The sequence below is a fragment of the Kistimonas asteriae genome, from assembly GCF_018263925.1.
Taxonomy (GTDB): Bacteria; Pseudomonadota; Gammaproteobacteria; order Pseudomonadales; family Endozoicomonadaceae; genus Kistimonas; species Kistimonas asteriae.
In genome coordinates this window covers 1-57,671 of the sequence record NZ_JAEVHF010000017.1, presented here as the reverse complement: position 1 = coordinate 57,671, position 57,671 = coordinate 1, and the positions used below count along the sequence as shown (strand labels likewise).

49 protein-coding genes (1 of these 49 running past the window's edge) are annotated in these 57,671 nt (G+C 52.3%); 27 read left to right on the top strand and 22 right to left on the bottom strand.

The features are described 5' to 3' along the window. Window positions 1–1,059: the 3' portion of an acyl-CoA dehydrogenase family protein gene (locus KHS78_RS17475; protein WP_211829863.1), read on the top strand. 99 nt of this gene lie to the left of the window's left edge; 1,059 of the gene's 1,158 nt are visible here — the last part of the coding sequence; its start codon lies beyond the left edge, outside the window; its stop codon occupies window positions 1,057–1,059. Between the two features lie 120 nt (window positions 1,060–1,179). Here the strand turns inward: KHS78_RS17475 and KHS78_RS17470 are convergent, their stop codons facing one another. Both KHS78_RS17470 and KHS78_RS17465 read right to left on the bottom strand, forming a co-directional pair. After that, window positions 1,180–1,689: a hypothetical protein gene (locus KHS78_RS17470; protein ID WP_211829862.1), complete on the bottom strand. Its 510-nt coding sequence runs from the start codon at window positions 1,687–1,689 to the stop codon at window positions 1,180–1,182. A gap of 259 nt (window positions 1,690–1,948) precedes the next feature. Then, window positions 1,949–3,334, bottom strand: coding sequence for an MATE family efflux transporter (locus KHS78_RS17465; protein ID WP_211829861.1), 1,386 nt, complete (start codon window positions 3,332–3,334; stop codon window positions 1,949–1,951). Between the two features lie 683 nt (window positions 3,335–4,017). Here KHS78_RS17465 and KHS78_RS17460 point away from each other — a divergent pair. The 7 genes from KHS78_RS17460 to KHS78_RS17430 all read left to right on the top strand — a co-directional run bounded on the left by KHS78_RS17460 (window position 4,018) and on the right by KHS78_RS17430 (window position 11,752). Beyond that, a complete protein-coding gene (locus KHS78_RS17460; protein ID WP_211829859.1) occupies window positions 4,018–4,692 on the top strand; it encodes an ATP-dependent zinc protease family protein in 675 nt (224 codons plus the stop codon). Further along, window positions 4,689–6,242 carry an inactive transglutaminase family protein gene (locus tag KHS78_RS17455; protein WP_211829858.1) on the top strand — a complete coding sequence of 518 codons (1,554 nt, stop codon included), beginning with the start codon at window positions 4,689–4,691 and terminating at the stop codon, window positions 6,240–6,242. Before KHS78_RS17460 ends, KHS78_RS17455 begins: the two co-directional genes overlap by 4 nt. Window positions 6,243–6,245: 3 nt before the next feature. Further along, window positions 6,246–7,253, top strand: a complete 1,008-nt coding sequence (locus KHS78_RS17450; protein WP_211829857.1) for an alpha-L-glutamate ligase-like protein — start codon at window positions 6,246–6,248, stop codon at window positions 7,251–7,253. Window positions 7,254–7,652: 399 nt separating this feature from the next. Then, window positions 7,653–8,888: a cation:dicarboxylate symporter family transporter gene (locus tag KHS78_RS17445; RefSeq protein WP_211829856.1), complete on the top strand. Its 1,236-nt coding sequence runs from the start codon at window positions 7,653–7,655 to the stop codon at window positions 8,886–8,888. Between the two features lie 173 nt (window positions 8,889–9,061). Next, entirely contained in the window at window positions 9,062–10,297 is a 1,236-nt protein-coding gene (locus tag KHS78_RS17440; protein WP_281417100.1) for a cation:dicarboxylate symporter family transporter, read from the top strand. Window positions 10,298–10,396: 99 nt separating this feature from the next. Beyond that, entirely contained in the window at window positions 10,397–11,407 is a 1,011-nt protein-coding gene (gene glpX / locus KHS78_RS17435) for a class II fructose-bisphosphatase (protein ID WP_211829854.1), read from the top strand. 126 nt (window positions 11,408–11,533) lie between these two features. Next, window positions 11,534–11,752 (top strand): hypothetical protein, encoded by a 219-nt coding sequence (locus KHS78_RS17430; RefSeq protein ID WP_211829853.1) that lies wholly within the window; start codon window positions 11,534–11,536, stop codon window positions 11,750–11,752. On the opposite strand, the gene cls is transcribed toward KHS78_RS17430, so the two are convergent. Continuing rightward, entirely contained in the window at window positions 11,749–13,212 is a 1,464-nt protein-coding gene (gene cls, locus KHS78_RS17425) for a cardiolipin synthase (protein WP_211829852.1), read from the bottom strand. The two genes, KHS78_RS17430 and cls, sit on opposite strands and share 4 nt — an antisense overlap. Before the next feature lie 182 nt (window positions 13,213–13,394). On the opposite strand from cls, the gene dbpA reads away from it, so the two are divergent. After that, window positions 13,395–14,777 (top strand): ATP-dependent RNA helicase DbpA, encoded by a 1,383-nt coding sequence (gene dbpA, locus KHS78_RS17420; RefSeq protein WP_211829850.1) that lies wholly within the window; start codon window positions 13,395–13,397, stop codon window positions 14,775–14,777. 17 nt (window positions 14,778–14,794) lie between these two features. On the opposite strand, the gene KHS78_RS17415 is transcribed toward dbpA, so the two are convergent. After that, a complete protein-coding gene (locus tag KHS78_RS17415; RefSeq protein ID WP_211829849.1) occupies window positions 14,795–15,625 on the bottom strand; it encodes a phytanoyl-CoA dioxygenase family protein in 831 nt (276 codons plus the stop codon). Between the two features lie 268 nt (window positions 15,626–15,893). On the opposite strand from KHS78_RS17415, the gene KHS78_RS17410 reads away from it, so the two are divergent. Further along, window positions 15,894–17,546, top strand: a complete 1,653-nt coding sequence (locus KHS78_RS17410; RefSeq protein ID WP_211829848.1) for an AMP-binding protein — start codon at window positions 15,894–15,896, stop codon at window positions 17,544–17,546. 82 nt (window positions 17,547–17,628) lie between these two features. On the opposite strand, the gene KHS78_RS17405 is transcribed toward KHS78_RS17410, so the two are convergent. The 7 genes from KHS78_RS17405 to KHS78_RS17375 all read right to left on the bottom strand — a co-directional run bounded on the left by KHS78_RS17405 (window position 17,629) and on the right by KHS78_RS17375 (window position 22,027). Then, the gene (locus KHS78_RS17405; RefSeq protein WP_211829847.1) at window positions 17,629–18,180 is read right to left on the bottom strand and encodes a DUF3299 domain-containing protein; all 552 of its coding nucleotides are present in this window, start codon (window positions 18,178–18,180) and stop codon (window positions 17,629–17,631) included. Between the two features lie 12 nt (window positions 18,181–18,192). Then, window positions 18,193–19,455, bottom strand: a complete 1,263-nt coding sequence (locus tag KHS78_RS17400; protein WP_211829846.1) for an ABC transporter permease — start codon at window positions 19,453–19,455, stop codon at window positions 18,193–18,195. Next, on the bottom strand, window positions 19,443–20,195 hold the full coding sequence (locus KHS78_RS17395; protein WP_211829845.1) for an ABC transporter ATP-binding protein: 753 nt from the start codon (window positions 20,193–20,195) through the stop codon (window positions 19,443–19,445). Before KHS78_RS17395 ends, KHS78_RS17400 begins: the two co-directional genes overlap by 13 nt. A gap of 4 nt (window positions 20,196–20,199) precedes the next feature. Further along, the gene (locus tag KHS78_RS17390; RefSeq protein WP_211829844.1) at window positions 20,200–20,742 is read right to left on the bottom strand and encodes a ZrgA family zinc uptake protein; all 543 of its coding nucleotides are present in this window, start codon (window positions 20,740–20,742) and stop codon (window positions 20,200–20,202) included. Window positions 20,743–20,822: 80 nt separating this feature from the next. Continuing rightward, complete coding sequence (locus KHS78_RS17385; RefSeq protein WP_211829842.1) at window positions 20,823–21,128, bottom strand: DUF2607 family protein; 306 nt, start codon at window positions 21,126–21,128, stop codon at window positions 20,823–20,825. A 90-nt stretch (window positions 21,129–21,218) separates the two neighbouring features. Then, a complete protein-coding gene (locus KHS78_RS17380; protein ID WP_211829841.1) occupies window positions 21,219–21,521 on the bottom strand; it encodes a hypothetical protein in 303 nt (100 codons plus the stop codon). A gap of 89 nt (window positions 21,522–21,610) precedes the next feature. Further along, window positions 21,611–22,027 carry a hypothetical protein gene (locus KHS78_RS17375; RefSeq protein WP_211829840.1) on the bottom strand — a complete coding sequence of 139 codons (417 nt, stop codon included), beginning with the start codon at window positions 22,025–22,027 and terminating at the stop codon, window positions 21,611–21,613. Between the two features lie 305 nt (window positions 22,028–22,332). On the opposite strand from KHS78_RS17375, the gene KHS78_RS17370 reads away from it, so the two are divergent. Both KHS78_RS17370 and KHS78_RS17365 read left to right on the top strand, forming a co-directional pair. Beyond that, on the top strand, window positions 22,333–24,408 hold the full coding sequence (locus KHS78_RS17370; RefSeq protein WP_211829839.1) for a hypothetical protein: 2,076 nt from the start codon (window positions 22,333–22,335) through the stop codon (window positions 24,406–24,408). A 213-nt stretch (window positions 24,409–24,621) separates the two neighbouring features. Continuing rightward, window positions 24,622–25,386 carry an NYN domain-containing protein gene (locus KHS78_RS17365; protein ID WP_211829838.1) on the top strand — a complete coding sequence of 255 codons (765 nt, stop codon included), beginning with the start codon at window positions 24,622–24,624 and terminating at the stop codon, window positions 25,384–25,386. Between the two features lie 10 nt (window positions 25,387–25,396). On the opposite strand, the gene KHS78_RS17360 is transcribed toward KHS78_RS17365, so the two are convergent. The 5 genes from KHS78_RS17360 to KHS78_RS17340 form a co-directional block, all read right to left on the bottom strand. Continuing rightward, window positions 25,397–27,802 carry a PqiB family protein gene (locus KHS78_RS17360; RefSeq protein WP_211829837.1) on the bottom strand — a complete coding sequence of 802 codons (2,406 nt, stop codon included), beginning with the start codon at window positions 27,800–27,802 and terminating at the stop codon, window positions 25,397–25,399. Window positions 27,803–27,831: 29 nt separating this feature from the next. Beyond that, the gene (locus KHS78_RS17355) at window positions 27,832–28,482 is read right to left on the bottom strand and encodes a paraquat-inducible protein A (RefSeq protein WP_211829836.1); all 651 of its coding nucleotides are present in this window, start codon (window positions 28,480–28,482) and stop codon (window positions 27,832–27,834) included. Further along, entirely contained in the window at window positions 28,479–29,084 is a 606-nt protein-coding gene (locus KHS78_RS17350; RefSeq protein ID WP_211829833.1) for a paraquat-inducible protein A, read from the bottom strand. The genes KHS78_RS17355 and KHS78_RS17350 overlap by 4 nt, the downstream gene beginning before the upstream one ends. 236 nt (window positions 29,085–29,320) lie before the next feature. Beyond that, window positions 29,321–30,199, bottom strand: a complete 879-nt coding sequence (locus KHS78_RS17345) for a TauD/TfdA dioxygenase family protein (protein WP_211829831.1) — start codon at window positions 30,197–30,199, stop codon at window positions 29,321–29,323. A 55-nt stretch (window positions 30,200–30,254) separates the two neighbouring features. After that, the gene (locus tag KHS78_RS17340) at window positions 30,255–31,529 is read right to left on the bottom strand and encodes an MFS transporter (RefSeq protein WP_211829830.1); all 1,275 of its coding nucleotides are present in this window, start codon (window positions 31,527–31,529) and stop codon (window positions 30,255–30,257) included. A 170-nt stretch (window positions 31,530–31,699) separates the two neighbouring features. Between KHS78_RS17340 and exaC the strand changes: the two genes are divergently transcribed. From exaC to KHS78_RS17320, 4 genes are all read left to right on the top strand, one after another. After that, window positions 31,700–33,220, top strand: a complete 1,521-nt coding sequence (gene exaC, locus KHS78_RS17335; protein ID WP_211829829.1) for an acetaldehyde dehydrogenase ExaC — start codon at window positions 31,700–31,702, stop codon at window positions 33,218–33,220. Window positions 33,221–33,298: 78 nt separating this feature from the next. Continuing rightward, window positions 33,299–34,225, top strand: a complete 927-nt coding sequence (locus tag KHS78_RS17330; RefSeq protein ID WP_211829828.1) for a glycerophosphodiester phosphodiesterase — start codon at window positions 33,299–33,301, stop codon at window positions 34,223–34,225. A gap of 125 nt (window positions 34,226–34,350) precedes the next feature. Then, the gene (locus tag KHS78_RS17325; RefSeq protein WP_211829827.1) at window positions 34,351–36,786 is read left to right on the top strand and encodes a hybrid sensor histidine kinase/response regulator; all 2,436 of its coding nucleotides are present in this window, start codon (window positions 34,351–34,353) and stop codon (window positions 36,784–36,786) included. A 34-nt stretch (window positions 36,787–36,820) separates the two neighbouring features. Further along, the gene (locus KHS78_RS17320; protein WP_211829826.1) at window positions 36,821–37,855 is read left to right on the top strand and encodes an MBL fold metallo-hydrolase; all 1,035 of its coding nucleotides are present in this window, start codon (window positions 36,821–36,823) and stop codon (window positions 37,853–37,855) included. Window positions 37,856–37,914: 59 nt separating this feature from the next. On the opposite strand, the gene KHS78_RS17315 is transcribed toward KHS78_RS17320, so the two are convergent. Further along, window positions 37,915–38,238 carry a hypothetical protein gene (locus KHS78_RS17315; protein WP_211829825.1) on the bottom strand — a complete coding sequence of 108 codons (324 nt, stop codon included), beginning with the start codon at window positions 38,236–38,238 and terminating at the stop codon, window positions 37,915–37,917. A gap of 251 nt (window positions 38,239–38,489) precedes the next feature. Here KHS78_RS17315 and KHS78_RS17310 point away from each other — a divergent pair, with 251 nt between their 5' ends. Continuing rightward, on the top strand, window positions 38,490–38,873 hold the full coding sequence (locus KHS78_RS17310; protein WP_211829824.1) for a hypothetical protein: 384 nt from the start codon (window positions 38,490–38,492) through the stop codon (window positions 38,871–38,873). A 234-nt stretch (window positions 38,874–39,107) separates the two neighbouring features. After that, a complete protein-coding gene (locus KHS78_RS17305) occupies window positions 39,108–40,367 on the top strand; it encodes a Bcr/CflA family multidrug efflux MFS transporter (protein ID WP_211829822.1) in 1,260 nt (419 codons plus the stop codon). A gap of 29 nt (window positions 40,368–40,396) precedes the next feature. Here KHS78_RS17305 and KHS78_RS17300 read toward each other — a convergent pair whose 3' ends face one another. The 4 genes from KHS78_RS17300 to KHS78_RS17285 all read right to left on the bottom strand — a co-directional run bounded on the left by KHS78_RS17300 (window position 40,397) and on the right by KHS78_RS17285 (window position 43,360). After that, on the bottom strand, window positions 40,397–40,966 hold the full coding sequence (locus KHS78_RS17300; protein WP_211829820.1) for a hypothetical protein: 570 nt from the start codon (window positions 40,964–40,966) through the stop codon (window positions 40,397–40,399). Window positions 40,967–41,012: 46 nt separating this feature from the next. Further along, complete coding sequence (gene sugE, locus KHS78_RS17295; protein ID WP_211829818.1) at window positions 41,013–41,342, bottom strand: quaternary ammonium compound efflux SMR transporter SugE; 330 nt, start codon at window positions 41,340–41,342, stop codon at window positions 41,013–41,015. A 172-nt stretch (window positions 41,343–41,514) separates the two neighbouring features. After that, entirely contained in the window at window positions 41,515–42,027 is a 513-nt protein-coding gene (locus KHS78_RS17290; protein ID WP_211829816.1) for an FKBP-type peptidyl-prolyl cis-trans isomerase, read from the bottom strand. A gap of 145 nt (window positions 42,028–42,172) precedes the next feature. Then, window positions 42,173–43,360: an acetate kinase gene (locus KHS78_RS17285; protein ID WP_211829814.1), complete on the bottom strand. Its 1,188-nt coding sequence runs from the start codon at window positions 43,358–43,360 to the stop codon at window positions 42,173–42,175. A 295-nt stretch (window positions 43,361–43,655) separates the two neighbouring features. On the opposite strand from KHS78_RS17285, the gene KHS78_RS17280 reads away from it, so the two are divergent. The 7 genes from KHS78_RS17280 to nrfA all read left to right on the top strand — a co-directional run bounded on the left by KHS78_RS17280 (window position 43,656) and on the right by nrfA (window position 52,910). Beyond that, the gene (locus tag KHS78_RS17280) at window positions 43,656–44,426 is read left to right on the top strand and encodes an energy transducer TonB (RefSeq protein WP_211829812.1); all 771 of its coding nucleotides are present in this window, start codon (window positions 43,656–43,658) and stop codon (window positions 44,424–44,426) included. Window positions 44,427–44,626: 200 nt separating this feature from the next. Then, window positions 44,627–46,168 (top strand): cobalamin biosynthesis protein, encoded by a 1,542-nt coding sequence (locus KHS78_RS17275; RefSeq protein WP_211829811.1) that lies wholly within the window; start codon window positions 44,627–44,629, stop codon window positions 46,166–46,168. Between the two features lie 274 nt (window positions 46,169–46,442). After that, a complete protein-coding gene (gene pckA / locus KHS78_RS17270) occupies window positions 46,443–48,056 on the top strand; it encodes a phosphoenolpyruvate carboxykinase (ATP) (RefSeq protein WP_211829810.1) in 1,614 nt (537 codons plus the stop codon). Between the two features lie 72 nt (window positions 48,057–48,128). Continuing rightward, window positions 48,129–48,788: a class I SAM-dependent methyltransferase gene (locus KHS78_RS17265; RefSeq protein WP_211829809.1), complete on the top strand. Its 660-nt coding sequence runs from the start codon at window positions 48,129–48,131 to the stop codon at window positions 48,786–48,788. 186 nt (window positions 48,789–48,974) lie between these two features. Then, entirely contained in the window at window positions 48,975–49,565 is a 591-nt protein-coding gene (locus KHS78_RS17260) for a NapC/NirT family cytochrome c (RefSeq protein ID WP_211829808.1), read from the top strand. 10 nt (window positions 49,566–49,575) lie between these two features. Next, window positions 49,576–51,456, top strand: a complete 1,881-nt coding sequence (locus tag KHS78_RS17255) for a heme lyase CcmF/NrfE family subunit (protein WP_211829807.1) — start codon at window positions 49,576–49,578, stop codon at window positions 51,454–51,456. A gap of 14 nt (window positions 51,457–51,470) precedes the next feature. Further along, complete coding sequence (gene nrfA / locus KHS78_RS17250) at window positions 51,471–52,910, top strand: ammonia-forming cytochrome c nitrite reductase (protein ID WP_211829806.1); 1,440 nt, start codon at window positions 51,471–51,473, stop codon at window positions 52,908–52,910. A gap of 249 nt (window positions 52,911–53,159) precedes the next feature. On the opposite strand, the gene KHS78_RS17245 is transcribed toward nrfA, so the two are convergent. Beyond that, window positions 53,160–53,588, bottom strand: a complete 429-nt coding sequence (locus KHS78_RS17245; RefSeq protein WP_211829804.1) for an Rrf2 family transcriptional regulator — start codon at window positions 53,586–53,588, stop codon at window positions 53,160–53,162. A 108-nt stretch (window positions 53,589–53,696) separates the two neighbouring features. Between KHS78_RS17245 and hmpA the strand changes: the two genes are divergently transcribed. Continuing rightward, complete coding sequence (gene hmpA, locus KHS78_RS17240; protein WP_211829801.1) at window positions 53,697–54,902, top strand: NO-inducible flavohemoprotein; 1,206 nt, start codon at window positions 53,697–53,699, stop codon at window positions 54,900–54,902. Between the two features lie 225 nt (window positions 54,903–55,127). Continuing rightward, window positions 55,128–57,506, top strand: coding sequence for a hypothetical protein (locus KHS78_RS17235; protein ID WP_211829800.1), 2,379 nt, complete (start codon window positions 55,128–55,130; stop codon window positions 57,504–57,506). The last annotated feature ends 165 nt before the right edge of the window (window positions 57,507–57,671 follow it).

Below are 57,671 nucleotides of genomic sequence, written 5' to 3'. Positions count from 1 at the left end.
CAGGGACATTTTCCTGTGGACGTCATTCAAAAAGCGGGGGAAATGGGATTTCTCTCTCTTTATACACCGGAGCAGCAGGGGGGCATGGGGATGTCTCGTCTGGATGCCAGTCTGGTGTTTGAGCAGTTGTCCATGGGGTGTACATCCACTACTGCTTATTTGACCATCCACAACATGGTGACCTGGATGGTGGCTAACTTTGCCCATGAACCGGTGCGTGAAACCTTCTGTGAAAAACTGGTGACCGGTGAGTGGCTCGGCTCTTACTGCCTCACTGAACCGGGAGCCGGCAGTGATGCTGCTTCGCTGAAAACCACCGCGACCCGCAAAGGCGACAGTTATGTTCTCAATGGCAGCAAAGTGTTTATTTCCGGTGCTGGCAGTACCGATGTACTGGTTCTAATGGCACGTACCGGTGGAGAAGGGGCGGGTGGCGTTTCTGCGTTTGTTCTCAAGGCTGATACTGACGGTATCAGTTATGGGCGCAAGGAAGAAAAGATGGGCTGGAATTGCCAGCCAACCCGGCAGGTCAACCTTGATAATGTGCGGGTGCCAGCCGGTAACCGCTTAGGCGAAGAGGGGGAAGGATTCCGTTTCGCCATGATGGGGCTGGATGGCGGCCGAATCAATATCGCTACCTGTTCCATCGGTACGGCTCAGCAGGCGCTCAATACGGCCAGAAACTATATGCTCGAACGCAAGCAGTTTGGTAAGCAGCTGGCTGGTTTTCAGGCGCTGCAGTTCAAACTGGCTGATATGAATACGGAGCTGGTCGCTGCCCGGCAAATGGTACGAATGGCCGCTGATAAGCTGGATCGCAAAGATCATCAGGCGTCTGCCTATTGCGCAATGGCTAAACGCTTTGCCACGGACATTGGGTTCAAGGTCTGTAACGAAGCCCTGCAGATTCATGGCGGCTATGGTTATATTCGGGAATATCCGCTGGAGCGTCATGTACGCGATACCCGGGTTCACCAGATTCTTGAGGGTACCAATGAAGTCATGCGATTGATTATAGCGCGGCGTTTGCTCTCATCGGATGATGTGGAGCTGTTATAGTTTCGTATTACATTAAGTGCATTGACGGATTGCAAACGGTAAAACAATAGGAAACAGCGGGGATTTTTTAGATTCCCTGCTGCTTTATTGGTTTGAGTCAGGCTCATGGTCTTTTTTCTTTTATTCTCGCCATTCTTTTTTGGTTTTTTCTAATGCAGCCGTTTTTTGGAAATCAATCTCTTTATGCTCAATACCGTTAGGCGACTCTTTTTTCTTGACATCTGGGCGTGCTTTTTTAGTTGTTTTCTTAGGTACTTCAACGAATTCTTCGTTAATATATAAGCCGCTTAACGGACTAGGTGTGGATTTTTTTTGGCTGTTGCTTGATGTTGAGGGAAAACTACGTCCTGCAGAATAAACTGTGGGATCAGAGTCGTTGTCAGGTATAACAATTGAAAGGCTCCTCATGGAACGAGGAGGTGTGTATGAATATAGAGCACTGCTTGATTGAGGGATATTAAGATCACTTGATTCTGGTGATGCCAGTCGGGCACTCCTTACTTCACAAAGAGCAATACTCAATCGATTCAATGAGTAGGATCCATCATTAGATTCAGAATACTGTTCTGAATGTCGAGATATCGAGTCTGATGAATGATACTGGCGAGCTCTTGATATGCATTGTCCCATGTTTCTTTCCTTTAACAAAGATAAATAGTGATGTTGTTTCAAAGTTTCTAGAAACTAAAACGATGAAATGTAAATTAAATGTTGATTATTTGGTATAACATTGCTGTTTAGGTAATAAACAAGGTCGTATTGTTCTTGCTGTCTGTGTTGATGGTGATACGGCTTTTATCACCCACTATGCCATTGAGAAGAATTCAATAATTTGGCATAACCTCCATGTTGTGCCGCTGATTATTTTCTATTTTATATTAGTAACCGTTTAATGAGCCGTTGAAACACTGGCTGATGCTTTGTCTTTGTCCTGTGAGACTTTCTGGAATCGACGTTGAACAAAGAACATAGTGAAGAACAATGCAATGCATAGTGCGATCCAGAAGCCCATTGCTCCCTGGGCAGGTAGCAACCAGTTCTTCAGTGCCAACACTGATCCAAGAGGTAATGCAATTCCCCACAGTGAGGAGAGCACGATCAGCATAGAAGCGCGCGTATCCTTGTACCCTCTGAGAGCAGCATTAGTAGAAACCTGCAGGCTGTCAAAGACATGGTAAAGCGCCACCAGTGGTAACAACTGGCAGGCGAGTGTGATGACGCCAATGTCATTGGTATACAGCGCCGCAATCCATGTCCGGTTTCCATAGATAAGCAGCGCCATGCCAATGGCAACGGAGAACGCTGTCAGGATGCCCGTTTGTCCTCTGAAGCGTGCCAGTTCTCGATTGTTGGCGCCAACAGCCTGTCCGACCCGGATGCTGGTAGCAATACCGATACCTGATGCCAACACCATCGGCAGAGTCGACAGGTTGAAGGCGATCTGGTGTGCGCCGAGAACCGTGTCACCTGAGGGGGTCAGTAACAGGGTGATCAGGGTAAAGGCCAGAAACTGGAAAAACAGTGTGCAGCCGATCGGCGTGCCAACTTTGAGCAATGCGTAAAGTGTATCCCGCTGCAATGGTGCAAGACGACGCAAAGGACTGGTATGCCGCAATTCTGCGTTCAGTGCGATATAAGCCAGCATGAACAGTGGCGCCAGCCACATAATTAGTGCGGTGGCGTAGCCGCATCCAACGCCACCCAGTGCCGGCAGCTCAAGCTTTCCGTAGATCATGACGTAGTTGAACGGAATATTCAGCGCCAGGCTGAGTAGCTGGATCATCATGACCGGCCGCGTGTGCTCCTGTCCTTCCAGATAACTGCGAAGCAGCTGGTTCAGGGCTACACCGGGCATGCCCCAGGCAACTGCGTGCAGGTAACCGGTGGCGATTGCCTGCGTTTCAAGGCTCAGGCCGGTATACGCGAGCAGCGCCGGGCTCAGGTAGAGCAACACCAGTCCCGGTAGGCCAAAAAGCAGGGCCAGACGGAGCCCTTGGTGTATCAGGTCAGGAATGTCGCTGTGACGGCCGGCACCGACCAATTGGGCCACGAAAGCGGTTGTCCCCATCAGCAGGCCGACCAGGAAGACATTGATCGGAATCCAGGTGGTATAACCAACGGCCACGGCGGCAAGGTCGGCAGCGCTGTAGTGGCCGGCCATGAGTGTGTCAACCAGGCCGGCCAGGCACATGACCAGCTGTGCTGCGGCCAGCGGCAGGGCGAGCCGCAGGAGAGTACGGACTTCATTCCGTACTGAAATCAGTGATTTATGCATGAAATAGCAGCCTTCAGGGTCATCAGAACCTGTGCATTAACGTATTTATAAGAATGAGTTATCCGGCATTTCGTTCCGGACGTTTTGCAACGATTTCAGGCTGGCTAATAGATGGTGGGCTGGGGCCATGCGGTACAGACAAGCGCAGCCAGCATGGTGGCACGATGCACCAGGCGATTGAGGTTGCTGCGGAAACGTCTGTTCATGCCAAGTCAGTTATGTGTGAACGATAGAGAGAATTTGGAAATAGTCCGAGTATTTTATAGCGGGAGCTGATGGGACAATATAGGGATGTCTCCCATTATCGCCTGATCGTAGCGTCTGACGTTCAAAATACCCAGAACTCTCGTTCTGGTTTCTGGTCAAATATTGAGTAAACGTCCTATTTAAGACACGGTATCGCTTGCCCTGCAAGCGTCATAATGACAAACGTTAGCCGCACTAACAAGGAGGTTAATATTGATAACATGGCATTCCGGCAATCAGTGTTTTTCCTCGAGCAACTTGCGCCCTCATATCCATGCGATTAAGCATTTAACCTGTCAGAATTTAGTAAAACCGTGCCTTGTAGATGTTTTGATATGCTGGCTTTCTGGTAGACTCTTGTCCCCAAATTCTTATATTGGTGACCTGGGCTATGCTTCAGGTTGGTTTGAACCCCATCGAAATCCTGGAACTCATCTATGTCTGCTCGCAGTCTAAGCCGGTGCGCGCTGGTTTGTTTCCTTTCAACCGTTTTCCTGCTTGGCGGCTGTCAGGCGCTGCAAACCGGTAGCCAAAATGCCGGAACCACTCCGAGCAGTGAACAGCAACACACGTCCGTAAAGAAGCCTGAAGAAAAGCAGGATGTTTCCCAGTGTGATCCCCGCGTCATTACCCGTACAGAAGTCGTCTACAAGCCCGTTGAAATTGGTAATAAGCTGGTGATTGGTGCGATTGAGCAGGCCACATTTGAAAATCTGGGCTTGACCATGGAAGCACGCATCGATACCGGTGCAACGACGTCGTCTCTGGGGGCAACGGATATCCGGCTGTTTGAGCGGGATGGTCGGCAGTGGGTCAGCTTTCGCCTGAACGGTGAACAGAATGATAAGGACAGCCTAGTGGTCGAGCGCCAGGTGGCTCGTAATGTGATGATCAAACGGCATGGCAAAGAATCACAGCAACGGCCCGTGATCAAACTGAAGGTTCGCATTGGCAAGATTGAGCAGATGGCTGAATTTACCCTGACGGATCGCAGCCAGTTTGAGTACCCGGTACTGGTGGGGCGCAATATCCTGACCGACATGGCCATTGTGGATGTCAGTCATGAATACCTGGTTTCCAAAAAGAAGATTGCCGATGGTAAGCAACCATGAGTAATAAAATGCAGATGCGGCTGGTCGTGCTGATATTGATTGCAATCGGCCTCGGCATAGCCGTTTACAAACATATGGCACTGGGATTTCCGATTTTTCCGGGGGAGCGGACCAAAGTCTGGGAGGTTGAAGCCCAGATTGAGTTCAAGGCAGAGGATGGGCCGGCCACGGTCTCGCTGGCGATGCCCGAACCGCATTCCCGCTTTTCGGTGGTGAATGACTTTTTTGCCTCGCCGGGCTATGGCTTCCGGAAAGTGGAAGATGGCGGCATCGAGCGGGCGGAATGGACCCGTCGGGAAGCCGCCGGCAAGCAGGTGCTGTATTACAAGATCAAGGTGCATGACAATGGCAGGAAGGCGAATGCGGATTCGAATGAGTCCGCCGCTGGCCATATGGCCGCAGAACCGCCGGAACTTTATCTGCCGGAGCTCGAAGGCGCCAGCCGTGTCGCAGCGATCGGGCTGCTGAAAGATGTCAAACAGCACTCCTCGAACGATACCAGTATGGCCAGCCTGCTGGTGCAGCAGTTGAATCAGCCGGATGCCAATCCCAACGTGAAAATTCTGCTGGATTCAGTTCGGCATGGGGAGTCCCGGGCGGTTCTGCTCATGCAGTTGCTGCGCCTGATGGACAAGCCGGTACGCCTGGTACGAGGCGTTTACCTGGAAAGTGGTCGTCGCAAGCAGCCATTGGTGGAAATGGTGGAAGTCCTGACTACCAAGGGCTGGACCATGATTGATCCGGAGTCTGGCCATGTGGGGGTACCGAATAACTTCCTGCCTTGGCAGCGTGGCGGTGTTTCCCTGCTGGATGTCACCGGTGGTTATGATTCCCGGGTGAACTTCTCTGTGATCTCTCGTACGGTACCGGTCAGCGATATGGCGATCCGGGAAGGCAAGATGGAGCATGCCGCACTGGTGGATTTCTCGCTCTACAGTCTGCCGATTGAAGAGCAGAATGCTTATCGCTACATCCTGCTGGTACCGATTGGTACGTTGATTGTCGTGTTGATGCGTATTCTGGTTGGCTTGAAGACCAGCGGTACCTTCATGCCGGTGCTGATGGCGCTGGCTTTCCTGCAGACCAAACTACTGCCAGGGCTGGTGATTTTCCTCACGATTGTCTCTATTGGCCTGTGGATACGCTTTATTCTCAGTCGACTTAACCTGTTGCTGGTGGCGCGAATATCGGCCGTGGTGATAGTGGTGGTGGGCATCATGGCCGGCATGAGTATCCTGAGTTACAAGATGGGGATACGGCAGGCGATGTCGGTGACCTTCTTCCCGATGATTATTCTGGCCTGGACCATAGAGCGAATGTCCATTCTCTGGGAGGAACAGGGGCCTCGAGATGTACTGGTCAGTGGCGGCGGCAGCCTACTGGTGGCGATTATCAGCTATTTCGCCATGACTAACCGGTTTATTGAGCATTTGACGTTCAACTTCCCGGAATTGCTGCTGGTGGTGCTGGGCGTCACGTTGTTACTGGGGCAGTACACCGGTTACCGGTTGCTCGAACTGCGTCGTTTCAAACCCCTGATCGAGAACTGAGCCATGGGTGTGCTAGCGTTTCTCAAGCGGCGAAAGGCGTTACGTGAACTCGGCATACTGGGCATGAACCAGCGTAACCATGCCTATATCGGTCGCTATAATCCGCGGTTCCGTTTCCCGCTGGTGGATAACAAACTGTCAAGCAAGACTCTGGCCATCCAGGCTGGAGTGGCGGTTCCGCGATTGATTGATGTCGTTACGACACAACATGACATCGTCCGGCTGAAACCTGAGCTGGATCGGCTGGGCGATTTCGTGATCAAGCCGGCCAAAGGCAGTGGTGGCAAGGGGATTCTTGTCATTGTTGGCAAGGACGATGAGCATTATGTTAAGGCCAGTGGTGAGCTACTGACGTTCAATGATATTGAGCGTCATATGTCGAATATTCTGGGAGGCCTGTACAGTCTGGGGGGCAACAGTGATGTTGCCATGATCGAGGCATTGATCCGTGCGGATAATGTGTTCGATGACTACAGCTGTGAAGGGGTACCGGATATTCGCACGATCGTGTTCAAAGGGTTTCCGGTGATGGCCATGCTGCGGCTGGCGACACGTGCTTCAGACGGCAAGGCAAACCTGCACCAGGGTGCGGTGGGGGTTGGACTGGATATCGCCACGGGCCAGGGATTACGGGCCGTTCAGTTTGACCGTCCCGTGACACATCATCCAGATACAGGACATGCCTTCGCAGGACTCACAGTCCCACACTGGCATCGCAACCTCGAGTTGGCTGCGGCCTGCTATGACATGGCAGGACTGGGTTACCTGGGCGTGGATATGGTGCTGGACAAGGATCATGGTCCCCTGATTCTTGAGCTAAACGCCAGACCTGGCCTGGCAATCCAGATTGCGAACGGGGTTGGTCTGTTACCACGGTTACAGCAGATTGAGGCCTTGGGGGATGTGAAAATGTCCGTTGAAGATCGTGTGGCCTACAGTATCCAGCATTTTGGTATGCGGAAAGTCGTGGCGGAAGTCGCCGTTGGACAGGATGTTGCGATGACTCCGTAGCCTCTTTTGAGGGATCGGTCATTGCTGGACACAGTGGTGACCGTCTGTCCTGCACTGGCCGTGATGCCTGTTATGTATTTTTTTTGTTTTTCCTGTCTGTTCCTGCCTAGAAAGAGATGCCCGATTCCTTTGGTAACGCGCATTCAATCCCATAGCGTCGTTGGGCATCGATAAATCCCCGCCAGCATGACTGGATTCTCGTCTATTCTGTTCTCTGTCCTGTTCTCTGTCCTGTTCTCAGGCGTTCGATTTTTTACCTATGACTGACTCCTGCTGTCTTCTTCGCCAGTCCATTATCCTGAAGACCGGGCATCAGTGTGTCAGGGGGAGTAGACTTCAATGTTGACATGCCGCCGAACCGTCCTGGATCGAATGCAGGTGCGTGAGGTGTAATGCAGAATGTCATTGGCATCCATCGTGATGAATGTGAAGTTTCCACTGAGTGTTGTAATAGCGCTGCTGATACCCTTCTGCTCGGGGCGGTGGGTGAGTGTTGAGAGTCAGGCGCAGATTTATACGCTGAGCATAGCGATCAAGGACATACTGGTTTTTTGTCTTCCTTTCGTGGTCATGAGCTTTGTCATTGCCTGCATTATGTTGCTTCGGTGGCGGGCTCTGGTATGTCTGATGTTGCTGATGGTGGCTGTTGTTATATCCAACATGATGGCATTGTGGCTTGGGTATGCTGTCAGCACATTACTGATGCCGGTTATTGACTACCCTTGGGACGGCAATGCTCAGGGGCAGGAGAGCTCGTTGTGTGGTTTGTGGCGCATTCATCTGCCAGTGTTGCTGACGCATAAACAGGCGCTTCTAGTCGGTTTCGTCGCTGGGATTATTCTGAATATACGCTGCCATCCAACGCTTCGGTATCTGGTTTTATTGGCAGAGGATGTCTCCGCATTTTTTCTCCGCTATATCTGTATCCCTTTATTCCCATTTCTGGTGCTTGGTTTTTCGTTCAAACTGCACGCAGATTTTGTTCAGCAGGATGTGCCCTTTGTCTTTGGTCCAACGTTCTGGTTGATCATGCTGCTGCAAATGGCCGTCATTTTGCTCTATTTCTTGATGGCTGCCGGATTTTCATGGCGGAAAGCCAGGCTTTATCTCTGGCGGTTATTTCCGGCGGCTGTCAGTGCCATCGGTACCTCTTCAAGTCTTTATTCCATGCCGGTATTGATGGTCTGTACGGAACGATGTGGCCGGTGTCCCGTGCTGTCCCGGGCGGTGATTCCGGCCATACTGTATGTGCATAACGTAGGTAGTGCGTTGGTGTTGAGTATTCTCGTCCTTGATGTGATGCGACGGTTTGGCATGCCGTTACCCAAGCCATCGGATTTTATTCTGTTTTCGTTATTTTATGCCCTGGCAAAGTTGACGGTGGTGAATGTTCCCGGAGGCATCATTTTAATAGCAGGGCCTATTTTGCAGACAACAATGGGCTTTTCTGATGGGATGCTTGGGCTGGTCACAGTGATGTACATCATTTTTGATCCCTTTGCGACAGCGGTCAATGTGACCATTAATGGCGCATTTGCCATTCTGTTTTCTCGCTTGTGTTTGCGTTGGCATATTCTGTCCAGTCCTCAAAAGGATTGTCATGCCCGTTATTTAACCCAGAGACGAAAGCATTAGTTTGCCTATGAATACCTTTTTCCGTGAACTCACAGGATGCCGGTTACGTGGCGGGTTTAGATCGTGATAGCTGAGCCTTGCTCATAAGGTGATAGCGGCAGTACGAATAAGTCACAGCGGTTTATGGCGCTATATTAAATCGGAACTATTATCCGATAAGTGGTTTCGAGGACATGCTTGTGGGGGCATTGTTAAAGAGAGCAAGGTTGCCTGCTGCTCTGGTTTTCGCGCTTATGCTGCCTTTTTTATTAGAATCCTGGGCAGTGCCGGGGTTACGTGTTGCTTCTTATACTTTCAGTCTTGTACTGAAAGAGTTATTGATTCTTGTATTGCCTTTTATTGTTTTCAGTTTTATTTCTGCCAGCATCATTCGTATAGGGAGTGGTGCCCTGCTCTTTACCCTGGTATTGGTTTTCTGTGTATTCACGTCGAATCTGATGGCGATCAGTATGGGGTACATGGTGGGCGTGTGGGCTGTACCGATGTTATCTCTGCCATTGGGGGGCATACAGTATGAAAGTTATCTGGCGAGTGCTTTGTATGTCTCATTGCCCACGCTAGTGACCAATCGTCAGGCACTGATTATGGGGCTGGTTGTTGGTCTAATACTGAATATTGGACATCATTCCCGCCTGAAATCCCTGATATTCTGGATGAGTGATCTATCATTTTTCTTTTTAAAGCGGTTATTTATTCCGATATTGCCTCTTTTTGTGCTTGGCTTTGCCTTCAAGCTTCATAGTGATGGCATATTGCACAGTGCCCTTCAAATCTATGGGAAAGTATTCATTCTGGTGTCTTTTACCCAGCTGGTATGGTTATTGGTTTTATTTTTGTTGGCTAGCAGTGGTTCGTTGCGATGTTGCTGGCAAACTATCAAAAATGTCTTGCCAGCGTCGCTGACGGGATTGGGGACTATTTCCAGTGCTGCCAGTATGTCGGTGTTGATTGTCTGCTCGGAAAAAAACACCGATGCACCTGTCCTGATCCGCAGTATTATCCCGGCAACGATTAACATCCATACCGTGGGCAGTGCCATTGGTCTGACCATACTGACGCTGGCCACGATGCGCACTTTCGGCATGGCGTTACCTCCATTTTCCGTATTTATGGGGTTTGCGTTTTACTTCGCACTGGCCAAGTTTTCGGTCGTTGCCGTGCCGGGGGGCGTTATTCTGATTGCCGGGCCGTTGTTGCAGTCTTTACTGGGTTTTTCTGATGACATGCTGGGGCTGATTACAGCGGTTTACATGATTTTTGATCCGTTTGGTACGGCGATCAACGTTACCGGTAATGGGGCGTTTGCGATTCTATTGACCCGTTTTTGCCAACGGTGGCATATCATTCGGTGGAAAAATGGGAATGGCGACAGTGATGACACAATACGGCGCCTCCAAGGCCGAAGATAACGGTCGCCTGGCTGACTGAAAAAGCGGTGACACTGCGCTTCACCCCGATGTTCCTATCCTGTAGAGTGCCCGCCAAACGGTTGAACGGAAAGCAGCGACATGAAACGCGAACTGGCAATTGAATTTTCCCGGGTTACTGAAGCCGCCGCCCTGGCAGGGTATAAGTGGCTGGGACGTGGTGACAAGAATGCGGCCGATGGCGCTGCCGTTGAAACCATGCGAACCCTGCTGAACCAGGTGCAGATTGATGGCGAGATCGTCATCGGGGAAGGTGAGATTGATGATGCGCCGATGCTGTTTATCGGTGAACGTGTCGGGCAAGGCGTCGGGGATGCGGTCGATATTGCCGTTGATCCCATAGAAGGCACCCGCATGACGGCCATGGGACAATCCAACGCGATCTCTGTGCTGGCCGTCGGTGAGAAGGGCTGCTTCCTGAAAGCGCCGGACATGTACATGGAGAAGCTGGCTGTCGGTCCGGGGGCCCGTGGCGTGATTGATCTGGACAAGCCGCTGGCTGACAACCTGCGTAATGTGGCGGATGCGTTGGGTAAATCGATCGAAGAACTGACCGTCATAACCCTGGCCAAGCCCCGTCATGATGACGTGATTCGTGACATGCAGCAGATGGGGGTGAAAGTCTTTGCTATCCCGGATGGTGATGTAGCGGCTTCCATCATGACCTGCATGCCAGACAGTGAAGTGGATGTGATGTACTGCATCGGTGGCGCACCGGAAGGGGTTGTCTCTGCGGCCGTCATCCGGGCGCTGGATGGCGATTTCCAGGGGCGTCTGATGCCACGCCATGAGGCGAAGGGGGATACCCCGGAGAATCGCGCGGCTGGAGAGCTGGAGATCAGTCGTTGCCATGAGATGGGCATTGAACCGGGCATTTTATTGCCGTTGGAGCGACTGGTCAGCTCCGACAATATTATCTTTTCCGCCACCGGTATCACCAAGGGTGATCTGCTAGCCGGTATCCATCGCAAAGGGAATGTGGCGACCACGGAAACGTTGTTGATTCGGGGTAAATCCCGCACCATTCGCCGGATTCAGTCCATTCACTACCTTGATCGCAAGGATCCGGATATCCGGAAGAACGTACTGTAAGTCAAAAAAAGGCTCCTTAAAGGAGCCTTTTTTATGGATTCCCGCTTTCAATGGCTACCCAGACTTTCCTTTATCCCGCTGTCGGCTTCACTAAAAAGAGGGGTGACTGCGACAGGTTAGGCAACCATGAAAAAATTATTGATAACCCTTTTCTTATCGGTGTTGATCATTGGCGGGCTGTTTGGCCTGTTTATGCTGGCGCTGGTGACATGGGGTTATCAAATTGGCGTCTATGACCAGTTTGAGGATTTATGGCGTTTCGCTACTCTGCTGATGGTGCCCGTGGTGCCGTTGTTGATCTGGTATATCAGTGAATCGGTGGATGACAACGACGACGGGGGTTAAAGTAGGGGACTCATCAAGTGGAAAACCCCTTCTGCGAGTCGCTTGGGAAATCCTCGACGGTTCCAGCTATCAAGAAACACTCGGTCGGATTGTCGGATGTAATTGTCGGCCAACTTGCCCATTTCCTGGCCAAAATTATCGTCATAGACCATCAGGGTGACTTCGAAGTTGAGCCAGACACTGCGCATATCCAGGTTAACCGTGCCGAACAACACGGTAGAACGGTCCACCAGTACACACTTGGTGTGCAGTAGACCGGCGTTGAACTGCTGGATTTCGACCCCCGCTTCCAGTAACTCCTCGTAGTAATAGCGACTCGCATAGTGCACCAGGCGAGAGTCGTTTCGCTCGGGTACGATCAGCTTGACCTTCACACCACGAATCGCGGCTGACACCAGAGCGGTCAGCAAGGCATCATCGGGAATGAAGTAGGGGGTGGTAATTACCAGTTCTTCACTGCTTTCATAAATCGCTGCCAGCAACACCTGGTGGAGTAGGGTACGGTCAATGCCCGGGCCTGAAGGTAAAACGTGCATGTCCGCACGGTGCAGGTTCATCGCAATGGACTGAGGTGGCTGGTAGGCGCTCCGGAAAACACTGAGGCCGTCACCGGTTTCCAGTTCCCAGTCCCACAGGATGATTGACGCCAGGACATGGGCAGACGGCCCTTCGATGCGTGTCATGGCATCCACCCACTGGCCAACCCCGGCATTCTGTTTGAACAGGCGGGGATCCATCAGGTTGAAGCTGCCGCTCCAGGCGACGGCGTCGTCGATAACGGCTATTTTCCGGTGGTTGCGTATGTCCATCCGTTCAAACAGCATTCTGAACGGCCCCACCGGCATGGCCTCGGACAGCCGGACACCGGCTTTTTTCAGGCGTTTGGCGGCCTGGCTCTTGAGGAAACTGCTGCTTCCGACCGCATCCAGCAATACCAGACAATGCACACCGCGGGTCTGTGCCGCCAGCAACGCGGCTTCAATCTCGTTGATGCGGCCACCGGATTCCCAGATGTAAAACTCCAGGTAAATACTGGAAGAGGCGTTATGGATATCGGTCAGCAAGCCATTGATGATGCTGTCGCTGTCATGGTAGAGCGTCAGATGATTGCCGGGCAGGGCCGGAATGTTCATGGCCTTTTCCGCCAGGTTATACACCCGGTTATGGCGATGGGGACTGGTGGTATTCTGCAGGCAGATCACTTCTTTCAGATGGCGTGACCACTGTTCATACGTCGGGTAAAGCGCTTCCGCCCGTTTGACCCGCTTGGTGCCGAGACGTCGGGTGCCAAACATCAGGAACAGGATGATGCCAGCTAACGGCAGGGCGAACAGCAGCACCAGCCACGCCAGGGAAACACCGACAGGCCGCCGTTGAAACATGATCGTTAGCGCAAACCCGATGATCAGGGCCAGGTAGGCGCCGCCAGCCAGTAGGCTGAACCAGGAAAAGGATTCCATACCGTGGTCTGGTTGTTATCCACCGGAAAGAAAGGATTTTCCAGTGTATCTGACAAGCTCAGGGATGTCAGTTCTGTAACGGCGGTATATGTACGGTTTTCCCCCCGGTCTATCCGATGTCTTCAGACAGGACAGTTAGTGCTAGTATTGCTGGTTTTTTGACGTGACCATTCCAGGTGCCTGTGACTACGACGGATTTTTCCTCGCTCCCGCTCAAGCCAGCAATGTTGGCTAACCTCAAAACCCTTGGCTACCGGGAGATGACCCCGATCCAGGCGGCCAGCCTGCCGGTGATCCTGAATCAGCAGGATCTCATCGCACAGGCCAAGACCGGCAGCGGCAAAACGGCGGCATTCGGGATTGGTCTGTTGTCCAGGCTCAATGTCCGGCATTTCCAGGTGCAAGCGCTGGTACTGTGTCCTACCCGCGAGCTGGCGGACCAGGTCGGCAAAGAGATTCGCCGGCTTGCGCGGTCTACCCATAACGTCAAGGTGTTAACGCTCTGTGGTGGTATGCCACTTGGGCCGCAGATCGGGTCGCTGGAGCATGGCGCCCATATCGTGGTGGGTACCCCCGGGCGTATTATGGAACACCTGCGCAAAGGCTCACTCTCACTTTCATCGCTGAAAATGCTGGTGCTTGATGAGGCTGATAGAATGCTGGACATGGGCTTTCTGGACAGTATCAACACCATCATTGAACAAGCTCCCGCGGATCGACAGACCCTGTTGTTCTCCGCCACATACTCTGAAGGGATTCGACGGATCAGTGGTTCAATCCAGTCTAATCCGGTAGCGATCACGGTGGAGTCTCATCACAGTCATTCGGACATTGAGCAGCGTTTCTATGAAGTGGAAAACACTCAGCGACTGCCGGTGCTGGCAAAGCTGTTGAGTCACTACCAACCGGCATCGACAGTGGTTTTCTGCAATACCAAGCGGCTTTGCCAGGAAGTGGCGGACGATCTGCAACAGCGGGGATTTCAGGCACAGGCACTCCACGGTGACCTGGAACAGCGGGCCCGGGATCAGGTGCTGGTTGGTTTTTCCAACAGGAGCTGTTCCGTACTGGTCGCCACGGATGTGGCGGCCCGCGGGCTGGATATCCGGGAGCTGGAAGCCGTGATCAATCTGGAACTGTCCCGGGATCCGGAGGTGCATGTGCACCGCATCGGTCGGACGGGGCGTGCAGGCCAGACCGGTCTGGCGCTGAGTCTCTTCAGTGGGTCAGAACACTATAAACTGCTGGCGATTGAAGCCAATCAGCCGCACCCCCTGATCATAGACCGTACCGACAGCTTGAAGGTGGACGGTCCGATCGTCTTCAAGGCGCCCATGGTGACGCTTTGCATTGACGGTGGACGCAAGAACAAGGTTCGCCCTGGCGACATCCTCGGCGCGCTGACAGGTAAGGACGGCATTGCTGGCACGGAGGTCGGTAAGATCGATATTTTCGATTTTTGTGCTTATGTGGCGGTCAAGCGGGCAGTGGCGAACCGGGCGCTGAAACATCTGGCAGCCGGTAAAATCAAAGGGCGTTCCTTCAAAGTTCGAAAACTGCGTTAAGCAGCGGGTCAATGCTGTTAGAGGCCGGGTGCTGTAAGCATCCGGTTGGTGCACTCACCGGGATAACTGTTGTGGTTGGCGCCCGGTGAGCTGACCCCGCTTAACAGACTGAACCGTGGATGGCTGCCGGTATTGGCATCTGACCAGTGCACCAGGTAGGGGTGCATCAGCAAGACATCGCCCGGCGCCAGCTCAGGACAGACGGCCTGCTCTGTCCACTGGGGATCGGGCTGATTTCTGGCGGGTTCTAATCCGTTCAGGCCAACGTGCCTGTGTGATCCCGGTACGACCCTCAGCCCACCATTGCCGGAGCCGGCCGAATCAATAGCGATGACGGCCACCACATAACTGCCCCAGTGATTCATGTCGGACCAGTTGGGATCTGCATTCAGGCGGTGTTCGACATCGCGATGTGGCGGGAAAATGACCTTGTCACCCGGCAGTTTGGGGTGAAACTGGCAGATCAGGTGCTCAAACTGCTCCGACATCAGAATGTCGGCGAATGCCTGCAAGAGCTTTGGGTGTCGCGACATTTGCAGCAGCGTGGGGTCGGCACTGCCGCAGCCACACACGCGGCAGAGTTTCTCAAGGTGCCCGTAAGCATCGTTCGCCACGACAAACTGGGCGCCACGGTAATAGAAGTACCCATCGAAATGGCGCCCCATGAAGGCTGCGCGCTGTTCGGCAATCTCAATGAGATGATGGAGAGACGCCTCGACCAGTGTCACCTCATCGCCAGACAGCAGATGACGAATCGAACAGTAGCCGTCTTCAAAAAACTGCCGCCAGTCAGTCTCTGACAGGGGAGAGTGCTTGCCAAACCGGCGCTCAGGCAGGGGATGCTCCATATCAGACCCAACGCTCCTGTTGTTTGCCCATATCTTCAGGTTAGTTCGGTCTGTGAGGGGGAGGAAATTCCCAAGGCAAGTGTTCTGGCAAAAGCCGGGGATGTGTCATTTTTCTGCAGCCTGCCCCCCGAATCGTTGATCATATTTGAACATCTCCTGCTATTTTGCATGCATCCGGTTTTTTCTCTGGGTAACAGTCGGGTATTGTCATACTCATGGATAGCAAAAAACGGATAACGTCAGCAACGCGACGACATGGAGACGCTCAATGCCGATAGTGCAGAAGACCCCTGTGCAAATGCTGGAGGAACAGGCAAAGCAGCAGGGGGAACGGGTTTTCCTACGCCAGCCCGTTAATCGAGAGTTGTGCGATTTCAGCTGGGAGGCAGTCAGAAAGATGACCCGCCTGCTGGCGGGAAGCTTACGTCAACTCGGCTTTTGTCCCGGCGATCGCATTGCGGTGTTGTCAAAAAATTGTGCCGAGTGGTTTATTACCGACTTGGCGCTGATGGCGGGCGGTTATATCAGTGTTCCCATCTATCCCACGGCCAATGCCGATACGATTCGCTATGTGCTCAAGCACAGTGGTGTAAAGGCGATCTTTGTCGGCAAGCTGGATGACTGGCCGGCTCAGGAAGCCGGGGTGTCGGGAGACCTGGTACGCCTCGCCATGCCTTACGACACCATGCCTGCCCAGTACCACTGGCAACAGCTGATGGAAATGGCGCCGCCGCTTGAGCCAAGCTATCCGGAGCCTGATGATGTGATGAGCATTATCTATACCTCCGGTTCCACGGGGAATCCCAAGGGAGCGGTACTGACCTATCGCAACTACAGCTGGGCGTCGCAGGCGGTTGCCCAGGACCTGGAGGCTGGAACCGAAGACAGGGTGATCTCCTACCTGCCGCTGGCCCATATCACTGAGCGTGTGTATATCGAAGGCGCCAGTCTATACAGCGGGCTGGTTGTCTATTTCGCAGAAAGCCTGGATACCTTCATTGAGGATGTGCAGGCTGCCAGTCCCACCCTGTTTATTTCCGTTCCCCGGTTATGGACGTTGTTCCAGAAAAACATTATCGACAAGGTTGGACATAACAAGCTGAACCTGCTTCTGCGATTGCCCATTATCGGGAAAATCGTTGCGGGCAAGATTCGTGCAGGTTTGGGGCTTCAGGATGCACGGATACTGGGATGTGGCTCTGCCCCGGTGTCACCGGTACTGCTGCGCTGGTATGAACAGGTCGGTATGCCACTCACTGAGGCCTGGGGCATGACGGAGAATGGTGCCTATGCCACCCTGAATTATCCCTTCCGGTCCGACAAGGTGGGTACGGTCGGCCGTCCGGGCATTGATTGTGAAGTGAAGACCGGTGACAACCAGGAGCTGCTGTTCAAAAGTCCGGGGTTGTTTAAGGAGTATTACAAGGACCCTGAAGCGACTGCGGCAGCCTTTACTGATGATGGTTTTTTTCATACCGGCGATCAGGCCGAGATCGATGCGAATAACTATGTCACCATCATCGGACGGGTTAAGGATACGTTCAAAACCGCCAAGGGTAAGTACGTCACCCCTGTACCGCTGGAGCGTAAGCTGGTGCAGAACCCGCTCATTGAACTGGTCTGTGTCATTGGTTCGGGGCTGCCTTATCCGGTGGCGCTGGTGCAGTTATCGGAAGGCGCCTCCGGTTTGCCGAAGGAACAGGTGACCCAATCCCTTCAGGAAACCTGCAAGGCCGTGAGTGCGCAAATGGAAAGTCATGCGACGCTCGGTGGTATTCTGGTGGTGCAGGAACCCTGGACGGTGGAAAACGATGTACTGACGCCGACATTGAAAATCAAACGGCAGGTACTGGATAAGCGTTACACCGACAAAGTGTCGGAGATGCGTAATGATCAGGTGCAGTGGGAATCGGATATCTAAAGGCTATTTTCTGCTATTCAACCTGAATGTAAATAAATAGGGGAGCCTTGCGGCTCCCCGTCATGCTCAGGCAGAGCATCTTTTACTGATACTCAATCACCTTGTTAGCCTTCATCGAATACATGGCATCACTGTATTCCGAGGTTTTCTTTTCAGTCTTCAGCTGACCGTATACCCAATAGGGGGTATAGGCGGTTTCCTGGTATTTGAGACCTTCCGGGAACGTCACATAGACAATCTGGTTGGGCGGTGGTGGTGGCACATGGATACAGGCGCCCATGGTGGGAACCAGCAGGAACTCAGTCGCCATCTGCTTTTTGTTCATGTTCAAAGGAACCAGGTAGCCCGGCACTTTGGCATAAACATTGTTGAGCTTATCCACCACCTTGCTGCCATGTTCCGTCATGTAGATCTGCATTTCGCCGAAAGGAATCTCATCGCGCTCATACCGTTCGAGAATTTTTTCATCAAACGGCGGCATCAGGTCGTTCCAGATCAGCTTTTGGGCCGTTTCCTGGTTTTTTGCCGGCGCACTTTCAGCCGCTGCCAGCAGGCCTGGCTGCAAAAGCAACAGGCTGACCAGCAAGCAGGCTTTCTTGAGATGGCGCAAGGGTATCAGGGCGTGTGGCATCATTATTTTCCTTTGTTATACCCGGATCGTCAGACCGTCAGCCAGGGAATTCCGGTAAGCACGCAGTGCAGGGAACAAGCCCAGCAGCAGTGCTGTCGTGATGATCGCAATCATCAGTCCCAGCTCAAACAGGCCTGGCAGGCTGATGGTCAGATGCAGTCCCAGCCAGCTCTGGGCCAGAGGCTGGGCAGCGAACAGCAGTCCGTACAGCAACAGGTTGCCCAGCAGGCAGCCGGCCAGTGCATAGAACAGTGACTCGAACATCAACAGGAAAAAGATATGGCCGGGCCGGGCGCCGACAGAACGCAGGATGGCCATCTCCCGTCGTCTTTCATTTAGGGATGTCAATATGGCTGTCAGCATGCCGGTCAGCCCGGCCAATACTACCAAAGCGGCAACACCCAGTAGAGCCTTTTCTGCGACGCCAACCAGTTGCCAGAGCTGTTGAAGGGCGACGCCGGGCAATACCGCCAGCAGGGCTTCCTGGGGATATTCATTGATCAGCCGCTGAAGCCGGAAGGTGGCCATACGTGATTTCAGGCCCACATAAAAGGCGGTGATCGCTTCAGGTTCCAGCGACAGGTTGCGCGCCTTGTCCGCCGATACGGTCAGCCCTGGAATGGGCGGAGCGCCATTGTGCCAGTCTACATGCAGCGCTTCTATTCCCTGCAGCGAGATAAGAATGACCCGATCCATCGGTGTGCCGGTTCGTTGCAGGATACCGCTGATCCGGAAAGGTTTGTCGTCGTGATTCTGCAGGCTGACCATTTCAACGCCATGGGCGAGCGTGATGCCCTGTCCTGTCGTATAGCCCAGTTCCGCGGCGACATCGGCCCCTATGACCGCATCGTAAAGATCGGAAAAGGCCTTGCCATGGGCAAAGACAAGCGGTTGATCGCCGGCATGGCGAAAATGCTCGAACATTGCCGTATTGGTGCCCACGACCCGGTAACCGCGATGGGAGTCACCCAGTGATACCGGGATCGTCCAGTCAACGGCTGGATCGCTGGCGATGTCCTCCCAGGTTTCCCGGGAGATATTGTTGGTCGCATCGCCAATATGGAACACCGAATACAGTAGCAGGTTTATGCCGCTGCTACGGGCGCCCACGATCAGGTCGGTGCCGGAGATAGTGTTGGTGAAGCTGTTCTTGGCTTCAACCCGGATACGTTCCACCCCCAGCAGCAAGGCAACACTGATGGCAATGGAAACCACGGTCAGTAGTGCGGTGATACGGCGGTTCAGAATACTCCGACAGGCAAGCTTCAGCAGTGACATACGGCGTCCTCCTGCATGGCGGCAGCCTCTGTTACGGCCGCGTGGTTGAGTCCTGCCAGTGACAGGCTGCGGTCGAACAAATGTTCCAGACCAGCGTCGTGGCTGACAAACAGCAGGGTGCTGCCGGCCGCTTCACACTCCTTGAACAGCAGGCGGATGAACGCTTCCCGGGTATCGGAATCCAGTGCCGACGTCGGTTCATCGGCAATCAGGATTTCCGGACGACCAATCAACGCGCGTGCAGCGGCGACCCGTTGTTGCTGCCCAATACTCAGGGCTGTGACCGGGCGGGCCAGTAATGCCGGGTCGGACAGTCCCAGCTGTGCCAGCAGTCGTACCGCCTCCTCGTTGCCGGATTGACCTGCTGCTGCCAGTTTTTGCCGGCGTACCGGGGAAAAGCCCAGGGGCAGCAGCACATTTTCCAATACCGACAGATAGGGAATCAGGTTGAACATCTGAAAGATGAAACCGACATGGTTGGCTCGGAAGCGATCCCGCGCTGCGGGCGAGAGCGGATTGATCGGCGTGCCGAGCAGGGAAACATGTCCCCGCTCAGGCACCAGTACGCCGCCAATCAGCCCCAGCAGCGTGGTTTTTCCACTGCCGCTGGGTCCCTTGAGGAAGACCTTTTCTCCCGGTGTGACGGTTAATGCCGGAATATCCAGCACCGGCTGGCCTGGCTGCCAGCTGAACAGGAGATCATCCAGCTGAACAGGCGGTGTCGTTGGTAAGACCGTCATTGGCTTAGAACCGGAGCACAGGTTTGTCGCGTTTGAGGGTTGCCGACATCTGACCTTTATCGGTCAGCGCCTGCACTGTCAGTGATTCGCTGTTGGCAAAGCGTTCAAATAACCGGGCTTCGATCTGTGTCAGGGCTTTCGGGTCGTTGCACTCAAAGACCTGACTGACGGTGAAGTCCAGATGGCTGTCATGGTCATGGTGGTGACCATGATCATCGTCGTGATGCGCTTCGGCACTATGACCTGCCTTGGTACTGAGTAGTGTGCATTGGGCGGAGGTCGGTAGCTGCCACATGGAGGCTTGTTGCAGGCGTTCAATGGCCTGATCAACCTGCTGCTCCCGCTCCGGGCTGGTAATGCTTTCGAAGCCGACAATGTCATGACCGGGGATGGTCATTTCAATATGCAGCAGCTTGCCTTCCACCGCCAGGTTCAGTTGTCCGGCACCGTGCACGTGCGCGCCATGATGACGTGACGTTTCGGCCGCAACAGGCATGGAAATAAAGAGAATAGCTGCCATAGTGCGGCAGATCGTTCGCTGGTTCATGGTATTTTCCCGTCGTACAGTCGCGCGGTTATCTCATGCGCATACTGAAGTGAAATTGTGTCAGTTGTGTGTTGATGGATTCACTCAAAAACGACAGGAGGCGCTCGAATACGGTGCAGGGTTTCATGCTGTTCGGCGAGCCGGAGCATGACAGGCTCAACAACAACGGTGTAGCTGGGGATATGCAGCGACAGGCTCGAACTATTCAGTATCGAGGGTGACGATGCCTGGTGGCAGAGGCTGCAGTCCGTGTGCCATTCAGGCAGAAGGTCGCCATCGTGAGCGTGAGCATTACCCAGAACAGACCAGCACAACAGTACGCCCACAAGCATCATGATGATGGTGGTGTGCCTGGGGCTGGATGTGATTGTGCTGGGAACGTACATCGAACGGGATGGATCCGCTGGAAATGGAACTGTTATGTTATAACACTTTTAGTGCGCTGAAAATCGTAGACTGATAAGGCGTGACGGTATTCATTCCATGTTATCGAGCTCACTGTCCTCCACTTCGAGAAATTTCCCTGTGACCACCTGTCCTTTGACCCGGTTGCAGTACCAATTGTAAAAGGGGTAGGCGATCAGGGCAGACATCACCCCGCCAATACCACTGAGAAACGGCGTGAAAAACATCACAACCAACCAGGCCGCAGGGTTGGCTACGGCCTTGGAGGTGAATACCCCGAGGAGTCCCCAGAACAGCCCGCTGCCAAAGCCGACGATGAAACTGAGCGAGCAGAGTGATCCAAGGGAAAGTTCCATACGGTAGGTTTTCAGCATGCGTCCCTCTCCTTTTAGTGCCTTCCTGGCGGCTTGTCTTCTCAATTTATCTCAGCATAAAAGACACCGCTCTGCGAGTCTTCTTATACTCAGAGCCTCCACGGTTTGAGGAACTGACGGTACTTATCCGTGAGTTGGGGGAATGTGTATAGACCTTGCTGCTGCCAGGAAGTTGTATTTGTGATAGCTGAGGTTTGGCAGGCAAAAGCCAGTACATCGTCGTGGGGATACACATACCAGTAGCCTCGCTCATAAAAGGCAATCGACAGGTTTTGGTGTTCAAGGTGTGATGCAAGCGTCAGGCGGGATTTCAACAGAATGGAGAGTTGAGGGGGTCCGCTATGGTGATGGGCAATAAAATCCACAGATTCGTTGTTTGCCAGCAGCCCTTGACTAAAAAAACCATAATTGGCTAATGCGGCAGACACTTTGTGGTGATTATATTGTCGCTTATAAATCTTAGTGAGTTTGTCAAAATCAATACGTCCAAATTGTACGTTGTTCATTATTTTTTATCAGGTTCTATTTTTATGCTGGTTTCCAAATGCTATCGAATAATCATAGTCGTTAAAATGGTCGTTCGAGAAATATAATAAATGTTGGATTGATAAAAAATATTGTCATAACGGCATGCCAATATTTTTACTATAAAAGCACTGTCTTATGATTATTGTCATGAAAACTAGACGTTGTGTGAACAGTCTTTAATCCCTCACGATTAACGCTGCTTCTTTTAATTCTGTACTCCTTTTCAGGAGGGTTCGCGATGAGATGTTTCTCTTTCCGATGGCTCTATGTGTACAGCTTAATAATGGTATTTTCTGCAACCGTCAGAGCTGATCTGCCTTATGTCAGCCCGCAGCAGACTTACGAAGAGATTATGACGGGGTTGTCTCCCGATCTGGATTCCGCCGATATAACGCCCTGGCAGCACCCGGCTGAAGAAATTACAGAAAAGACCATTGAAGGCATTTGGGAAACAATACAGACAAAAGTCCCTTTTACGTTTAGCTCAAAACCCATTTCGATTGCATCAGGGCTGAAAACGGTACTTGAAAAAATATACAGTTTTCTGGGGCCGATTCTTGAAGAGTATGATATCGAACATAACAATGTGACTGAATACAGTAATATGCTTCCAGTGACGTTTGGTAAGGGGGCTTTCGAAATTATTGCCTATGATCCTTATTCTACCAAGGATCGGTTATCTCCTAGCCCAATTTCTACCACGGAAGCACCTTTATTCCGGGTGAAAATGTATCCTGAATTTGCAGCGAACGAAGCTTCTGAATTTGTGCTTAAAAATCTGGAGGTATTAAGGCTAAGTTCAAAGCCAACGTCGCAAAATATGATTATTGAGTTTTATACGACGAATGACGACACGCTGGTCGATAAATTGCACCTGCCTGCGAGAATGGCGAATGATCAGTTTGGTGCCTGCCTCACCAAGGCCAAAGGTCGCAGTTATATAAATTATCAAAAACAGCATCCCTACAGTTATGCACGGGAGCCGGGACGTCACAAGACTCGCTGTACCTGGAATAATCGCGCGCCAAACTGTGCGGTATCCAACAGCTGGGTGTTGCTGAATGTCATTGATCCCCTTTGGCCCAAGACATCCTTTAATACCAGTTTTACCCATCAGACTTGGGAAAGTATGACGGATGACCAACGGGCCTATTATGGTCCCATGATGTGGCAGAACACGACCGCCATCAGCAAGTCTGAAATCAGCCCGATGGATCCGGATTACCAGCTGAAACTCTGGCGTGATCCGGAATGGTTACTGCGTTCTGATCATATGTTTGTTTATGGCAATAACTACTACAACGATTTTGCTCACAATGGTCAGGTTATTGTCGAGACCGATGACCATGGCTATAAAAAACCGAATCAGGGCATCCGGTTTGGTGATGATGGGAAAGCCTATTATCAGGTTTATGTTCCCCGCAATGGTCAGTATGAATTGACGCTGGCTTTCAGTCATGAAACGGCGGCGGCGCTAACGGTTCGCAGTGCGCTGGATAAAAGCATCATTTTCAGTACCGAAGCACCGGCCCCCGAGGACGGTCTGAAGCATCTCAAGGTTTCTGTGCCGAGAGAAATTGATCTTCAACAGGGTCTTCTGTACGTCAGTGTTGAAGGCAACCATCTTGACTACCACTACATGTTGCTGAGTTATGTTGGCAACCGTGAAGAGGAACGGTACGAATACCTTGAAACACAGCGTGACCTGATTCGGCGAGAGGTGGTCAGTGCGATTGCCCATATTGAAGAGCATACGACGACTCGTGATGAAATCGGTGACAGTATTGAATCTACCCGTTTTACCCTGCAACATCTGGTCAAGCGGCGTTATGAGGAACTCAAAGCTCGGGAATACTCACCGTCAGAGCCCTTGATGCAGGAGATTCGTCGCTTTATCAAGCAGCTTGAAGACCGCATAGCAAAAGCACAGCGAGACTATGACCAGTACCCGGATGATACCGAGATTCTGATTCAGGGCGCTGATGTGGTCAGGAGTAATGATTATGTCAAACTGCGCGGTAATGAAGCGCTCTTTATTGGTGAAAGCCTGTTTGAAGGCAAGATTGGCGATGCGTCGTATAAGGTGACGATTCCCAGAAGTGGTTATTATCGGACTGAATACGTTATTTCTACCTATGATGTTGGCGCCAGCATCAATGTACAGGACGAGAATAACCGGACGTTCTACAGTACACGTTTGCCCAGAACCTCTGACAGCATTTTCTCCCCACGGTATGAGGCCATTACCAGCGATGATGCCCGTGAGTATTTTGAGGCGGGTGATACGATCATCAACATCTGGTGTACGAATGGACGGTTTACCCTGCAGAAGTTCAAGCTAACCTTTGATGGCGCGTAAGGTGCGCAAATATCGATAAATATGTGCCATGCTGACAATGGCAAGCAGTAAAAACGTACTTTGTCGTTTGTCATTGTCTGCTCAGGTATTAAAGCGGTTTTTACACCAATACTGCTCACCCAGATATGGGTTTTTCCTGCATTCATCACATTTGTACATTGAAACTGGCGCCGTTATTTGCCAGTCTGAAGTGGTTAACATGCAGTGGAGAGCATGATGAAAACCACAGGCAAGGAGCGCCGGATTCCTGTAGAGAATGATGGTGTTGCCGTTCTGTTTGATGCGGAAAATATATCCCCCCGCAGTACGTCGATGGTCGTTGAACAGGCCCGGCAGTATGGCGTGAAGCCCATTCTTCGCGCTTATGCAGACTTTTCCCGAGGGCATACCAAAGGTTGGGAGCAACCCGCCCTGAAGTACGGTATCCGGACAATTCATCAATTCAGCTACCGTTCTGGCAACAGTAGCAGTGACTTCCTGATGATGTACGATGCATTTAAGCTACTACACAGTGGTAAAGTCGGTATTTTTCTGGTGGTCACTAACGATGGGGATTTTTTAACCCCCATACAGTTGATTCGTCAGTCTGGTGGTTATGTGCATGGCTTTGCTGACCGGGGAAAGGTCAAGAATGAGCTGGTTCGTGCCTGTGACACATTTTCATTTATACCGGGAGACAGTTTGGGGCCCATGGAGCTGGAGCAGGAAGGCAATACGATTCCTGTGCCGGTAACCCGTGAACTGGTGCAGGCCTGTGAACAGCTAGACCCCAGTAATGGTTGGATTTCCCTTTCCCGTCTGGGACAGCACGCACGTATCCCTCTCAGGGGAACAGGTTATCGGTTTCGTAACCTGTCACGTCTGATTCGTGCCTGTGGTGCATTTGAAACGGATGCTGAGAGGGGGCACCAGTTTTTACGACTGGTGAATGGAACCAATATTGAGGAGTTATTGGATCAGGCGTCATCGGACGCCTGATCGCTGGGGATTATGCACCCGGTGTGTCGATAAATTCACTTTCCTGGGCATGGACAGAGGTATCTTGTCCTTTCTCTTTGCGGCGTTTGGCCAGCTTGATGGCAGGTTTCCATTCCAGCCACTTCGGATCAGCCTTTTCATACAGTTTGAAACGCATACCGGGTTTAACCGGTGTGGCAGCTGCTGCAGGTGTCGCGAAGGCAATGCCACCTGCGAGAAGGCTTTCCAGCGACTCTGTACGAATTTTGGCGCCACTGAATAAACCGACATCAACGTCTATACCACTGGCATTCCAGAACCGGGTGTCAGGGGTAACCAGGGGTGCATAATGATCGTCTATCGTCAGGAAAATAATGACATGATCGGCCGGGTTGCCGAGACGATAGCCTGATACTTCACCCACCTGGATTTCCCGGTAATACACCGGGTTTCCTTTCGCGATGGAGCCCAGGCGGTCTGATACCAGTTTGATTTTCAGGCCTGTCAGGCCATTGCCTTGAACCGGGGGACGATTGCGGGCAACAAATTCCGTTTTTTCTGGCGTCACCTTATCGGCAGGGTCTACCTGAATGTACTGGCCTTTGATCAGTGTATCCAGGTTCGCCGTACGGGCCAGCCCCAGTTCAGGCTTGACCAGCCAGAACCGCGCGCCTTCGCGGGCCAGCCAGCGGTTGTCGTTGTAGATCAGGGTATCGGCGACAATGGTGGACTGATCGGGATCCGCGATGTCATGATCCAGTCTAACCCGCTTCACTTCACCCACTTCCATGCCCCGGAATTTCAGCGGAGTGCCCGCTTTCAGTCCTTCCCCGGAATCAAACCGGATTCGCACCATCAGGCCCGTCTCCATGGCTTCCTGTTCGGTGTCGTACAGCGTGAAGCGTTGACCATGTTTGACTGTGGGTGCTTTGACTGAGGGCGTAGCCAACCCGATGCCGCCATTCATCAGTGTGGCGAGCGTGCCCGTGTTGATGCTCAAACCGGATAGATCGCCTTTGATGTGAATACCACTCAGGTTCCAGAAGCGACTGTCTTGATTGACCAGATGAGCGAACTCGGGACGAATGAAAATTGCAATCCGGATACCACTGTTATCGGATGCCAGTGAATATTGCTGCACGGAACCGATCTGGATCTGACGATACAAAACCGGGCTTCCAACACTGACACCTGCCAGAGTTGGGGCTTCCAGTGTCAGGTGAAGACCGGGCGCATTGGGGCTGATCGGAGGACGTTTGTCGAGCCCTACGAATGTACGACGTTGTTTGTTGGCTTCCACATCCTTGAGATTCACGTCCATGCTGATGTAGGGGCCGCTGAGTAGTGCGTCCAGGCCCGATACGCCTTCCATGGACAACTGCGGTTCCACAACCCAGAAGCGGGTGCCTTCAACCAGGGCCGGTTCGGCGCGAGGGTCCATGTAAATGCGAGCGGTAATCTGACTCAGGTTTTCTGAAATATCGACAGACTCCACCATGCCGATTTCAAACCCCATGAACATGACCTTGGTGCGTCCTTCCTCCAGGCGAACACCGGTGGGGAAGGTGATTTCAACCGGAATGCCAGTGCGTGCATTGTCATAGTCATCGTAGAGGGTAAACAGCGCACCATTATGACCCGGTGGTTGTTCGGGTTCATGTTCGGGCGTGCTGAAGGCAATGCCGCCCTTGATAATGCTGAGTACCGACTGGGTGCGAACCTTGAGGCTGGACAGTCCACCGGACACTTCGACGCCGCCAGCATTCCAGAACCGGGTATTCATTCGTACCAGGTGGGTATAGGCTGGCCGAACAAATACCTGAATATCGACGTGCTGGTTATCAGCGCTCAGGTTGTAACCGATCACTTCACCGACCTGTAAACGACGGTAGTAAACCGGGCTGCCCTGGGTGACCGAGTTCAGATTATTGGTTCGCAGGGTAAAACGCAGGCCATCAGGATCCTGGATGGCGGGTGGCTCTTCTTCTGCAACGTAAACCTTTTTGCTTTTTTCCGTACTTTTGCCCGGTAAAAAGCCGATATAGTTGCCAGAGAATAGGGTGTCCAGCCCACTGATGCCCGCCATCGATACGGTTGGCTTGACCATCCAGAACTCGGCGCTGGTAGTGAGATAAGGCGTCATTTGCCGACTCATCTCAATATGTACGTTGACGCCTTTCAGGTCAGGCAGCAGGACAAGGTCCTTGACCTTTCCGACAGCCAGTCCGTTATAGACAACCTGTGTCTTGCCGGGTTCCAGCCCCTCAGCATCGGGAAACTGAACGGTGATAATGACACCGCCTTCCATAAACGCACGCCATGCCAGCCACAGGCCGATCATCAGGGCGATCAGCGGCAGCAGCCATATGGTCGATAGCCGACGCTTGGGGGTAATGATATCCGGCTCCTGCAGTATGGGCTTGTCGATATCAGTCATGCGATGTGTTTTCCGTGAGTGAACGTTATTTATTTGTCGTCGGTTGTACTGACTGCCGCCTGTGACAGTTTACTATGGGCAGGCGGCTCAATGGCATCCCATAGCAGGCGTGGGTCAAAACTGATAGCCGCCAGCATGGTCAGAACCACCACACTGGAAAAAGCTACGGCACCAGGCCCGGCCTCGATGGTGCCAAGACGGCCAAAGCTGACCAGGGCCACCAGGATTGAGATCATGAAAATATCCAGCATGGACCAGCGCCCGATCCACTCAATAAACCGATAGAGCTGGATATGCCGACGGATCTGTGCCGGTTTCCCTTTGCGTACGGCAAGCAGCAGGATCACCATGCCGATCAATTTGAACATGGGCACCAGGATGCTGGCGGTGAAGACCAGCAGGGCGATAGGCACCATGTCATGACGCATCAGTTCGATGACGCCGGACATAATGGTATCCGGCGTGCCCTTGCCGAACTGGCTGACCGTCATGATGGGCAGCAGGTTGGCGGGAATAAACAGGATCGCTGCGGTAATCAGCAGGGCCCAGGTACGCTGGATACTGTTACGGCGTCTGATATACACCGTTGCGCCACAGCGGGGGCAGTGGCGTAAATCGCAATGGCAGACCTCATGGCATTCCAGGCATTGTTGCAGGCCAAGGCGTTTACCCGTGGTCATTGCTGATCCTCCAGCAGTTTCCAGAGATGGTGTTCATTCAGCAGGAGTGATATGCCAATCTCTGACAGCATTAACCCGATAAAGCACACCATGCCCATGCCCGGATGCACACTGGCGATATCCACCAGTTTGACGATTGCCACCAGAATACCGAGCAGGTATATCTCCAGCATGCCCCATTCACCTAAACGGTGATAGAGACGGAACAGGGTGCGAGCTATCATCAGCTGTTTTCGCAGTTTGATGGCAGTGATGATGAAGAACAGTGCTGCCAGTCGAATCAGCGGAATGAGCATGGCACACAGGAAGACGACAAATGCCACAAACAGGTAGCCCTCTTCATACAGGGCGCGGACACCGGCAAGCACTGTGTTGTGCTGTTCATCGCCCATCAGGGACAGGCTGAGAATCGGAAAGGTATTGGCTGGAATGTAAAAAAGCAGTCCGGTAATGATCAGCGCCATGAGCTGGTTGAGCGAGCCATGCTTGGCATCGGCCAGTACGTGGTTACAGCGTGGACATTGCGCCCGGGTACCGGTAGCGAGCCTGGGGGGAGTCATCGCCAGGTCGCATTCCGGGCAAAGCCAGATCCGTGTCGTCACGTGATGTAAACCTTCTGCCAGCCAAGTCACTGATGTTCATTGAATCAGGATGCCAGCATGAAAAACTGGCGTTTAAAAAAGACGCGCGATAAGAAATTATCACACGACGCCTGTCAATCCATAATTACAGCATAAAACCCATGGCTGAACTTAGGGTTGGGCTGGAAAGAATAGGCATTACAGCGAAGGTGTTTGCATGATCAGTATGCAAACGTCTGTGGTTGTTTCGGTTTGGGTCAGGTGTGTTGCAATGTGGCCTTATTGCGGAGACTGGCTTCCTCACGGGCAATAACCCCCAGCCTGAGGCCTGTGCGATGACAGTGCAAGGCATCATACGGTTTTCCGCAGTGCATCACCTGGGAATTATCCCATAACACCACATCCCCTTTTTGCCATCGGTGACTGTATACCTGGCAGAGAACCAGGATTTCATCCAGCAAGTTATGCCAAAAGCGGCGGGCAGCAACGGGATCATTTTCCATGCCGGTGGGGATCGCCGTATCAGATCCCATGTAGAGCCCTTTACGGGCAATGAGTTCATGCTCGCTCACTAATGGATGCGATTTGGTTGGTGACGGCTCACTGGATGGACTGAAAGCCGGTGGCTGGTGGAGTAAATGAATCGGTTCCAGCGCTACTTTTCGCTCAGGGCTAAGTTTTCGCCAGGCTTCCAACTGATCAAGAAATTCCGTGGTATGGGGACGGCCATCCAGTCCGCTGTCCGGGACATCGTGGACGTGAAGCATGACCACATACAGCGCATTCATCGGCAGCCCATCGATCCGGGGCAGGGCATCCTTGTCGTGGTGCCATTGGCAGGCAACATGCTCAACGGGTTTTTCCACAGGGCCTTCCGGATTGCCCAGTACCGCAACATGTTCGCTGCGAAGTTCCGGTGGTAGACGATGATTGACAGGACCTCCCAGTATTTGATCCCCGAACGTCGCCCGCGCAAAGCGCTCAAGCTCGAGGGCTGTCAGATGCTGATTCCGGACAACAATCACGCCATGCTGCCAAAGGGCATGCCTCAGTTCCCGGCGCTGGTCATCGTTGAGATGATTGAGGTTGTTACCCTTACAGACCTCAACGCCAAGGCGAGGGTGGTGCTCAGTCACGTGATAATCCGTCATGATGCTGGGAGTCGTAAGTGGTTTCTGTTTAGGCTGGCTTTCAGGACGACGCAATATTCACAGCCTGTGTGTTAGGGGTTTTATGGGGGGCTGGATGCATATACATTGCAACCAGCCCCCCTCCGCAAACCAGCAAAATGCAAAACACACCACCAACCCAGCCATAATGGTCGCTGAGCCATTGCGCTAGCATTGGCGACGGGCCGGAGAACAGGCTTTGACCCATCGCCCAGGCTAGCGCGATACCGGTACAGCGGATTCTGGCAGGGAAGAGGTCAAACAACAGCTTGAACATCGGCGCTTCAAAGGTGGCGACGCCGGTAGCGAACATGATCATTGTTAGCATGCTGGTCAGCACGCAACCTTGTGCGGCCAAGTAGAAATTCAACAGTGTAGCTGATGCAGTTAATAACAGCCCTGCAATCATGACCCTTCTGATGCCTGCCCGGTAAGCCACTATTGCCATCAGGGGCAGCATAAGAAATTCAACGCCTATATCTACAGATGCAATCATATTGGCTTTACTGGGAGTGAAGTAGTGATGGCTAACGACATAACTGCACCAGAACATGTTGCCTACATACAGGGTCACACCAGCAAAAGCGCTTATCAATATGACCACAAGGCCATTGTGTTTGTGATGGAGGAAAAGTTCTGTCAGTACCTTCTTAGGTGAAAGGCTTTTAGCTGCCGCTGCATTGAAGGATGGAGATTCAAAAAGTTTCCGCCGGATCAGCAGTGCCAGCAGGCTGGTGGTACAGCTGATCAGAAAAGGTATGCGCCATGCCCAGTCCGGCATGGTCGGTAAGCTGACCAGTGCAGTGGTCAGCGCACCCAGGGCAATACCAAGGTTTGCGCTCCAGTTAGCCCAGGTGCCAGCTAGGCAGGGATTGCCTCGGCTCTGTTCAATCATGAAGACGGCGGCATTGGTAAATTCACCGGTTACTGCCATTCCCTGCATGACTCGGCAGGCCAGCAGCAAAAGCGGTGCCCAGATACCAATCTGGTCCCAGGTGGGCAGGAGTCCGATTCCGGTTGTGGCCATAGCCATTATGAGGACTGAAAGCGTTAACGTCAGACGGCGACCGTAGCGATCGCCAAGGTAACCAAAGATAAATCCACCGATAGGGCGGGCCACGTAAGCGATAGCAAACAGGCCGAATACGGACACTAATCCTGCTGCTGCCTCTTGGTCAGGAAAGAACAGGTGCGCCAGCCGGGGGGCCAGATACAGGTAAGCGGAAAATTCCAGCCATTCTGCAACGGAACCGATACAGGTAATGATGATGGCTTTGTACCGCTTGATTGCCTTCATAGTGTTAAGTCTGTGGGCGGTTTGTATTGTGAACTCTCGAGTGTAGTGGGTTTTGTTGAAGTTGCCGCGATGGCGTCTGCAGATATTTCGGCTATCAATAATGGGGTTTGTTCAGTGGCTGACAGGGAGCGTTGAATAGCCATTAACGGAAATTCATGGGAGATATCGTGATGATTTATACACGTCCCGGTGATCAAGAAGCGATCATCAGTTTCAAGCCCCGTTATGAGAATTTTATCGGTGGGGATTGGGTTCCACCGGCAGAGGGTCGCTACTTCAGTAATACTACCCCCGTCACGGGGGAAATGGTCTGCGAGGTCCCCCGTTCCAGTACAGCAGATATTGAACTGGCCCTGGATCGTGCTCACCAGGCGTTTCCTGCATGGGCTGCAATGTCTGTTGCAGAACGTGCCGGCGTTTTGCTGAAGATTGCGGATCGGATTGAGCAAAACCTTGAGTCCCTGGCCGTTGCTGAGAGCTGGGATAATGGCAAACCGATCCGTGAAACCCTGGCGGCGGATTTACCGCTGGCGGTGGATCATTTTCGCTATTTTGCCGGTTGTCTCCGTGCCCAGGAAGGTTCGCTCAGTGACATTGACGCCAACACGGTGTCTTACCATTTCCATGAACCTGTCGGGGTCGTCGGACAGATTATTCCCTGGAATTTCCCATTACTGATGGCTGTCTGGAAACTGGCGCCTGCACTGGCTGCCGGCTGTTGCACGGTGCTGAAACCGGCGGAACAGACGCCGGTGACGATCCTGCTGCTGATGGAATTGATTGCCGACCTGATTCCGCCCGGCGTGGTGAACATCATTAATGGTTATGGCGAAGAAGCCGGCCAGGCATTGGCCAGCAATTCACGCATCAATAAGCTGGCGTTTACCGGTTCCACCCCGGTAGGCAGCAAAATCCTGCACTGTGCGGCAAACAACATCATTCCCTGTACGGTGGAGCTGGGAGGGAAATCGCCCAATCTCTTTTTTCCGGATGTCATGGCGCAGGAAGATACGTTCATCAACAAGGCGGTTGAGGGCATGTTGATGACGTTCCTGAACCAGGGCGAGGTCTGTACCTGTCCCTCCCGGGCGCTGGTGCATGAAACTATCTTTGACGATCTGATGGATCGCGCCATCAGCCGTGCCCGTGAGATCCGGCAGGGTAATCCGCTGGATACGGATACGATGATTGGCGCCCAGGCCAGTCAGGAACAGTTCGACAAGGTACTCAGTTACATGAAAATTGCCCGGGATGAAGGCGCCAGCTTCCTGTTGGGCGGAGAGCAGGCGGCAATGCCGGAAGCCATGGCCAGTGGCTACTATGTCCAGCCAACCATCCTGAAAGGGGAAAACCGGATGCGGGTGTTTCAGGAAGAGATTTTCGGCCCGACACTCGCGGTGACCACCTTCAGGGATGAAGAGGAAGCGATTGCACTCGCCAATGATTCCATCTATGGCCTCGGCGCTGGCGTCTGGACCCGGGATATCAACCGGGCGCAGCGCATGGGGCGGGCGATTCAGGCTGGGCGTATCTGGATCAACTGTTACCATGTCTATCCTGCCCATGCGGCCTTCGGAGGCTTCAAAAAATCCGGTGTCGGCCGGGAAGGGCACAAGATGACCCTTGAGCATTACCAGCAGGTCAAGAACCTGATGATCAGCTACGGGACATCACCGCTGGGCTTTTTCTGATCAGGGCAGGCCTTCTGGCTAAAAAGTTATCCACTGTCGTATGATTGGATGATCGATCAGGGTGCGGAAGTAACAACAATGACAAATGGATTTTTTGCCGATAAAAACCGGCCGCTGGTGCTGGGACATCGCGGTGTACCGCTGGTGCATCAGGAAAATACGCTGGCCGGATTTCGCAAGGCGATTGAACTGGGTGTTGATGGTATTGAGCTGGATGTGTTTAAAACCCGGGATGACCGGGTCGTGGTCTTTCATGATGAACAGACGGAGCGTCTGACCGGTGTTCAAGGCTCGATCACGGAGATGACCTGGGATGAGGTATCACAACTGCGCATCCAACGGCGGATTGATCGGGGCGATGGTACCGTTGTTGAGTACCCTTCCGAAGAACGTATCCCCTTACTTGAAGAAGTGCTGGACGAGTGTGGCGACAGATTACTGATCAATATTGAGATGAAAGCCTATTCGCCCAACTGGTCACGTCGCCATACGGGCACGGAAGTCGCCCGTGTCATCAAGGCATCGGGCAGGCAGGATAATGTCATCAGCACCTCCTTTGATTTCTTCATGCTCCGCAAACTGGAGAAAGCACTTCCGGGAACCCATAGTGGTTTTGCCTACGATGGTGGCATGCTGGAAGGCATGGGCGACTGGCTGGACACCCTGCTTAATAGTCTGCCAGAGCCGGATACCGAGCTGAGTCAGCGGGCGGGTAACCAGAATGCGCTCAACCTGTTGAACCTGCTACTGGAAGGCAACGCCATTGGTCGATTTGTGCACTCATCGGTTGTGGATGCCGAGCATATCCTGATCGACAGTGATACCGTCCGGAAATTTCACCAGCGCAATATGCTGATCGGTGCGTATACCCTGTTCCCACTGGATACCCGCTATGTGGATAACCCGGATGTGGATCATGAGGAGGAAGCGTATCGGTTGGCGGACTTAGGCGTGGACTGGATAGAAACGGATGATCCGGAAAGACTGCTAACCGTGCTGACCTGAAATACCGGTTAACCGTGACGGTTCACCCCTTGCTGGAATAAAGGCGACACGGTAACGTAGTCGCCTTGTCACATAACAAGAATATAAAAATGTTGTCGTGCAATTTAGCCGGTAGGGCACGAGGGGTGTGCCGTAGTTACCTGCCGGTATGGTGTACATTGCTGTTGATGGCTTTCTGCCTGCCCTGGCAGAAGTCTCTGGCCGGTGTTCTGGTGGTGAATGAAAGCATGTCGTTTCAGTCACTGGCGCCTTATCTTGAAATGTATCGAGCCACGCCAGTCGGTGGTGCGACACCAGGCACCATTATTGGTAATCAATCCCTCTATTTTCAGCCCGTCAGGGTCAGGCAACTGAATCTTGCCTATAGCGATGACAACATCTGGTTGCGATTTTCCTTACAGAATCCGTCTTCCGATCCTGCCCGCGTGTTTCTCGAATCCAGTTTTTCACGCCTGGATCATGTGAACCTGTATGCGCCATCACCGGCTATATCGTTATCCAGCAATGATGAGTACCAGGTGGTGAAAGGGGGAGATGCATTGCCGTTTGCCCATCGGCCATTTCGTACCCGACAACTGACTTTCCCTATCGAGATACCCCCCCAGACAACACAGACATTCTATATCGAAGTACAGAGCACCAGCTCACTCCACATACCGCTTTATATTGCGGGACTGAAGACACTGATTGAAACGTCAGAGTTTCGCTATACCGCAGATGGTTTGTTCTATGGCATCTGTTTAACGGTCATTCTCGCAGCCTTGCTGGTTTTCCTGGCGATTCGGGAACGGATTTATTTTTATTATTTCATGCATGCGGTCTTTACTACGGCAGCCATGATGGCGCTGGACGGCAGTGGTTTTCCATTCTGGCCGGAATCACTGAAGTTCCAGGAAGTATCCGTGGTGGTTTTCCAGTGCCTGAATTCCATCTTTGTGATGCTGTTTGCCCGTGCTTATCTTCATTTACCGGAATACCTGCCGCGAGCGGATCGCGTCAATCGCATCATGATCTGGTACATGTTGCTGGCCATGGTGAGTTCGCCTTTCCTGCCGTACAGTGTGGCTTCTTTCTCCGTTGTGATTCCCGAGTTTTTCCTTGTCTTCTGGATCTTCGGTCAGGCGATGGTACGTTCCATTCAGGGGGATCGTCCTGCCATGATCTTTACGGCGGGGTGGACTCTGTTTATTTCTGTTTGTGTGTTTGTGGCGGTGGCCAACCTGGGGATTGTTCACGATTACGCGGATTCCATTTATGGTTTGAAGCTCGCCTTTGTCAGTGAGTTTTTCGTGTTAATGATCGGTTTGGGATACCGGCTTTCTTTGCTGGGGCGCGAACAGGTGCGCAGTCGCGAGCTGGCAGTGATCGCCCAGGCGGAAAGCAAAGCCAAGAGTGAGATCCTGGCTAAAATCAGCCACGAAATCCGGACGCCACTCAATGGCATCCTGGGCGTGACCGAATTAATGCGACAGACGCCACTTAACCGGTTACAGGAAAAATACACAGATACGATTAACGATTCAGGTCAGTCTTTGCTGACGATCATCAACGATATCCTTGACCACACCCGTATTAATGCAGGGCGGATGGAACTGGAAAGCTTGTCGTTTGATTTGTCTGATCTGATGAATCGTACGCTGAACCTCTTCCAGTCGGAGGCCCGGTTGCGAAATATTCGCCTGTCGCTGGAAATAGCGCCGGATATTCCTTCTCAGGTGACCGGGGATCCGACGCGACTTCGTCAGATACTGGTCAACCTTCTGGGTAACGCGTTCAAGTTCACCGACCAGGGGGCTGTTAGCGTCAACGTTCGACTCGATCTTGAAGATGAAAATGGGCAACTGACGCTTTATTTCTCGGTCAAGGATACCGGCATCGGTATACCGACCTCGCTCCATGATCGTCTGTTTCAGTCATTTGTGCAGGCGGATGCTGCGACCAACCGCCAGTACGGTGGCTCTGGACTGGGGCTTACGATCAGCAAACAATTGGCGGAACTGATGGGGGGAGATATTGGCGTCATCAGTGAACCGGGGCGGGGCAGCTGCTTCTGGTTTACCGTGAATCTGTCCACGAGCATGCCGAATGAGAAACTTTCATCACAGCTGATAAGCAAGCCGGTTATCTCGCCGTCAGGCAAGGGGCAGCGGATTCTGGTGGCGGAAGACAATAACACCAATTGGCTGGTGGTTTCCGAATTCCTCAAGCAGGTTGGCTTGACGCCGATCCATGCCCGCAATGGCAAGGAAGCGGTACAGATTTACTGTCAGCAGGATCATCAGAACCAGCCCGTATCGATGGTGTTTATGGATTGTGAAATGCCTGGCATGGATGGTTTCGAGGCCACCCGTCGTATACGGACGTATGAACGTGAGCATGGTAAGCAACGAATACCGATTATTGCGCTCACGGCCCATATATCAGCAGCAGCCCGGCAGGGATGTCTTGATGCCGGTATGGATGAACATGTCGGTAAGCCTTTTAACCGTGAGCGCATTTTGCGGGTGATCAGGGAGTACCTTGTTATCAGTGAAGTGGTTGCAGCGGATGTTGTGCACTGAACAATAACAATAAGATGTGGAGTTGAAACTTATCATGCGTGCCAGACAGTCGTTTTCATTGATCATGCTGGTTTCTATGCTGGTAGCCTGTGCGACCTCTGTCGATCACTTGCCTGTGACAACGGGGAAAACCGGGCAAACGGCGTCACAAACGCAACAGGTATCCGTGCAATACCTGGGCGTTGGTGGTTTGTTGATTCGCTATGGTGACACCGCCTTACTGACAGCGCCGTCTTTCAGTAATCCGGCATTACTGGGGTTGCCGCCGGGGCCTTTTCAACCGATTGCACCTGACGATGAACGTATTGATGCACTGATGCCACCGGTGGATGATGTGGAGATGATCCTGGTCGGTCACGCGCATTATGACCATCTGATGGATGTTCCCAGAGTCATGGAAAAACATGCGCTAAAAGCGCATGTCTATGGCTCACAAACCATGAAGCACTCTATTGCCGGTTCTGTTGCGGAAGAGCGTATCGTGGTGGTGAATGACAGGGCGGCTAGAGGGGATAGCGCCGGCGATTGGTTCTATGCGCCCAGCGGCAAACTGCGGATTATGGCCATAGAGTCAGAACATGCACCCCATGTGATGGGGATTACGTTTATGCAGGGCCGCTATGAACAGGATCTTCCCGATTTGCCCTGGCACTCGTTTGGCTGGAAAGAGGGGAAAACCTTTGCGTATTTGATCGATTTTCTTGATGACGACGGTAATCCTGTTTATCGGGTGCATTATCAGGATGCTGCGAGTACACCGCCTCTGGGGTTTGTTCCGGAATTGGCTGCAGCGGATGAGCGCCGGGTTGATCTCGCCTTTCATTGCGTGGGTGCGTTTGAACAGGTAGAGAATTATCCAGAAGGGTTGGTGACGGATTTACAGCCAAGGAACAGTATCCTGGGTCACTGGGAAGATTTTTTTGGTAATGATCCGGCAGGCGATCAACAAGGCATTCGACTGACCAGTATTGATAACTTTATTCAGCGGCTTGAAACGGTACAGGCAGACGACGCTCAATGGTATTTACCCGATACCTTTGCCGTGATGCATTTTCCTGTCAGCCAGTAATCAAAAAGGGCAGGTGTACCTGCCCTTTTTGATGATATGCCGAGACGACGAATGGGAAATCAGATGGCTTCCTGATCAGATTTCAGGCGACCGGTACCGTTCGGCACTTTCAAAATTTCACAGAGACGCTGACGCCAGGACAGACGTTCATGCTGGGGCAGTTTTCTCAGGGTATCCTGAATCACCAGCAAAGCCGCTTCCATGACGGTATCGTCTTCAAAATGCAGTAACTCAACCTGTCGGATAATTTCTACAGCCAATTTCACATGTTCAGGTGCGTCATCGTAGGACATTGTCATCTCCGTCTCCGGCATCAGCAATTCTGATTCAGGTATCCCTTCGGCAACGGGGGCAATGTCTTTAATAACAGGTTGTTGTGGCATGGCTTGTCCTGGGAGGTTTCGAGTTGTTGAAGTTTTTTTATATAACGTAAACAGTGTGGTCCACGCTGGACGACGTCGCCAGTCGAGGACAGAATTTCGTCGCGGCTGATTGTACTGATACAAAGCGTGACCCGATGAAGGGCGGAAGTTTAGACGCCAAGTGATTAGACTGAAACAAGGAGAGGAATACTGCCCCCGATATCATCAGGTTTCTGATAGAAAAATACAGGGGGAAAGCGAGGGATCGAAATATGCTGCTTTTCAGTCGTTATCTTGCATTGGCATTTGCCTGGGTACTGGGCATTGGTGAAACCTTTGTCTTCGTAACTACCAATAAATACTGGCCGTTGACCTTTGATGATTATATTGCCGTAGCCTTTATGCTACTGGTGGCGCGGATGGCGCGTAACGAACTCAGCATTGTGTTGTTGCCGGTAGGCTGGGCGTTTGTCGTGGGTAATTTCTACGCCATGTTGTTCATGCGGCTTGAGACCAGCATCAACAGCGGTGAACGGCTGGATGTTATCACCGTGGCGCTGGGGGTTGGGTTTGTCGGGTTATTGACGTCGATTATTGCCTGTGTACAACTGATGCGTAAATATACGTCGCAGGCTGACGACAGCGGCTTCTCCTGATAGCGTTGTTACGGGCTGTCGGGGGGGCCGCCAAATAGGGAAGATGCTCTGAAAACTGTTAGTAAAGCGTATTTCACTTACTGTCAGACAATGGCACAGTAATCCTCTGGTGCTTGTGACCCTTCAGGAAGTGCCTGTCCGGGCGATGTATAACCATTACACAGCCTGACCGTTCATCGTATTTCTTTCCCCCGCCGATTTGGGGGCACTTACGCTTTAACAGCAGTTGCATCAATGAATAATACGCACTCTATGTCTGGCAGGGACAAGCAGTTACTCATACTTGTTTTGGGGATCCTGACCTGCCTGGGGCCATTGGCAATTGATCTTTATCTGCCTGCTATGCCCGCCATTGCCGAGAGCATGAACGAGCCTCTGGGTAGCATTCAGCTGACGCTGAGCGCCTATACGCTGGGCTTTGCCCTGGGACAACTGATCTTTGGGCCGCTTGCCGATCGCTTCGGGCGGCTTCGTGTTATGGTGCCCGGTCTGGTGTTTTATATCGCCACAACCTTGCTTTCAGCCTTTACCAATACGGCCAATGAGCTCATCGTAGCCCGTATCCTGCAGGCCATGTCCGGGGCTGCCGTGATGGTGACGATTCCCGCGATGGTGCGTGACATGTTTGACCGGGATGACTGCGCCCGGATCATGTCGTCCATCCTGCTGGTGATGACGGTGGCGCCGCTGATCGCTCCCTTACTGGGTGGGCAGTTACTCCTGCTGGGGGGCTGGCGTTCTCTATTTATAACCCTGGCACTGTTTGGATGCGCTGCGTTGGTGCTGGCGCTGTTTATGTTGAAAGAGTCTCTGCCGGAAGAGCACCGTCAGGCTCTGACGGCAAAGCAGCTGGCTAAAAATTACTTATCAGTGATTACCCACCGTAATGCCATGGGTTGTATTCTGGGCCATGGGTTTTTCTTTGGTGGTCTGTTTGCGTTTATTAGTGCTTCACCGTTCGTCTATATCCAACTCTATGGTATAGCACCGGAGTATTACGGCTTTCTCTTTGCGGCCAATATCGTGGCGATGGGAATATGTAATATCATTAACATGCGCCTGATCGGGCGTTTCCCGTTACTGAATATGTTGCGTTGTGGAACAGCGTTTGCCGCCTTTTCGGGCCTCGTTCTGTTATTCATGGCAGTGACGGGCGCCGGTGGCTTGTTGGGTATCGTGATCCCCGTCGTTTTGTTTGTCGGTATGCTGGGTTTCACTGGTCCCAACTCCAATGCATTGGCACTGTCTTATTTTCCGGGTATTGCCGGTACCGCCAATGCAGCGGCAGGGATTCTGCGTTTTGGTATTGGCGGCATTACCGCAGGGCTTGCCGGTGTATTTCACAATGGCACAGCGGTTCCCATGGCAGCACTCATTGCAGGCTGTGGATTATGTTCTGTCCTGTCAGTGACGCTGGTGAAAGACCGGCAGGTTGCCAGCAGAACACCCATCAATGATGAACATCATGATGAGCCACCCCGCGCCGCTGCATGATGATATATGAGGTGCTGAAACGGATGAGGCTATAGGTATTCGTTGGGTACGTTGCCGAAAAAAAGCTGGTCCCAGCCCCAATGTATTTTCCATCCTATGTTGCTTAGTACTGAATGATCTACTGAAGCATGGCAGTGTTTGTAGTATATGGAAGGTATACCCTCATCGCTCAAGAATAGATGAGTAGCCAGTGGATTCTGCTCATCGAGTAAAATGGCTTGTTGGTTGGTGTATCCGATGATATCACTTTCCCTGATCCAGCTCGGAGCTAGCATTTGATTATGATCCAGGTTCTCTGCAGGAAGCTTTTCACGTCTATCGCTTGCTTGCCAGCCCCTGCCTAAAGTGAGCATCAAATTTGAGTCTGTAGCCAGCTGATGCCAGAGGTGTTTCTGCTGTGGAGAGGTAGTTGGGAAGAAGCGATTGCGGGATTTGTGGATAAAGGTTTCCGAACCTTTGATTCGAATGTCCACCAGTGCAGCATCCGGATCGTTACGAATCTCACACCATAACTCATCCACGTATAGAGCCACAGCGATATCTTTGTAGCGTGAGGCTAATCTTTTGGCCATGGCAACTTGTTCTGATGTGCCAGACATGCGTCGATTCCATACTTATACAAAGTCACAAGGATTGTAGGGAATATTATTCGGGAGATGCTGAAACCAGCTTTAAGCCGATAATCCCGGCGACAATCAAAAGAATGCAGAAAATTCGCAGGATATCCCGGGATTCGCCCAGAAAGAGCATGCCAAAAGTGGCGACGCCAACGGCGCCAATGCCCGTCCAGACCGCGTAGGCGGTTCCCATGGGCAGTTTCTGCAGGGCCAGTGCCATGAAGTAGAAACTGATAACGATGGCTGCCACGGTACCGGCAGTGGGCAGTAACCGGGTAAATCCTTCGGTATATTTCAGGCCCACAGCCCATACGCATTCAAACACGCCAGCAATGGCGATATATAACCAGTACTTCACGTCAGCTACCCTTTATTCCACTCTGAGCCTTCCGGCGAACCGGATGACGCCAACTGCGTTCTTTTCATCAGCGCATGCAGTTTAGACAGAAAAAAGGAGGGAGAGTTTCAGGAGGGAAAGGGAGGTCGACTTAAAAGGAATAGGTCGGGCATAGCACCCGACCCAGAGGCTTTTACTCTTCGTGCGCGTGCGCTTCTTCTTCCTGGCCGTGGTCGCAGCCTTCGCCGTGGATGTGGCCGTGTTCCAGTTCATCCTTGGTGGCATCGCGGACTTCCACGACTTCCACATCAAAGTGCAGGGTTTCACCGGCCAGCGGTGCGTTGGCATCAACGACAACGGTCTCTTCTGTCACAGCAGTGACGGTCACGATCTGAGGACCAAAGGGGCCTTCCGCGTGGAACTGCATGCCGGGCTCAATGGTTTCAATACCGGCAAAAGACTCCATGGGGACTTCCTGCACCAGGTTTTCATCGTATTCGCCGTAAGCTTCAGCGGGTTCAACGGTTACCTGAAGCTTGTCACCGGCCTGTTTGCCGACCAGGGCGTTTTCGAGGCCTTCAATGATATTGCCAGCGCCATGCAGGTAGGCCAGGGGAGGATGACCTGCGGAGCTGTCCAGGACTTCGCCTTGATCATTTTTCAGGGTGTAGTGGATCAGTACCGCTTTCTGGTCAGAAATTGTCATCAGATAACCTTAGGCTATTTATGGCAGGAGAGGGTTTCCATGCTAGCGAACTTTGCCGTTCGGGAACAGGAAAAAGGCAGGGAAAAAAGGGCTAACACACCAAATAAACAGAAAGCCTGCAGCCGGAGCTGCAGGCTTTGCAGGATTAGCCGATCAGGGCGGCAGTATCCTGAGCGATCATCAGCTCTTCGTTGGTCGCAACCACCATGGCAACAGTGCTGCCTTCGTTGGTGATAACGCCTTCGTTGCCGAAACGGAACTTCTCGTTCAGTTCGTCGCTCATGTCGAAGCCGAATACGCCCATCAGCTCCAGAACCTTCTTACGGATCAGGTCGGAGTTTTCGCCGATACCGCCGGTGAAGGCCAGTGCGTCGATGCGACCCAGGGCAACAGCCAGACCGGCCAGCTGCTTGGCCAGAACGTAGCAGAATACGTCCAGTGCCAGCTGTGCACGACGGTTGCCTTCGGCAGCCGCTTCTTCGATGGCGCGGCAGTCGTTGCTCAGACCGGAAATACCCAGGAGGCCGGACTTCTTGTTCAGAATGTCGGTGATCTCTTCCAGGGTGTAACCGTAGGTCTTGTTCAGGAAGCTGAATACGTTCGGATCCAGGCTGCCGGAACGGGTGCCCATGACCAGGCCTTCCAGCGGGGTCAGGCCCATGGTGGTGTCAACGGATTCACCGTTCAGGACTGCCGCAGCGCTGGCGCCGTTACCCAGGTGAGCCACCAGGATGGCGCTGTTGTTCAGTTCCAGACCCAGCATTTCAGCCGCCTTGGCGCTGACATAACGGTAGCTGGTGCCGTGCATGCCGTAGCGACGCAGGCGCTGTTCTTCGTAGTACTCGTAAGGTACGGCGTAGATGTAGGCGCGCTCAGGCATGGTCTGGTGGAAAGCGGTGTCGAATACGGTAGCCTGCTTCAGGCCGGGGAAGTATTCGATGGCAGCGCGGATGCCGACCAGGTGAGCCGGGTTGTGCAGCGGTGCCAGGTGGATGCAGTCTTCGATGCCCTGAACCACGTCGTCAGTAATGATGCAGGACTCTTTGAAGGTTTCACCACCGTGAACCACACGGTGGCCGATGCCGCCGATGGTGTCGAACAGGTTGGTCTCTTTCAGGACGTCCAGCAGTTTGCCAAAGACTTCGAAATGGCCGGCTGCCGGCATTTCAGCCTTGTCTTTGTTGCCCTGGAATTTCCAGCGGACAAATGCTTCCGGAGTGGACAGACGCTCAGCAACACCGCTGATTTTCTCGTCACCGTCCTGGGGGTTGATCACTGCAAACTTCAGTGAAGAGCTGCCGCAGTTGATGATCAGGATGTTTTCTTGGGTCATGGGGCTTCCGTTTAGACTGGTTTAACTCGGTAAAACCGGGCTCAACAGGATGAGGCCGATATAAAAAACGGGCGCAAAGTATCAATTGCAGTTTAGTTGGGTCAATCCGTATATGTGCGGGAGCGGGAAATAACCCGGTTTTTTGTCAGGTAATATGCCTGATATGCCCCGCGTGGCCCTTCGTCCAGTACGGATTAGCGTTTGCAGGCCTATGCCGTATGATTAGACCCCCTTATGCCTGAGAAGTTGCCGTTGTGCCTGTCGGGTCTTTGCTAATGGTGAGTGTGCCTGTCTGATGAAGCATTCTGACATTCTGGTGACGATCGTGATTTCGCTGGTCATCCATGCCGCGATTGTCGGCTTTGTTGGAAAGCCTGAAACCCGTCTGGATATGCTGGCGTTGCCCCAGGGCGGGCAGACCCTGCAGGTGAAAGTCACCCTGACTAGCCCATCAAAACCGAAGGCTGAACCGGTGACGGCTGAGCAAAACAAACCCGCGGATGAGCCAGAACCAGAAGCGGAAAAAAAGCCAGAGTCTGTCGTAACGACCCGCGGTATCTCTCCCAATAAAACGGTTGTAAAAGCCGAAGACGATCGCCCCAAACCGGTCAGGAAACCCAAGCCTCCGGAGCTTGAGAAGAAACCGGCAATATTGCCACCCGAACAAACGGTCGCCAAAAAGGAAACCGTCGAACCCCAACAGCCTGTTACGGAACCTTCAAAGGGGAATACTGCCCAGGATATGAGCCGTACCGCTGATGTGGCCGGTTTGACGGATCAACGTCCCCTGGTGACGGAACCACTGTTTAATGGTGCCCAACGCAAACCGGCCTATCCGTACATGGCGCGTAAGCGCGGACAGCAGGGCACAGTACTGCTGGAAGTTTTTCTGGATAAGCGGGGGCAGATTGAATCGGTAACCCTGGTGGATTCTTCCGGTTTCAGCCTGCTGGATCGTGCTGCGGAAAAAGCCGTGCGCCGGTGGTCTTTCCGGCCGCTGGTGCGTGATGGTGTAGCACTGTCGAGCCGTGTACGGGTGCCGGTTGTTTTCAGGCTGGATGCATAATCCATTTTGGGCACTCCTTACGTGTTATAGCGCTGTTGCGTAACCAACCATTTATTCACACAGTCCTCCCGATTATCAAAAAGCCCTGGCAAGTTGGGTGGGTTGGCTATCTTTGATGCTGCCATGATTATCGCGATATCAGGAGCCTGATGCCTGCTGAATGCTTGCGGTAATCCCATCACTTCAGCCGGGGGTTTTGAATGGGCGCAGTAAGCGGGCGTTTCGCGTTGTATGCTACCGATACTCAGGGGGCCATGCGAGCGGTAGAGCTGGAGCGCCACCTGGATCAGGTGGACCTGTTTGTGGGGGCTGATGTCCGCGCGGCCCTGCCTGATTTTGTCTGTTCCTTTCAACATTCTGTTCAGGATGTCCTTAACACCCATCTGGATCATTACGAATGCCATATTGTCTTTCTGCGACCCGGACAAAGCGGGTGGCAGTTGGTCGGCGGGTTCCCGTTGAATGGAAACCAGCACCGGGTTTTAGTGATAGCGGTGGATACTTCGGCCGGTATCTGCTTGCCGGTATATGGTGAACATGAGGCCGGGCGGCTGCACCAGTTAACGGAGCAGGTCGCCTGGTTGCTGGGGCTGCAGCCCGTGCTATCGTTCCCCGGCTCACAGGATGAGACACGGCAATGTCTGTTATCGCTGGGGCTGCGTCATGGCTGGACACTTGAACCTGCATCGAGTGCCGCGCTCCAGCGTGTCGCGACAGCGCTGTTTCAGAAGCGGCCGGTGGCTTGGGTGCAGTCTTCTGGCGCCAGGCCGATTTGGCCGCTGGGGGCGGCAGGGTCAGGTGTGGTTCAGCATTGCTCCCTGGATACCATAAATCCAGATGCTTATGACGCATTGGTGCTGGTGTCGGACCAGCTTGGTATCAGCGAAAAACTGGCCCTGTACAGCGACAAGACCCTTATCTGGCGACCCAAAAGTCTGGTTGTGGGCGTTTACTGTCATCGTGATACCCCGCTGGAAGTGGTCGGGCAGGGGCTGGTGCAATTTCTGGATGACAACGGCTTGTCGATTGACAGTGTGCGTTATATGGCGGGGCTGGACCTGCAGCGGCATCATCCTGCCCTGAATGATTTCGGGATCATTCATGACATTCCCCTGCTGACGTACCGTATTGAAGAATTATTGGGAGCTGCTCCTGAGCGGCCGGTTGCTCTGATGAAGCGTTTGTGGGAGAACGGTCGTTTTTCCGTGGCTGATGCGGCAGCTCGTCACTGCAGTGGTGCTACGACAGCCCTGGTGCCGGAATCCAATTTTTGCCTGCAGACAGATGGCCCCTCGGTGAGCATGGTGATCTGCAGAATCCCTGAAAGCCATGTGGCAACGTCGCTGCCTGAGCCAGGGCCTACCAAGCGGCACCGGCCGGAGCATGGGGGCAGGCATCAGATCGTGGTCTGCAGCGGGGTTCACTGTTCCCGGGCGGGCAGTTGCCACCGGCTGGCGGATTATGTGCGCCGACTGGCACGGGATCTGCGACTGGATCAGGGCGCTCGGCAGATACAGGTTGCATCGAGCGTGTGCTGTGTTGCCTGCCGGTACAAGAATTCAGCAGTTATTCACGAACGTCTGTCGGCCCATGAAACCCCTGTCAATGAAGGGGTACGCCTGCGGGGGGTCCACAGCTTTTCGCGTAGCCAGTGGCAACAGATACTCAGGGCGGTCAATCGACGGCAACCGCTGAGAAGCCTGGTGGCGCCCAGTCACCTGGTTCCCATGGGAAACGAGTGAACCTTATGGGCTCTGGTGACTCTAATCATTACCAGGCCCGTTATAGAGCGTTAGAATTGGTAAATATACGTATCATGGTGTGGTAATTGATCCCATCTTCAGGGAAAATGCCCCTCCGTATCGTCAATTCAGCCTCGAAGGATGAGTGCCTGGATGAAGGCCCTGATACCAATGAATTCAACTGTCAGGGAAAACAGCTGGCTCCGAACATAAACCCATTGGACGGGGCGGCCTTCAGCACCTGGATAAACGCCAGAAGTGAGAGACAAAAAACGTGAGTGCCAAGACTGATACCCTTGACCTGACCCCCTACGGCATTACCGGCGCCGTCGACATCCTGCGAAATCCTTCCTACGAGCTGCTTTACGAAGAAGAAACCCGTGGCGACCTGAACGGTTATGAGCGCGGTGTGGTCACTGAATCCGGCGCGGTGACAGTGGATACCGGTATCTTCACCGGCCGTTCGCCGAAAGATAAGTACATTGTCCGCGATGATACGACCCGGGATACGCTCTGGTGGGCTGACCAGGGACGTAATGATAATAAGCCTATCGATCAATCCGTCTGGAATGATCTGAAAGGCGTGGTCACACGCCAGTTATCTGGCAAGCGTCTGTTTGTTGTCGATGCCTATTGTGGCGCTAATCCGGATACCCGTCTCTGTGTGCGCTTCATCACCGAAGTGGCCTGGCAGGCGCACTTTGTTACGAACATGTTCATTCGACCTTCTGCTGAAGACCTGGCGACCTTTGAGCCTGACTTCATTGTCATGAACGGCGCCAAGACCACCAATCCGGACTGGCAGGCGCAGGGGCTGAATTCCGAGAACTTTGTCGCGTTTAACCTGACCGAGCGCATACAGCTGATTGGCGGCACCTGGTATGGCGGTGAAATGAAGAAAGGGTTGTTCTCCGTTATGAACTACCTGCTGCCGCTGAAAGGCATTGCTTCCATGCATTGCTCTGCCAACATCGGTAAAGATGACGATGTCGCGGTTTTCTTTGGTCTGTCGGGTACCGGTAAGACGACGTTGTCGACTGATCCGAACCGGGAATTGATCGGCGATGATGAGCACGGCTGGGATGATGACGGCGTGTTCAACTTTGAAGGTGGATGCTATGCCAAGTGCATCAATCTGAGCCAGGAGAATGAGCCGGATATTTTCAATGCCATCCGCCGTGATGCACTGCTGGAAAATGTTGCTGTTGATGCCGAAGGTCGAATTGATTACGACGATGGCAGCAAAACAGAGAATACCCGGGTTTCTTACCCGATCTACCATATCGATAACATCGTCAAGCCGGTGTCCCGCGGTGGTCATGCGACACGGGTTATTTTCCTGACCGCAGACGCGTTTGGTGTATTACCACCGGTTTCCAAGCTGACACCCGAGCAGACCCAGTACCACTTCCTGTCAGGTTATACCTCTAAGCTGGCAGGGACGGAGCGTGGCATCACTGAACCGACACCGACTTTTTCTGCAGCCTTTGGTGCAGCCTTCCTGATGCTGCACCCGACGCAATACGCTCAGACGCTGGTCAAGCGGATGCAGGCATCCGGTGCGACAGCTTATCTGGTTAACACCGGCTGGAATGGTACTGGCAAGCGCATTTCCATCAAGGCGACCCGTGCCATCATTGATGCGATCCTGAACGGTTCCATTGATGAGGCGGATACCGTGATGTTGCCGTACTTCAACCTGGAAGTGCCGGTGGCAGTACCGGGTGTTGATGATGTGTCCATCCTTGATCCCCGTAATACGTATGATGAGCCCGAGATCTGGGTGCGTCGTGCGCAGGATTTGGCGGCGCGTTTTGTGAAGAACTTCGCACAATACACCGATAATGACGCTGGCAAGGCACTAGTTGCGGCGGGTCCCCAGCTGTAAATCACCGATTTTCCGGTACACTCTGAACGCGGCATAAGCCGCGTTCTTTGTTTTCGGGACATTCGATACTTCATGCTGACTGACGACATATGCCCGCTCTGTGGCAGTTTTGATACGCGCCATTACCATCGGGACAAGGTGCGGGATTACCTTCAGTGCAATAACTGCCAGTTGGTATTTGTGCCGTCTTCTTATCATTTATCCAACGATGCGGAAAAAGCGGTCTACGACCAGCATGATAACTGCGTCGATGATGCCGGATACCGTCGCTTTCTTTCCCGGGTGTTTGACCCTGTCATTGAGCATCTGGGCCAGCAGGGTGTGAGCCAGGGAGAAGGGCTGGATTTCGGTTGTGGCCCCGGTCCTGCGCTTGCTGCCATGTTCAGTGAAGCGGGTCACAGGATGGCTGTTTACGATATCTATTACGCAGATGATCCCCAAGTGCTGAAGCAAACGTATGATTTTGTGACGGCAACGGAAGTGATAGAGCACCTGGCCTGTCCTGGTACGGTATTAAAGCAGTTGTTGGGACTGCTCAGGCCGGGTGGCTGTCTTGGTCTTATGACCAAGCGGGTACAGGATCGCCAGGCCTTTGCCCGTTGGCACTATATTCGGGATCCAACCCATATCTGTTTTTATTCTGAAGAAACATTCCAGTGGCTGGCTTCAACCTATGACTGTGCCATGGCGTGCAGCAGTAATGATGTAATTATCCTGTCACGATTGGATTAACGTACGATATACGTCGTTTAAGTTCGATCACTGCTACTTCGATCAAATGATTGTTTGCGGAATCACGATAAGAAATACAAGACTCCAGTGCATCATTGATGCAGGTCACAAGCCGCATGTCGCCTTCCTGTTAGGTTTCATTTGTTGGACTTAAAGATAAAAAACAACAGGCATGTGGCAGGTGTTATGAACGCAGTGACCGCAATTCTCCGGTTTCTTTCCAGACCGTCCGTCAAGTACTCTGCCGGTGTTTTATTGCTGGGAGGGATCGTCGTGGGCCTGTTGGGTTGGGGAGCTGCCAGTTATACCCTTGAGGCAACCAGTACCGAGTCCTTCTGCATTGGCTGTCATGAAATGAGTGACAATGCCTATGTTGAACTGCAGGACACCATTCATTACAGCAACCGTACCGGCACTCGCGCGACCTGTGCCGACTGCCATGTTCCCCATGATTTACCCGGTAAGATAGCCCGCAAAATCGAGGCGCTGCGGGAGGTTTACGGCAAGTTCACCGGTATTATCGAGACCCCGGAAAAATACGAAGCCCATCGACTGGTCATGGCGGAGCGGGTCTGGGCGGATATGCGCGAAGATGACTCTGCCGCCTGTCGAGCCTGCCACGTGAATATCGATACGTCTCTGGACCAGCAGTATCAGTGGGCGCGCATGAACCATGAAAAGGCGATCGAGAACGGACAGACCTGTATCGACTGTCACCAGGGAATCGCCCATAAGCTGCCGGAAACCCGGCTGATGCAGAAGCCGCTGGTCGACTAAGGGTTACTTCATGCTGAATGCCGGAAACAGTCTGGCGATATTGGCGCTGATGACCGGGCTGGGACTGGTTTTATATCCGGTGCTGAGTGGATTTCGTCGTTTACCTGCCAGCCTGTGGCTCATCACCCATGCGGTCAGTTTACAGGCCGCCTTTCTGATCCTTGTCTACGCCCTTATCACGGATGATTTTTCGGTCAGTTACGTGATGTCGCATTCCGAAACGAGTCTCCCTCTTATCTATAAAGTGAGCGCGGCCTGGGGCGGACATGGTGGTTCCCTGTTGTTCTGGGTGATGCTTCAGGCGGTCTGGATGGGGTTGTTTTACCGGTTTTGCCGTCCATTCTCCGAGGCTCAAAAAAACATCGCGCTGTCGTTTATGGCAATGGTCAGTACCGGGCTGGTCGGGCTGTTACTGTTGTCTTCTCCATTTGCCCCTGCGGTTTCAGCCTTGTCGCCTGATGGCTCAGGATTAAACCCGATGCTGCAGGATGCCGGTCTGATTTTCCACCCTCCGGCGTTGTACCTGGGTTACGGCGGTTTAACGGTTGTGTTTGGCATGGTGATGGCATCGTTACTGTCTCCGATCGGGGGAAGTCTGTCTGCCTGTCGTCCCTGGCTGCTGGTGGCCTGGTCATGGTTGACGCTGGGGATTGTGCTTGGCAGCCGGTGGGCCTATACCGAGCTGGGTTGGGGGGGCTGGTGGTTCTGGGATCCGGTGGAGAATGCGTCACTGATGCCCTGGCTGACGGCGACCGCTATGCTCCACCAGTTGTGGCGGGTACGAGAGCGTGATCACGGCGCCGGTAGTCTGGTGCTGCTGGCGATAGCAACCCAGATGCTGATTCTGGTGGGTACTTTCCTGGTGCGATCCGGTGTGCTGACGTCGGTGCATGCGTTTGCCATGCAGCCGGCAACAGGTATGGCGATACTGGGCTTTATTGTCGTTGTCGCTGGTTTATCGCTGGTGCTGTATGCCTTGCGGGCGCCAGCCGGTGCAGTAGACAAACTGTCTGGGTGGTCACTGGTATTGCTGAGCGTTGTGATGCTGCTGCTGGTGGCCTGCGGCAGTATTCTTTTGGGGACTTTATACCCTATCGGATTTGAAGCCTTTGGATCAGGGCGGATCTCTGTTGGGGCGCCCTATTTCAATGCGTTTTTTATTCCTCTTGCGCTACTGCTGGCAGCTATTTTGACGGGCTTTTCTGTCCATATACGTCAAGTCAGTCTTATCGCGATCGTCGGTGAAACGACGCTGTTTGTGTTGGCTGGCCTGGTGTTGTCCTGGTTGATTGTGGGGGTTGGCTGGATGACGTGGCTGGTGCTCACCATGACGCTGTGGACCTGTTGGTCACAGCTCTGCTACGTACGACATCAGCCCAAGAAAACCGCTGCAGCCATGGCGCACATTGGGCTGGTTCTGGCAATGGCCGGCGCCTGTCTGTCGGATGCCGGGCTATTGCAAAAAGAGATTGGCATGCGTCCGGGACAACAGGAAACCCTGGGCGGCTATCACTTTGTCTTTATGGGAACAACGCCGGTTCGTGGACCGAATTATCTGGCAGATTACGCCTTTTTTTCGGCCACTGACGATGCAGGGCGACGTACAGACATGCATCCAGAAAAACGATGGTATGCCCGGCCTGATGTGGTGATGACAGAAGCGGCAGTGGACAGTACCTGGCGACGGGATCTCTACATCACGCTGGGAGAACCGTTGGCACAGGGTGCCTGGTCAGTTCGCCTGCAGGTTAAACCGTTTATTAGCCTGCTCTGGTTGGGGGGAGGGCTGATGGTACTGGCTGGATTCTGGGCAGTGGGTTCGAGAATGTGGCGCTATAGACAGGGAGCAGAAAGTCTACGGACTTCTGGTCAAACCGGTCTGGCGGTCTGATGAATGGGGGAATTATGAAGAGTCAGGGTGCTGTATCAAAACCGTGTAGGCTGACGGCCTGCCGTACCGGCCTGTTGGCACTGTTGCTATTAGCGACGGCTGGTCTGCAGGCTGATGAGAGTCGTGTTGAGGCCAGGAACGAGGTGTTTAAAGACGGCTTTCCCAGGCAATATGACTCCTGGAAAGCCACAGAAAAGATGGATTTCAAAAGTGCGCATAATGGCAACCAGTTTGAGGACATGCTGGAAAAAGATCCGCGCCTGGTCGTGTTATGGGCCGGTTATGGGTTTGCCAAGGATTACAACGCCCCGCGGGGGCATATGTATGCCGTGACAGATGTTCGAAATACTCTGCGGACCGGCGCGCCTTCCGGCCCTGATGACGGACCGATGCCGAATGCCTGCTGGAGCTGCAAAAGCCCGGATGTCGCACGGTTGATTGATGAGCAGGGCAAGGATGAATATTTCGCTGGCAAGTGGGCATCCAAAGGCGCCGAAATTGTTAATCCGATTGGTTGTGCGGACTGCCATGACACCAACAGTGATGATATGAAACTGGCCATTTCCCGTCCCTATCTGGAGGATGGTTTGGCGGCGTTGGGCTATGACCACGCCAATGCCTCACAGCAGGACATGAAGTCGCTGGTCTGTGCCCAGTGTCATGTGGAGTACTACTTTGCCGGCCCGAACAAGGAAGTGGTGTTTCCCTGGGCGGAAGGCACAAAAGCCGAAGAGATGGAGCAATATTTTGACCACCGTGCTTTCAGTGACTGGACCCATGCCATTTCCCGGGCGCCGATGCTGAAAGCCCAGCACCCGGGCTGGGAGACCTGGCAGGAAGGCGTACACGGTAAAAACAATGTGTCCTGTGTCGACTGCCATATGCCCAAGAAACGGGATAAAGGCGTTACCTTTACTGATCACCGGGTGATGAGTCCGCTGGCCAACATTGAAGGTACCTGCCAGAGCTGCCATACCCAGTCGAAGGAATACCTGATTGGCATGGTGACAAGCTACCAGGAAAAAATCGGTGAGATGAAGATTCGGGCGGAAGACCTGCTGGTCAAGGCGCACATTGAAGCGGGTGCTGCCTGGAAAGCCGGTGCTGGTGAACAGGAAATGCAAAAGGCATTAACCTTGATCCGTCATGCACAATGGCGCTGGGATTATGCGATAGCATCCCATGGCGCGTCCTTCCATGCTCCGGAAGAGTCGCTGCGGGTGCTGGGAACAGCGGTTGAGAAAGCCGGTGAGGCGAGGCTGGAAATTGCGCGAGTGCTGGCGAAGCATGGTATGACTGATCCCGTAATTATGCCGGACCTGTCAACCAAGGAAAAAGCTCAGACGTATATTGGTCTGAACGTAGAGAAGCTAAAGGCAGACAAAGAGAACTTTAAGGAAAATGTACTGCCGACGTGGGATGAGGAAGCCCGGAAAAAAGGGAACCTGATGTAGTTGGCGGCGGAGACCGGACTAACAGTCATCAGGCATTGTGCGAATGCTGTTAGTTCGGCGAATGGCTATTTTCAGGCATTCGGTTGTTGCACATAAACAACCGTTGTTTCCTGTTTATCCAGAAAGCACTGTAATGTGAGACAGAAGGGCGTTTTATCGTGTTAGCGCCAGGGATGCCTGACATGCGTTAGTCAGTGTGATTCGGTCAGGTTCCTGATGTCTGTGATTGGTGTGACAGTATTGCGAAGCTTAATTGTGTATCAATAACGGGATCAGGTCTTTCTTGTTACCGATGAGATCTGACAGGGTATATTGATCCAGCACGCCAATAAATGCGTCCACTCCTTCCTGTAGCACGCCTTTAAGCCGACAGGCCGGCAGGATTTTGCAGACCGGTTTGGTGCAGTCCACCACCTGCAGGGATTCCTCAAGCGCCATCACGACCTGGCCAATGCGTATTTCATCCGCCGGTTTCCCGAGCATGATGCCGCCGCCCTTGCCTCGAATGCTGTGTATCAGGCCGGCACGTGCCAATTGGTGAACCACCTTGACCACATGGTTGCGAGACAAATCGTAGGCTTCGGTCACTTCCGAAATGCTGGACTTATAACCCTCAGGGCGAGTGGCCAGGTACATCAGGGCACGCAGGCCAATATCGGTGAATGTGGTAAGACGCATCTGGAACCGCTTTGTACAGGTTGGGAAAACATCGGTATTTTAACTTGAACATGCATTCAAAATACAAGATTATAAAAGAGGTATAAAAAATACATTTTTAAGGTTGTTATGTTATCTTCAGAAACCATTAGGATTGTACAGTCCACTATCCCTCTGCTCGAGTCTGCCGGTACGGAACTGACTCGCTATTTTTATCAGCGGATGTTATCCCACAACCCGGAGCTGAAGGATGTGTTCAATTTGAATCATCAGCGCTCAGGTGGCCAACCGGCCGCACTGTTTGAAGCTGTTCTCGGGTATGCCAGAAATATTGATAATCTCTCGGTGCTAAGTGCCGTTGTTGAGCGTATTGCCCAGAAGCATACCAGTTTCCTTATTACGCCGGACCAGTACCAGATTGTCGGGTATCATCTTATTGAAACCATTCGTGAACTGGCGGGGGAAGCGGCTACTGATGAAGTGTTGCAGGCATGGACTGAGGCTTATCAGCTGCTGGCAACGATTTTCATTGAGCGCGAAAAAGTTCTTTATGCGGAGCAAGAGCAGGCTGGCGGTGGATGGCGTGGTTCTCGCCCCTTCAAGGTTGTATGTAAATCTCGTGAAAGTGACCTGATCACCTCATTTTATCTTGAGCCTGTGGATGGAAAACCGGTCATGGATTTCAGGCCTGGGCAGTATCTGGGCATCAAACTGAGACCCGCCACCAGTGCCTATGCCGAAATACGACAGTACTCGTTGTCTGATGCACCGAATGGCTGCAGTTACCGTATCAGCGTCAAGCGTGAAACCGGTGAGGTTGATGGCATCATGTCCAATTGGTTGCATGATGCTGTCAGTGAAGGTGATGTGATTGAGGTTATGCCTCCAGCCGGTGACTTCTTCCTGAGCGCTGAAGAAGAAACACCTGTTGTTCTGATCAGTGCTGGTGTTGGGTTAACGCCCATGCTGTCAATGCTGAATACGCAGTTGCAGAATGGCCATCATGGTTCATTGTTTTGGCTGCATGCCTGTGAAAATGGCCAAGTCCATGCTTTTGCTGATGATATCCGCGCTAAGGAAAAACAGCATGAGCGGTTGAAGTCACGGGTTTGGTATAACCATCCCTCAACCGTTGACAGGCCTGCGGAAGATTATGACTTTAGTGGGTTAATGTCGCTGGATAAAGTCCGTGAGTTGATTGATGTGCACGGTGCTCATTTCTATTGTTGTGGTCCGACCCCTTTCGTGAAAATGGTCAATGAAACATTGACTGACTGGGGTATTGAGGAGGATAGCATTCACTATGAAATATTTGGGCCTCATAGCAGTTTATGATATGGATGGTTTTGGGGCGATCTCTGCTGCTCCTGTAGTCAATGAACCATGTTAAGGCTGCTTTTGACGTTCTATGGGGAAGGGGATAATCCTCTCCCCATGTTTGGATGTTGCTGTTACTAACCGGAATGTTAGTGATTGTATTTTTTTATTGGTATCTACTTACTGGCATTTTGTGCTTTTTGATATTAACAGCTTTGATCATTAGTAATAAGGATGTTTATGATGAATGGAAGTTATGGGGTGGTACCCATCAATCAGAATCGATATTTAGGTTTTTGCCCCGATCTTAAAATGGGCGTTAATATAAAAGAGCAGAAGAAAGTAGCTGATATTCCTTTATCAAGAGTAGGAGCGCCTGTAGCATCGGCTACACCTGCTCCAGCTATTCCATTACATGAACAGTGTTCTGATAAATTAGAGCCTCTCCCGTATTTTTATAATTCGAAATGGAAGCCTGTACTTGAAAGGTACTGTGACAGGGCAGATTTTGAATCGATTCATAATTTATGTATAGGTGAGGCTCCGTCGGCACGGGGTAGCAAGACATCTTCTGAACGTTTCAGGCGGCAGTCAGAAAACGAGTTAGGATTAGTGACAGGCTCATCTTTGCTTGAACCGGCAGAGCAAACGGGTGCGAGTAAAAAAAGTGTGATGGAGTGGTCGAGGCGGAATAAAACACGTCAAGTCTATAATGCGTTAAGAAAACTTTGCAAGTTACCTGATAAGTCAACGGATGAAGATATATCTAAAAGAGCTTGTTATTTAATCTCTTGTAACAAAGTCAGAATATTGCCTGATGGAGAGATTTCTTTCATTAGTAAGCCAGTAATGTCTGAAGCCGGTCAGAATGATTCGCTCCTAAATGCGGGATGTATTAAACAGGATGACGTTGGTGTTTCTAATGTAGAGGATGTTGCGAATAATGAAAAAGATACAGAGGGAAGAGTGGATGTTTTCGTAGATCTGAAGGCTCAACACTTGCGTAGGAAAAGAATACAGGAGAAAAAACGAAGACATAGTATTAATGAATACCATAAAACTATCAAGGGAAATGTTCCTTGGTTAGCTGCCTATGAGAAAACTGAACATTTTTGGGTTTTATATAACGCTTGTTTGTATATGAAAATGATTGAGTCAAAGGTAGGCGTGAAAGATTGCCGATCTCAACCAAGGGCTAGGAAAAGTCGTCATGTCAAGATGACGGCTTCAACATCGCAAGCTAAAGACCTGGGTAAACCCGCTCAGAGTCAGACAAAGGGAACGAGTGCTTCGAGTGCACTGGTATCCCAAAATCAGGTGAAATCGGGTGTAACTATCCGTCGAGATAAGGCTGTAGGTGAAGGTGAAACAGATTATGACCAGAGACTATCGGGTGGTGTGAATGTCACTAAACCGGATACTGTGAATACAGCCGGGGTGCCATCTTTGCGCTCTGTTAGTGAATGCTTCCCAGTCTTGGATTTTGACTCAAAATTAGATATTGAAGCCTCTGACTGCCTCGCGATTTGTTCTGACCATAGACGTGCAGCAGAGCCGCAAGGGCTTGATCCCCACAGCGCTCTATCAACGTCTGATTTTCAATGCGAAACACCTGTGAAGGCTGATAGTCCAATATTAACGAAAATGTCTGCGACAGTACTTCATAATCCAAATGAGCTTGATCAAGAATTGCCGCCTGGTAAGTCTGAACAGGTAGCCGTTTCTTATGAAAAGAAGAATCAAAATAGATATTCATGTCGTTTGTGTTCTCAGCCATTCTTATTAAGGAAAGCACTGTTAAAACATCTTTCTACAAACCACAAGGTTGAATCAGGTGCTGAATTGAAACTCAGTGGAAAGCGTATGGCTGAAATTCCTGTCACTGAGATGAATCCGGGTAAGAGGGTAGAAGTCGACGATCCTAATAATAATGTTGTAGAAGATAATTCTAATGGCATTTCCCTGTATGATAGTAGGGTAATCCGTTGTAAAGAGAGCAACAAACCTTTGAGCGAACCTCTATCGTCTGCTGATCCGGAAGATTACAGCGGTCATGCCGTGCAAAAGAATGGGGTATCATTATCACCAGTGATGCAAGCTGACGATAAACTGCATGCTCAAGAGGGTAGGCATCCTTCAGATATGGAGTCAGAAGATAGTGCTTTGTCTTCCACGAGTCATCAATCAGCAACAGGGAGTCTTGATCTGGCATGTCCTCGGGTGTCGATAGGGAAAAGAGTACCCACGCAGATATCAACAAGATCAGGCTCACAAGACTCCGGCATTTATAGCTTGGATGAGGGAGATGGGCCAAATGCTGAGAGTTCTGATAAGAGTGGAGATCAGACAGTGGGTTCATTCCATTCCCCCTGCCCGGGTTTAACAACATCCCTATTCGAAGAAACGGGTTCGCAGATGCCTGTGGACATTGGAGATGGATTTTGTCTCAGTAGTTGTGGAACCATAATTCCTGGATTATTTGGCACATCATTACTGCACAGGACAGCTTATGGCCATACTCACGTCAGACATCAGGACGAACTTCGAGAATCATTGCGTCAATTCGATGAGGTTTATGAGAAAGTCATGAGAAAGCATAATTGGTCTGGTGTCGATGTTTAGGACAGAGTATTTCAAGAGCGTATTTTTATATTGATGTACCTGATTACCACCTAACATAAGCCATTCTCCCGTCTAAACTTACGACACTGGTTTTCCTTGGGTTAGGAGACGTGTCATGGCCAGGAACAAAATCCAGTTTCAGAAAGGCATGAGCCTTGTGGAATT

Excerpts from the sequence above, each read along its gene's own strand:
- KHS78_RS17470 (WP_211829862.1), bottom strand. The coding sequence starts at position 1,689 with ATGGGACAATGCATATCAAGAGCTCGCCAGTATCATTCATCAGACTCG.
- KHS78_RS17465 (WP_211829861.1), bottom strand. The coding sequence starts at position 3,334 with ATGCATAAATCACTGATTTCAGTACGGAATGAAGTCCGTACTCTCCTG.
- KHS78_RS17460 (WP_211829859.1), top strand. The coding sequence starts at position 4,018 with ATGTCTGCTCGCAGTCTAAGCCGGTGCGCGCTGGTTTGTTTCCTTTCA.
- KHS78_RS17455 (WP_211829858.1), top strand. The coding sequence starts at position 4,689 with ATGAGTAATAAAATGCAGATGCGGCTGGTCGTGCTGATATTGATTGCA.
- KHS78_RS17450 (WP_211829857.1), top strand. The coding sequence starts at position 6,246 with ATGGGTGTGCTAGCGTTTCTCAAGCGGCGAAAGGCGTTACGTGAACTC.
- KHS78_RS17445 (WP_211829856.1), top strand. The coding sequence starts at position 7,653 with ATGTCATTGGCATCCATCGTGATGAATGTGAAGTTTCCACTGAGTGTT.
- KHS78_RS17440 (WP_281417100.1), top strand. The coding sequence starts at position 9,062 with ATGCTTGTGGGGGCATTGTTAAAGAGAGCAAGGTTGCCTGCTGCTCTG.
- glpX (WP_211829854.1), top strand. The coding sequence starts at position 10,397 with ATGAAACGCGAACTGGCAATTGAATTTTCCCGGGTTACTGAAGCCGCC.
- KHS78_RS17430 (WP_211829853.1), top strand. The coding sequence starts at position 11,534 with ATGAAAAAATTATTGATAACCCTTTTCTTATCGGTGTTGATCATTGGC.
- cls (WP_211829852.1), bottom strand. The coding sequence starts at position 13,212 with ATGGAATCCTTTTCCTGGTTCAGCCTACTGGCTGGCGGCGCCTACCTG.
- KHS78_RS17415 (WP_211829849.1), bottom strand. The coding sequence starts at position 15,625 with ATGGAGCATCCCCTGCCTGAGCGCCGGTTTGGCAAGCACTCTCCCCTG.
- KHS78_RS17410 (WP_211829848.1), top strand. The coding sequence starts at position 15,894 with ATGCCGATAGTGCAGAAGACCCCTGTGCAAATGCTGGAGGAACAGGCA.
- KHS78_RS17405 (WP_211829847.1), bottom strand. The coding sequence starts at position 18,180 with ATGATGCCACACGCCCTGATACCCTTGCGCCATCTCAAGAAAGCCTGC.
- KHS78_RS17400 (WP_211829846.1), bottom strand. The coding sequence starts at position 19,455 with ATGTCACTGCTGAAGCTTGCCTGTCGGAGTATTCTGAACCGCCGTATC.
- KHS78_RS17395 (WP_211829845.1), bottom strand. The coding sequence starts at position 20,195 with ATGACGGTCTTACCAACGACACCGCCTGTTCAGCTGGATGATCTCCTG.
- KHS78_RS17390 (WP_211829844.1), bottom strand. The coding sequence starts at position 20,742 with ATGAACCAGCGAACGATCTGCCGCACTATGGCAGCTATTCTCTTTATT.
- KHS78_RS17385 (WP_211829842.1), bottom strand. The coding sequence starts at position 21,128 with ATGTACGTTCCCAGCACAATCACATCCAGCCCCAGGCACACCACCATC.
- KHS78_RS17380 (WP_211829841.1), bottom strand. The coding sequence starts at position 21,521 with ATGCTGAAAACCTACCGTATGGAACTTTCCCTTGGATCACTCTGCTCG.
- KHS78_RS17375 (WP_211829840.1), bottom strand. The coding sequence starts at position 22,027 with ATGAACAACGTACAATTTGGACGTATTGATTTTGACAAACTCACTAAG.
- KHS78_RS17370 (WP_211829839.1), top strand. The coding sequence starts at position 22,333 with ATGGTATTTTCTGCAACCGTCAGAGCTGATCTGCCTTATGTCAGCCCG.
- KHS78_RS17365 (WP_211829838.1), top strand. The coding sequence starts at position 24,622 with ATGATGAAAACCACAGGCAAGGAGCGCCGGATTCCTGTAGAGAATGAT.
- KHS78_RS17360 (WP_211829837.1), bottom strand. The coding sequence starts at position 27,802 with ATGACTGATATCGACAAGCCCATACTGCAGGAGCCGGATATCATTACC.
- KHS78_RS17355 (WP_211829836.1), bottom strand. The coding sequence starts at position 28,482 with ATGACCACGGGTAAACGCCTTGGCCTGCAACAATGCCTGGAATGCCAT.
- KHS78_RS17340 (WP_211829830.1), bottom strand. The coding sequence starts at position 31,529 with ATGAAGGCAATCAAGCGGTACAAAGCCATCATCATTACCTGTATCGGT.
- exaC (WP_211829829.1), top strand. The coding sequence starts at position 31,700 with ATGATTTATACACGTCCCGGTGATCAAGAAGCGATCATCAGTTTCAAG.
- KHS78_RS17330 (WP_211829828.1), top strand. The coding sequence starts at position 33,299 with ATGACAAATGGATTTTTTGCCGATAAAAACCGGCCGCTGGTGCTGGGA.
- KHS78_RS17320 (WP_211829826.1), top strand. The coding sequence starts at position 36,821 with ATGCGTGCCAGACAGTCGTTTTCATTGATCATGCTGGTTTCTATGCTG.
- KHS78_RS17315 (WP_211829825.1), bottom strand. The coding sequence starts at position 38,238 with ATGCCACAACAACCTGTTATTAAAGACATTGCCCCCGTTGCCGAAGGG.
- KHS78_RS17310 (WP_211829824.1), top strand. The coding sequence starts at position 38,490 with ATGCTGCTTTTCAGTCGTTATCTTGCATTGGCATTTGCCTGGGTACTG.
- KHS78_RS17305 (WP_211829822.1), top strand. The coding sequence starts at position 39,108 with ATGAATAATACGCACTCTATGTCTGGCAGGGACAAGCAGTTACTCATA.
- KHS78_RS17300 (WP_211829820.1), bottom strand. The coding sequence starts at position 40,966 with ATGTCTGGCACATCAGAACAAGTTGCCATGGCCAAAAGATTAGCCTCA.
- KHS78_RS17290 (WP_211829816.1), bottom strand. The coding sequence starts at position 42,027 with ATGACAATTTCTGACCAGAAAGCGGTACTGATCCACTACACCCTGAAA.
- KHS78_RS17285 (WP_211829814.1), bottom strand. The coding sequence starts at position 43,360 with ATGACCCAAGAAAACATCCTGATCATCAACTGCGGCAGCTCTTCACTG.
- KHS78_RS17280 (WP_211829812.1), top strand. The coding sequence starts at position 43,656 with ATGAAGCATTCTGACATTCTGGTGACGATCGTGATTTCGCTGGTCATC.
- KHS78_RS17275 (WP_211829811.1), top strand. The coding sequence starts at position 44,627 with ATGGGCGCAGTAAGCGGGCGTTTCGCGTTGTATGCTACCGATACTCAG.
- KHS78_RS17265 (WP_211829809.1), top strand. The coding sequence starts at position 48,129 with ATGCTGACTGACGACATATGCCCGCTCTGTGGCAGTTTTGATACGCGC.
- KHS78_RS17260 (WP_211829808.1), top strand. The coding sequence starts at position 48,975 with ATGAACGCAGTGACCGCAATTCTCCGGTTTCTTTCCAGACCGTCCGTC.
- KHS78_RS17255 (WP_211829807.1), top strand. The coding sequence starts at position 49,576 with ATGCTGAATGCCGGAAACAGTCTGGCGATATTGGCGCTGATGACCGGG.
- nrfA (WP_211829806.1), top strand. The coding sequence starts at position 51,471 with ATGAAGAGTCAGGGTGCTGTATCAAAACCGTGTAGGCTGACGGCCTGC.
- KHS78_RS17245 (WP_211829804.1), bottom strand. The coding sequence starts at position 53,588 with ATGCGTCTTACCACATTCACCGATATTGGCCTGCGTGCCCTGATGTAC.
- hmpA (WP_211829801.1), top strand. The coding sequence starts at position 53,697 with ATGTTATCTTCAGAAACCATTAGGATTGTACAGTCCACTATCCCTCTG.
- KHS78_RS17235 (WP_211829800.1), top strand. The coding sequence starts at position 55,128 with ATGAATGGAAGTTATGGGGTGGTACCCATCAATCAGAATCGATATTTA.